Source organism: Candidatus Moraniibacteriota bacterium, assembly GCA_028688415.1.
Classification (GTDB): domain Bacteria; phylum Patescibacteriota; class Minisyncoccia; order Moranbacterales; family UBA1568; genus UBA1568.
The window spans coordinates 865,072-922,742 of record JAQTYF010000001.1; the positions used below are offsets into that span (position 1 = coordinate 865,072).

Annotated in this window: 58 protein-coding genes, 2 tRNA genes and 1 other RNA gene (2 of these 61 only partly in view); 42 read left to right on the plus strand and 19 right to left on the minus strand. The window is 42.5% G+C overall.

All coding sequences use genetic code 11. From position 1 onward, the window contains the following. Window positions 1–190 carry the 3' portion of a hypothetical protein gene (locus tag PHH40_04215; protein ID MDD2766930.1) on the plus strand. It extends 938 nt beyond the left edge of the window, so only the last 190 of its 1,128 coding nucleotides appear in the window; the start codon falls outside the window, past its left edge; it ends in the stop codon at window positions 188–190. Window positions 191–199: 9 nt separating this feature from the next. Beyond that, window positions 200–1,435 carry an alpha/beta fold hydrolase gene (locus PHH40_04220; GenBank protein MDD2766931.1) on the plus strand — a complete coding sequence of 412 codons (1,236 nt, stop codon included), beginning with the start codon at window positions 200–202 and terminating at the stop codon, window positions 1,433–1,435. Between the two features lie 7 nt (window positions 1,436–1,442). Here PHH40_04220 and PHH40_04225 read toward each other — a convergent pair whose 3' ends face one another. Next, window positions 1,443–2,351, minus strand: a complete 909-nt coding sequence (locus PHH40_04225) for a hypothetical protein (protein MDD2766932.1) — start codon at window positions 2,349–2,351, stop codon at window positions 1,443–1,445. 155 nt (window positions 2,352–2,506) lie between these two features. Between PHH40_04225 and eno the strand changes: the two genes are divergently transcribed. Further along, window positions 2,507–3,760, plus strand: coding sequence for a phosphopyruvate hydratase (gene eno, locus PHH40_04230; GenBank protein ID MDD2766933.1), 1,254 nt, complete (start codon window positions 2,507–2,509; stop codon window positions 3,758–3,760). A 52-nt stretch (window positions 3,761–3,812) separates the two neighbouring features. Here the strand turns inward: eno and PHH40_04235 are convergent, their stop codons facing one another. The 3 genes from PHH40_04235 to PHH40_04245 are packed head-to-tail and all read right to left on the minus strand — an operon-like array spanning window position 3,813 to window position 8,816. Continuing rightward, on the minus strand, window positions 3,813–7,226 hold the full coding sequence (locus PHH40_04235) for an efflux RND transporter permease subunit (GenBank protein MDD2766934.1): 3,414 nt from the start codon (window positions 7,224–7,226) through the stop codon (window positions 3,813–3,815). Then, window positions 7,223–8,329 (minus strand): efflux RND transporter periplasmic adaptor subunit, encoded by a 1,107-nt coding sequence (locus PHH40_04240; protein MDD2766935.1) that lies wholly within the window; start codon window positions 8,327–8,329, stop codon window positions 7,223–7,225. The genes PHH40_04235 and PHH40_04240 overlap by 4 nt, the downstream gene beginning before the upstream one ends. A gap of 10 nt (window positions 8,330–8,339) precedes the next feature. Further along, on the minus strand, window positions 8,340–8,816 hold the full coding sequence (locus tag PHH40_04245; GenBank protein ID MDD2766936.1) for a transcriptional regulator: 477 nt from the start codon (window positions 8,814–8,816) through the stop codon (window positions 8,340–8,342). Between the two features lie 227 nt (window positions 8,817–9,043). On the opposite strand from PHH40_04245, the gene PHH40_04250 reads away from it, so the two are divergent. The 15 genes from PHH40_04250 (at window position 9,044) to PHH40_04320 (ending at window position 19,832) form a co-directional block, all read left to right on the plus strand. Next, window positions 9,044–9,784 carry an SGNH/GDSL hydrolase family protein gene (locus PHH40_04250; GenBank protein MDD2766937.1) on the plus strand — a complete coding sequence of 247 codons (741 nt, stop codon included), beginning with the start codon at window positions 9,044–9,046 and terminating at the stop codon, window positions 9,782–9,784. Window positions 9,785–9,875: 91 nt separating this feature from the next. Further along, window positions 9,876–10,385 (plus strand): cupredoxin domain-containing protein, encoded by a 510-nt coding sequence (locus tag PHH40_04255; protein MDD2766938.1) that lies wholly within the window; start codon window positions 9,876–9,878, stop codon window positions 10,383–10,385. Between the two features lie 159 nt (window positions 10,386–10,544). Further along, complete coding sequence (locus tag PHH40_04260) at window positions 10,545–11,132, plus strand: RNA polymerase sigma factor (GenBank protein ID MDD2766939.1); 588 nt, start codon at window positions 10,545–10,547, stop codon at window positions 11,130–11,132. Between the two features lie 19 nt (window positions 11,133–11,151). Continuing rightward, window positions 11,152–11,550, plus strand: a complete 399-nt coding sequence (locus PHH40_04265; protein MDD2766940.1) for a hypothetical protein — start codon at window positions 11,152–11,154, stop codon at window positions 11,548–11,550. A 35-nt stretch (window positions 11,551–11,585) separates the two neighbouring features. Beyond that, window positions 11,586–12,113, plus strand: coding sequence for a hypothetical protein (locus PHH40_04270; GenBank protein MDD2766941.1), 528 nt, complete (start codon window positions 11,586–11,588; stop codon window positions 12,111–12,113). 12 nt (window positions 12,114–12,125) lie between these two features. Then, window positions 12,126–13,244 carry an efflux RND transporter periplasmic adaptor subunit gene (locus PHH40_04275; protein MDD2766942.1) on the plus strand — a complete coding sequence of 373 codons (1,119 nt, stop codon included), beginning with the start codon at window positions 12,126–12,128 and terminating at the stop codon, window positions 13,242–13,244. Window positions 13,245–13,271: 27 nt separating this feature from the next. After that, window positions 13,272–13,952 (plus strand): ABC transporter ATP-binding protein, encoded by a 681-nt coding sequence (locus tag PHH40_04280; GenBank protein MDD2766943.1) that lies wholly within the window; start codon window positions 13,272–13,274, stop codon window positions 13,950–13,952. 52 nt (window positions 13,953–14,004) lie between these two features. Continuing rightward, on the plus strand, window positions 14,005–15,222 hold the full coding sequence (locus PHH40_04285) for an ABC transporter permease (protein ID MDD2766944.1): 1,218 nt from the start codon (window positions 14,005–14,007) through the stop codon (window positions 15,220–15,222). 139 nt (window positions 15,223–15,361) lie between these two features. Further along, on the plus strand, window positions 15,362–15,766 hold the full coding sequence (locus PHH40_04290; GenBank protein MDD2766945.1) for a hypothetical protein: 405 nt from the start codon (window positions 15,362–15,364) through the stop codon (window positions 15,764–15,766). Window positions 15,767–15,790: 24 nt separating this feature from the next. Next, window positions 15,791–16,051: a hypothetical protein gene (locus PHH40_04295; protein MDD2766946.1), complete on the plus strand. Its 261-nt coding sequence runs from the start codon at window positions 15,791–15,793 to the stop codon at window positions 16,049–16,051. Between the two features lie 6 nt (window positions 16,052–16,057). After that, window positions 16,058–16,549, plus strand: a complete 492-nt coding sequence (locus PHH40_04300) for a hypothetical protein (GenBank protein ID MDD2766947.1) — start codon at window positions 16,058–16,060, stop codon at window positions 16,547–16,549. Next, window positions 16,482–17,450, plus strand: coding sequence for an FAD:protein FMN transferase (locus PHH40_04305; GenBank protein MDD2766948.1), 969 nt, complete (start codon window positions 16,482–16,484; stop codon window positions 17,448–17,450). Before PHH40_04300 ends, PHH40_04305 begins: the two co-directional genes overlap by 68 nt. Continuing rightward, entirely contained in the window at window positions 17,434–18,327 is an 894-nt protein-coding gene (locus tag PHH40_04310) for a ferric reductase-like transmembrane domain-containing protein (GenBank protein ID MDD2766949.1), read from the plus strand. The genes PHH40_04305 and PHH40_04310 overlap by 17 nt, the downstream gene beginning before the upstream one ends. Before the next feature lie 53 nt (window positions 18,328–18,380). Continuing rightward, complete coding sequence (locus PHH40_04315) at window positions 18,381–19,109, plus strand: pseudouridine synthase (protein MDD2766950.1); 729 nt, start codon at window positions 18,381–18,383, stop codon at window positions 19,107–19,109. A 108-nt stretch (window positions 19,110–19,217) separates the two neighbouring features. Beyond that, complete coding sequence (locus PHH40_04320; protein MDD2766951.1) at window positions 19,218–19,832, plus strand: hypothetical protein; 615 nt, start codon at window positions 19,218–19,220, stop codon at window positions 19,830–19,832. Window positions 19,833–19,878: 46 nt separating this feature from the next. On the opposite strand, the gene PHH40_04325 is transcribed toward PHH40_04320, so the two are convergent. From PHH40_04325 to PHH40_04340, 4 genes are all read right to left on the minus strand, one after another. Next, complete coding sequence (locus PHH40_04325; GenBank protein ID MDD2766952.1) at window positions 19,879–21,009, minus strand: L,D-transpeptidase family protein; 1,131 nt, start codon at window positions 21,007–21,009, stop codon at window positions 19,879–19,881. Window positions 21,010–21,124: 115 nt separating this feature from the next. Further along, a tRNA-Leu gene (locus PHH40_04330) sits at window positions 21,125–21,210 on the minus strand. A 7-nt stretch (window positions 21,211–21,217) separates the two neighbouring features. Next, window positions 21,218–21,529, minus strand: coding sequence for a hypothetical protein (locus tag PHH40_04335; GenBank protein ID MDD2766953.1), 312 nt, complete (start codon window positions 21,527–21,529; stop codon window positions 21,218–21,220). Window positions 21,530–21,840: 311 nt separating this feature from the next. Beyond that, a complete protein-coding gene (locus PHH40_04340) occupies window positions 21,841–23,340 on the minus strand; it encodes an HDIG domain-containing protein (GenBank protein ID MDD2766954.1) in 1,500 nt (499 codons plus the stop codon). Window positions 23,341–23,456: 116 nt separating this feature from the next. On the opposite strand from PHH40_04340, the gene PHH40_04345 reads away from it, so the two are divergent. Beyond that, window positions 23,457–23,876 (plus strand): bacteriohemerythrin, encoded by a 420-nt coding sequence (locus PHH40_04345; protein ID MDD2766955.1) that lies wholly within the window; start codon window positions 23,457–23,459, stop codon window positions 23,874–23,876. 70 nt (window positions 23,877–23,946) lie between these two features. Here PHH40_04345 and infB read toward each other — a convergent pair whose 3' ends face one another. The 3 genes from infB to PHH40_04360 form a co-directional block, all read right to left on the minus strand. Then, on the minus strand, window positions 23,947–25,728 hold the full coding sequence (gene infB / locus PHH40_04350) for a translation initiation factor IF-2 (GenBank protein MDD2766956.1): 1,782 nt from the start codon (window positions 25,726–25,728) through the stop codon (window positions 23,947–23,949). A 34-nt stretch (window positions 25,729–25,762) separates the two neighbouring features. Beyond that, window positions 25,763–26,299: a DUF4446 family protein gene (locus PHH40_04355; GenBank protein ID MDD2766957.1), complete on the minus strand. Its 537-nt coding sequence runs from the start codon at window positions 26,297–26,299 to the stop codon at window positions 25,763–25,765. A gap of 169 nt (window positions 26,300–26,468) precedes the next feature. Next, window positions 26,469–26,555 (minus strand) — tRNA-Ser (locus PHH40_04360). 180 nt (window positions 26,556–26,735) lie between these two features. Here PHH40_04360 and PHH40_04365 point away from each other — a divergent pair. From PHH40_04365 to PHH40_04400, 8 genes are all read left to right on the plus strand, one after another. Then, window positions 26,736–27,281, plus strand: a complete 546-nt coding sequence (locus PHH40_04365; GenBank protein ID MDD2766958.1) for a methyltransferase domain-containing protein — start codon at window positions 26,736–26,738, stop codon at window positions 27,279–27,281. Between the two features lie 8 nt (window positions 27,282–27,289). After that, window positions 27,290–28,678 (plus strand): extracellular solute-binding protein, encoded by a 1,389-nt coding sequence (locus tag PHH40_04370; GenBank protein ID MDD2766959.1) that lies wholly within the window; start codon window positions 27,290–27,292, stop codon window positions 28,676–28,678. A gap of 128 nt (window positions 28,679–28,806) precedes the next feature. Beyond that, entirely contained in the window at window positions 28,807–30,594 is a 1,788-nt protein-coding gene (gene typA, locus PHH40_04375; GenBank protein ID MDD2766960.1) for a translational GTPase TypA, read from the plus strand. 312 nt (window positions 30,595–30,906) lie between these two features. Then, window positions 30,907–31,335: a hypothetical protein gene (locus tag PHH40_04380; protein ID MDD2766961.1), complete on the plus strand. Its 429-nt coding sequence runs from the start codon at window positions 30,907–30,909 to the stop codon at window positions 31,333–31,335. 135 nt (window positions 31,336–31,470) lie between these two features. Then, a complete protein-coding gene (locus PHH40_04385) occupies window positions 31,471–31,752 on the plus strand; it encodes a hypothetical protein (GenBank protein MDD2766962.1) in 282 nt (93 codons plus the stop codon). An 88-nt stretch (window positions 31,753–31,840) separates the two neighbouring features. Then, a complete protein-coding gene (locus tag PHH40_04390; GenBank protein ID MDD2766963.1) occupies window positions 31,841–32,233 on the plus strand; it encodes a hypothetical protein in 393 nt (130 codons plus the stop codon). Window positions 32,234–32,390: 157 nt separating this feature from the next. Continuing rightward, window positions 32,391–33,494 (plus strand): pilin, encoded by a 1,104-nt coding sequence (locus PHH40_04395; GenBank protein MDD2766964.1) that lies wholly within the window; start codon window positions 32,391–32,393, stop codon window positions 33,492–33,494. Between the two features lie 41 nt (window positions 33,495–33,535). Further along, the gene (locus PHH40_04400) at window positions 33,536–34,723 is read left to right on the plus strand and encodes a pilin (protein MDD2766965.1); all 1,188 of its coding nucleotides are present in this window, start codon (window positions 33,536–33,538) and stop codon (window positions 34,721–34,723) included. Window positions 34,724–34,800: 77 nt separating this feature from the next. Here PHH40_04400 and PHH40_04405 read toward each other — a convergent pair whose 3' ends face one another. The 8 genes from PHH40_04405 to smpB form a co-directional block, all read right to left on the minus strand. Then, window positions 34,801–35,241, minus strand: coding sequence for a hypothetical protein (locus tag PHH40_04405; GenBank protein ID MDD2766966.1), 441 nt, complete (start codon window positions 35,239–35,241; stop codon window positions 34,801–34,803). A gap of 307 nt (window positions 35,242–35,548) precedes the next feature. After that, window positions 35,549–36,325 (minus strand): hypothetical protein, encoded by a 777-nt coding sequence (locus PHH40_04410; GenBank protein ID MDD2766967.1) that lies wholly within the window; start codon window positions 36,323–36,325, stop codon window positions 35,549–35,551. A 10-nt stretch (window positions 36,326–36,335) separates the two neighbouring features. Further along, a complete protein-coding gene (locus PHH40_04415; GenBank protein MDD2766968.1) occupies window positions 36,336–37,421 on the minus strand; it encodes an SPFH/Band 7/PHB domain protein in 1,086 nt (361 codons plus the stop codon). Between the two features lie 634 nt (window positions 37,422–38,055). Further along, window positions 38,056–38,400 carry a 50S ribosomal protein L20 gene (gene rplT / locus PHH40_04420; GenBank protein ID MDD2766969.1) on the minus strand — a complete coding sequence of 115 codons (345 nt, stop codon included), beginning with the start codon at window positions 38,398–38,400 and terminating at the stop codon, window positions 38,056–38,058. A 31-nt stretch (window positions 38,401–38,431) separates the two neighbouring features. Then, window positions 38,432–38,632, minus strand: a complete 201-nt coding sequence (locus tag PHH40_04425; protein ID MDD2766970.1) for a 50S ribosomal protein L35 — start codon at window positions 38,630–38,632, stop codon at window positions 38,432–38,434. Window positions 38,633–38,652: 20 nt separating this feature from the next. Continuing rightward, window positions 38,653–39,201 carry a translation initiation factor IF-3 gene (gene infC / locus PHH40_04430; GenBank protein ID MDD2766971.1) on the minus strand — a complete coding sequence of 183 codons (549 nt, stop codon included), beginning with the start codon at window positions 39,199–39,201 and terminating at the stop codon, window positions 38,653–38,655. Window positions 39,202–39,223: 22 nt separating this feature from the next. Next, window positions 39,224–39,632, minus strand: a transfer-messenger RNA (tmRNA) gene (gene ssrA, locus PHH40_04435). Between the two features lie 122 nt (window positions 39,633–39,754). Further along, window positions 39,755–40,198 carry an SsrA-binding protein SmpB gene (smpB, locus tag PHH40_04440; protein ID MDD2766972.1) on the minus strand — a complete coding sequence of 148 codons (444 nt, stop codon included), beginning with the start codon at window positions 40,196–40,198 and terminating at the stop codon, window positions 39,755–39,757. Window positions 40,199–40,734: 536 nt separating this feature from the next. Between smpB and argS the strand changes: the two genes are divergently transcribed. The 15 genes from argS to PHH40_04515 form a co-directional block, all read left to right on the plus strand. After that, the gene (gene argS / locus PHH40_04445; protein MDD2766973.1) at window positions 40,735–42,441 is read left to right on the plus strand and encodes an arginine--tRNA ligase; all 1,707 of its coding nucleotides are present in this window, start codon (window positions 40,735–40,737) and stop codon (window positions 42,439–42,441) included. Window positions 42,442–42,551: 110 nt separating this feature from the next. Continuing rightward, complete coding sequence (locus PHH40_04450) at window positions 42,552–42,704, plus strand: hypothetical protein (GenBank protein MDD2766974.1); 153 nt, start codon at window positions 42,552–42,554, stop codon at window positions 42,702–42,704. Window positions 42,705–42,710: 6 nt separating this feature from the next. Beyond that, window positions 42,711–43,277 (plus strand): histidine phosphatase family protein, encoded by a 567-nt coding sequence (locus tag PHH40_04455; protein ID MDD2766975.1) that lies wholly within the window; start codon window positions 42,711–42,713, stop codon window positions 43,275–43,277. 50 nt (window positions 43,278–43,327) lie between these two features. Beyond that, window positions 43,328–43,453, plus strand: a complete 126-nt coding sequence (locus PHH40_04460) for a hypothetical protein (protein MDD2766976.1) — start codon at window positions 43,328–43,330, stop codon at window positions 43,451–43,453. A 332-nt stretch (window positions 43,454–43,785) separates the two neighbouring features. Further along, on the plus strand, window positions 43,786–46,656 hold the full coding sequence (gene ileS, locus PHH40_04465) for an isoleucine--tRNA ligase (GenBank protein ID MDD2766977.1): 2,871 nt from the start codon (window positions 43,786–43,788) through the stop codon (window positions 46,654–46,656). Next, on the plus strand, window positions 46,653–47,192 hold the full coding sequence (locus PHH40_04470) for an NUDIX hydrolase (GenBank protein ID MDD2766978.1): 540 nt from the start codon (window positions 46,653–46,655) through the stop codon (window positions 47,190–47,192). The genes ileS and PHH40_04470 overlap by 4 nt, the downstream gene beginning before the upstream one ends. Before the next feature lie 11 nt (window positions 47,193–47,203). Beyond that, window positions 47,204–48,910 (plus strand): hypothetical protein, encoded by a 1,707-nt coding sequence (locus PHH40_04475; protein MDD2766979.1) that lies wholly within the window; start codon window positions 47,204–47,206, stop codon window positions 48,908–48,910. Next, window positions 48,894–49,616: a DNA repair protein RecO gene (recO, locus tag PHH40_04480; protein ID MDD2766980.1), complete on the plus strand. Its 723-nt coding sequence runs from the start codon at window positions 48,894–48,896 to the stop codon at window positions 49,614–49,616. The genes PHH40_04475 and recO overlap by 17 nt, the downstream gene beginning before the upstream one ends. Window positions 49,617–49,762: 146 nt before the next feature. Further along, on the plus strand, window positions 49,763–51,679 hold the full coding sequence (locus tag PHH40_04485; GenBank protein ID MDD2766981.1) for a hypothetical protein: 1,917 nt from the start codon (window positions 49,763–49,765) through the stop codon (window positions 51,677–51,679). 21 nt (window positions 51,680–51,700) lie between these two features. After that, the gene (gene tgt / locus PHH40_04490) at window positions 51,701–52,879 is read left to right on the plus strand and encodes a tRNA guanosine(34) transglycosylase Tgt (GenBank protein MDD2766982.1); all 1,179 of its coding nucleotides are present in this window, start codon (window positions 51,701–51,703) and stop codon (window positions 52,877–52,879) included. Between the two features lie 81 nt (window positions 52,880–52,960). After that, complete coding sequence (locus PHH40_04495; protein MDD2766983.1) at window positions 52,961–54,427, plus strand: glycine--tRNA ligase; 1,467 nt, start codon at window positions 52,961–52,963, stop codon at window positions 54,425–54,427. Next, the gene (locus tag PHH40_04500) at window positions 54,424–55,692 is read left to right on the plus strand and encodes a pitrilysin family protein (protein MDD2766984.1); all 1,269 of its coding nucleotides are present in this window, start codon (window positions 54,424–54,426) and stop codon (window positions 55,690–55,692) included. The genes PHH40_04495 and PHH40_04500 overlap by 4 nt, the downstream gene beginning before the upstream one ends. Window positions 55,693–55,700: 8 nt before the next feature. Further along, window positions 55,701–56,723 carry an AI-2E family transporter gene (locus tag PHH40_04505; GenBank protein ID MDD2766985.1) on the plus strand — a complete coding sequence of 341 codons (1,023 nt, stop codon included), beginning with the start codon at window positions 55,701–55,703 and terminating at the stop codon, window positions 56,721–56,723. A 97-nt stretch (window positions 56,724–56,820) separates the two neighbouring features. Next, a complete protein-coding gene (gene rsmI, locus PHH40_04510; protein ID MDD2766986.1) occupies window positions 56,821–57,495 on the plus strand; it encodes a 16S rRNA (cytidine(1402)-2'-O)-methyltransferase in 675 nt (224 codons plus the stop codon). A gap of 18 nt (window positions 57,496–57,513) precedes the next feature. Then, window positions 57,514–57,671: the 5' portion of a hypothetical protein gene (locus PHH40_04515; GenBank protein ID MDD2766987.1), read on the plus strand. It continues 1,201 nt past the right edge of the window; only the first 158 of its 1,359 coding nucleotides appear in the window; its start codon is at window positions 57,514–57,516; the stop codon falls past the right edge of the window.

Genomic DNA, 57,671 nt, shown 5'->3' on the forward strand with positions numbered 1-57,671 from the left:
AGGAGAGAAATTTTCCACAGCGAATCGTCAGATGCTCCATCTTTTTCGAGAAATAATGCCGAACATTGATCAAGAAATGCTTGTTTTCGCCTTTCGTATCGGATACCCGAGAGTCTCTGATGCCCCAGCATCTCCTCGGAAAAATGTCGCAGAAATTCTTTTGAAAAAAGAAGCAGTTTCCTCAAATTAACAAAAAAATATGATACGTCCAAACAGACTCAAGTTCTTTACCTGGCGTCGGATGGTGCTTCGTTTCTTCTATCCGCTCTGGGTGTTTTTTTCCAGCAGGAAGAAAGTAGATGCAATCAACGAAAACAGTATTCGTGCTGCGTCGGCAACAGATGGCGTCATCACTATTCTTCTTCATGGTATTTTTACCAATTATTATTCTGCTCCGTATTGGGCGATCCGTTGGCTCAAGAGCAATGGTATTCAAGTGGTGTCGCTCGGATATGACTACTGGGCAGACGCAGAGACCGCTGCGACTCAAATCAAGAATCAGATTGATGCGATTATCGCCCGTACCGGTGTCCATAAAATAAATATTATTGGAATCAGTCTTGGTGGCGGTGTCGCTCGTTATTATGTCGAAAAGCTTGGAGGAAAAGATGTCGTAGAAAAACTCGTCACTATTTTCACCCCTATCGGAACACGCAAATCAGGGAAATACGATATTGCATTTCTCATGAACAAACTCGTCAGTTCAGAAGGAGCAGACATATCCAAGAAACAAACGGATGCGATCGCTCATTCATTCTCAGCAAAGAATCACCTCGCTATCTACGGAACTTCGGATTGGATTGTCGGCAGTCAGACCTATCCTCTCTCGGATGCCCCTCTTTCTGTCACTCAGGTGCCAGTCGCAGGAGGGCATTTACTCGTTTCTTACAATACTGATGCGCTCGAGCTTGCACTCGGATATATTCTCGATACGCCTCTTTCTGAAATAGGTGTGCCAATTCCTACGTCCCTTTCTTTTGTGACAGAAAATCCTCTCCCGATCATTCGTCAGTGTGTACAGAGTTTCCAATCTCAAGCCACCGAAAAGGGATTGAAACTCGAGCTTCTCAATACCAAAGAAGCTGAAATTCGCATCAATGAGCCAGGAATGAATGAAATTCTCACGAACCTCATCGGGAATGCAATCAAATATACTGCAGAGGGTTCAGTCAGTGTCACGACGGACATCAGAGACAATCAGTATGTCATCACGGTAGCGGATACTGGTTTTGGGATCTCTGCTTCCAATCAAAAGAAGTTATTTCAGAAGTTTGCTCGTATCCAAAATGCACAGACACAATCGATTCCTGGTACAGGACTCGGACTTTGGGTGAGTCTCGGTCTTGCGAAACGAATGGGAGGAACAATCGACGTAGAGAGTATCGAAGGTGTTGGATCGCATTTTGTATTCTCTCTCCCTCTCACATCACAATAATCTTGATTTAGGGGAAGAGGAGATTTGAGCGAGAAGAAAAGGATGATTCTGTGTTTTGATTGTTCTCGTATATGAGCGCAAGGAGCGCAAGTCCTGTCGCGTGAGCACTCGACTCTGTATCAGACGGTTGCCATCGCCAACCAAAATCGGATTTGATATTTTTTCGTACCACTGCTATCCATTCTTTCTTCACCGTATTTCCGTAGCCTGACCAGAAGAGAAAGACAATACGTTCAGCATAGAGATCGCTGAAGACAACATCTCTTTCTTCTGCAGAGATGATATGTCGTACGAAGGTTTTTTTGTATGACTGTATTTTTTCCGAATCAAAACACTGATTTTTTTCGAGAAAGAGGAGTCCGAGCAAGACGTGCGTATCAGCGTATCCTCCGACACTGTCTCCTCTCGTAGTGAGGAGGAAAAAATCTGTATCGTCGTATCCTGAGATGTCACAGTAGAGCGCTTTGAATAGGAGATCGTCCCATGGATCGTAGAGAAATTGTCTATAAGGGAAATTAATTGAATAAGTAGTATTACCCGATGGTTGATTGATGGGAGGAGTAGCAAGGTTTCGGCGAAAGACGATATCTCGGATCGGATGATTCATATCGAAAAGCCGACTAAATGGATCGTTCTTATATTTTTCTTTCAGATTTTCTGGAAGCATTTGTCCTCTCGATTGTTGTATCAGAGAGAAGAGAAATGCCTCATCTACACGGAGGGTCTGTATTTTTTTAGGCGTATAGAACTGGAGTCCTTGATCGATGACGGATTGAGAGCGATCGAATTCTTGGTATCGAACGAAGAGTGTCGCATCATGATCGAAGTACCATAAAACACCTTCTTCAAGGAAAAAAGCAAATAAAAAAACAAAACAGAGACGCAGAGAAATATGACTTTTTGTTGAGATTTTCATATGATGTTTATTGTATATCCAATAGGAGTATATGCGCAATGCGAAAAGAAGTATTGGACAGGGGAGAGAAAATATGCTATACTAGGAGAGTACTAAAGACGGGTGAGCAATCATTCCGTCTTTTTTCTTTTGTAAATCATTTTATCGAAACAACTATGCAAAAAATAGTCTCCGTAGTGGCTCGTGAAATCCTTGATTCTCGTGGCAATCCGACCGTCTCTGTCGAACTTACTCTCGAAGGAGGTATTTCTGCTACAGCAGGAGTGCCGAGCGGAGCAAGTACGGGGAAATATGAAGCCGTTGAACTTCGTGATGATGACCCCAAACGATATCTAGGAAAGGGCGTTCTCAAAGCTGTCGAAAATGTTAATACCCTCATTCGAGATACTATTGTTGAGAAAGAATTCAATCAGAAAACTCTTGATACAGCGCTTATCAATCTCGATGGGACTGAAAACAAGGCGAAACTAGGAGCGAATGCAATACTCGGTGTCTCAATGGCTTTTGCGAGAGCAGTAGCGAGAGCAGAACATAAAGAACTTTATGTCTATCTGAATGAACTCATAGGTGATACAGAGATGAAACTTCCACAACCGATGTTCAATATTGTGAATGGCGGAAAACATGCAGACAGCGGACTGGATATTCAGGAGTTTATGCTTGGCCCTGTCAACTTCCCGACGTTTCATGAAAAACTCCGTGTAGCCTCAGAAATATTTCATACGTTGGCAGATATTTTGCATGAACGAGGATACAAAACGAGCGTCGGCGATGAAGGCGGATTTGCTCCTGACTTCAAGTCAAACGAAGAGGCCCTCGAATATATCGTAGAAGCCATAAAGAAGGCTGGATATACGACAGACGATGTGAAAATCGGCCTCGATTGTGCCGCAAGTAGTTTCTGGAATACAGAAACAAAACGCTATGATCTGAAAATCAAGGGAGAAAAACAAAGTCTCGACAGTGATCAATTACTCAAGTGGTATCAAGACATCACCACCACTTTTCCGATTATCCTGATCGAAGACAGTTTTGCAGAAGATGATTGGGAAGGCTTTCAGAAGTTCAATCAGGTACTCGGCGACAAGATAACGAATGTCGGCGATGACCTCCTTGTGACGAATATCAAGCGTATCAAGCAAGCTATTGAAAAAAATGCGGTCAACTCTGTTCTTATCAAGCTCAATCAAATCGGATCGGTAAGTGAAACGATAGAAGCGGTCCAAATGACTAAAGCTCAGGGTTGGAAACCATTTGTTTCACATCGTTCTGGAGAAACTGAAGATACATTTATTGCAGATCTCTCTGTTGGACTTGGTTGTCCTATTATCAAATCAGGATCGCTCTCGAGAACGGATCGTATTTGTAAATACAATCGTCTGATGCTTATCGAAGATCAGCTCGTTTGAGAGAAGAACATTATTCAAAAAAGACTCCCGAAATATTTGGGAGTCTTTTCTTTTATGTCAGTCGTTCTTTCTTGTTTACAAACGACATGTAGAGTGTCGGTATGATGAACAGGGTGAAGAAGGATGAAATCGAGAGTCCGAAAATAACAACAGATCCGAGAGCGGTCCAGGTCTCATTGGAGAGGGTAATAGGAATGATACCGGCAATGGTTACGATAGATGTGATGAATATCGCTTCGAGACGGGATTTCCCAGCATCGATGATAGCTTCTTCGAATGGAATACCGATACGCACATTGAGATTGATTTTATCGATCAATATAATGGCGTTCTTCACAACGATACCGAAGAGCGCGAGAATACCGATGAGTCCCGGAAAGCTTAGACTGACGCCAAGAAGTGCCATCCCTAGGAAGACACCAATAAGAGCGAGAGGAAGCGTCACGAGAACAATAAATGCCTTACGGAACGAATTGAATTGGATGACAAGCGTAGAAATAATGAGGAGTCCCGCAATTGCCATTGCACGAATAATAGAGAGGACTGATTCAGCGTTCTGCTCATTCTCTCCGCCGTAACTGATAGTATAGCCTTCGGGGAGTACGTACTCTTCTGCCTGTTTGTCTTGAAATATTTTGACGACTTCGGTGGCATTGGTAGTTCCTTTGACATCAGCAGTGAGGAGCACAACACGTTTCTGATCAATACGAGAAATAGAATCGACAGATGGAGTAAGCTTGACTGTTGCAACGTCTTTGAGAAAGATGGGTTGTTTTTTCTGATTGAGTATCTGGAGGTTCTGAATACTTTCGAGAGTAGGAAGAGCTGATTCATCAAAACGTGCCAAAACATCAATCGTTTTGTTTTCACGAATGACTGTTGTCACGACTGTACCCGAAAGAGCATTTCGGAGTGTCGAACCGACAAGTACGGCATTGACATCGTAAAGTTCCATGCGAGCAGGATCGAGAGCGAAGGTATATTCCGCGGGCGCTTCTTTGAGAGAAATATCCGAATTGACGATACCTGGTATCGTATCGACAATACGTTCCAAATCACGAGCTATTTTGTCGAGTGTCTGTAGACTTTCACCGCTTATCTGAGCCTGGAAAGCGCTTCCTGAAGGTGGTCCACCACGAGGAGCGGAAACCGTGATGACAGCATCTTCTATTGGTGCGAGTTCTGCACGGATTTCCTCGGCAATCGTATAGGCTTTTACATCACGATTTTCTTGAGGAGTGAGTTTGATGACGAGAGAGGCAGTGTTGGACGTATTGGAACCGCCTCCAGAAAATCCACCATCCGATCCGGCATTACCGACAATCGTAGAAAAGTTCAGAATATTTTTGAGAGGGAGAATTTTTTCTTCCACTTTTTCTACGATATGATTTGTCTGATCGAGACTGAGGCCGACTGGTCCACGAAGACTGATGTAAAGAACATCACCATCAGCTGCAGGAAAAAACTCTGATTTGACGATACCAGTAAGAGGGAGCGCCAGAGCAAAGATGAAAAGAGCGAGCGTAGAAAGAAGTGTGACTACGCGTCTTTTACGAGTGAGGGTGACCATACGAAGATATTTTTCGTATGTTGGAAGGACGCGATCGAACCGAATAATACCGTGGATAAGCCTACTTGTGAAAGTAGCATTTTCATGGTCGCTCTGGTCTCGCAGTTTTTGTTTGATTTTCTCATCACTTTCCCACTCAGTCTCGACGAGGAGTGCATTATGTTTCAGAATATCTTTTCCTTGATGAAAATACCAGCGTATCATATATACAAGTACAACAAACGAAAGAAAGGCAAAAAAGAAACCAATGAATGAATGTTGTTTCACCATCACAAGTCCGAAGACGAGAGTAGTCACAAAGAAAAGAGCAAAGAAATTTTTTGTCACACGAATTCTTTCGAGTACTGCAGCGAGTGGATGGTTGATCATGAGAGCGATGAGGAGCGATGATATGAGCGTGACAGATACAGTGATCGGGATAGACTTGATGAATTGACCAATCATTCCTGATGCGAGAAGGAGAGGGAGAAACGCCCATACGGTTGCAAATGTCGTCGAAACAAGCACAACCTTGAAATCTTTCAAGACCAAAAGAATGGCTTCTTCTGGGGTAAACTTCCCTGTTTTCATATACTGTTTCGTCGCAGATACGACAACGATAGCATCATCGACCAAAAGTCCGAGAGACAAAAGGAGTGCAAAAATAGAGAGAAAATTGAGCGATGTCCCGGTCATCTGCATCACACCAAACGTGACAAAGAAAACAAGAGGAATAGCGATACCTGCTACAAATGCTTCTTTGAGTCCGACAACAAGGAAGAGAAGTGAAACAACAAGTGTCAGAGTCAAAACGAAGTCATGTGTGAGCTGATCAAAGTCTTTGCGAATCCGGTCAGCCTGATCGACAGTACTCGACACGGTCATACCAGTAGGAAATGTTGTGAGAAGTTCTCTGATTTTTTCTTGCGCAGTGTCTACGGTGTTGATGATGCTTCCGCCCGTTCTTTTGATGATTTGTATGGTGACAGCATTTTGTGGTTGTGCTCCGTTTTCCGAAAAACGCGAGTAGACTGTTTTCGTAATTGATTTTTCTTGAATGAGAGCAATGTCTTTCAAAAAAACAAGAGCACCCTCTGTTGTATGGATGATCGGAAGAGTACCGAGTGTTTCGGCGTCATAGAATCGGCTGTCGGATCGGACAGGATAATTGTATTTTTCTCCTTCGAAATTACCAGCAGGGATAGCCTTGTTGGTAGCAGAGATTGCCTGATTGGCTTGATCGATTGTGATGCCATAGAGATTGAGTTTTTGTGGAATATAAGCCACTTCGAGCTCACTTTCGTCTCCTCCAGAAACAATGACTTCACGAACATCAGAAATTTTTTCGAGAGCCTCTTGAATTTTTTCTGCGTACGTTCGGAGTGTAAATCCATCATACGGACCAATGAGCGCATACGTGATGATAGGTGTATCGTCGAGTGATATTTCTTGTACTTGTGGATCTTTGGCATCGGCAGGGATATCGCTTCTGATAGCAGGAAGTTTGTCTCGCAGTCTGCGGACTGAATCATCGACATTCTGATTGGCATCGAATTCCACCACGACTGTGGAGAATGAATTGGCAGAAGTCGAAGTCATTTTATTCACACCGCTGACACTGCTCACCGCGGTTTCTATTTTCTTTGTGACGAGTTCTTCGATATCAGAAGGTGATACACCAGGATACGCAACACTCACGATAGCGGTAGCTATCTTGACCTCAGGATTGGATTCGCGAGGCAAGCGAGAGAAAGCGTAGAGCCCCCATCCAGAAAGAAGCATGATGAGTAAAATGACGACGCGGAAATTGGTCACGAAAAAAGAGAGCCACGTTTTTCGAAGTTCAGGATTGAAGGTGAGTCGATCGAGGTACTTACTGTCAGTTGAGGTTTCCTCTAAATGTTTTTGATTGTTCATAGCGTTTCTTTGATGCGTGATGTGACGGATTCTCCATCGCTTACGAGCTTGTTACCATCAATAACAATGAGAGAATCATCGCTTATCTCAGCCGATATTTCAGCATTTTCTCCAGAGACAGAAATGAGAGTCAGTGGTATTTTTTTTGCTCGATTATCTTCGACGATAAAGAGAGATTGCTCATTTTGTCCGAGAGTGATTGCTCCGAGTGGCAGTATGAAATGAGCAGGATCTTTTGGAGTGAGAGTGGTATCAATAGATATGGTGACGACCGTACCCGAAAGGAGAGATTTTGGATCTTGTTTGAGAGGAAGAGCTTCGACCTGAAATCTTTTTGTTGCAGAATCAGCGACGTCTGCAATGTTACGAATGCCGAGCGGTACGATGGTTCCATCGGAAGTAGTGGCGAATATTTTTTGTCCTTTGGTAAGTGTTCCTCGCAGAGCCTGATCAATGAAGAAAGAAACTTTGAGTACAGAATTTTGACTCACGATAGCGATGAGTTGTCCGAGAGAAACAGAGTCACCGACCGAGACAGTTTTCTCTACAATGCTTCCAGAGAGAGGACTTCGCAGTGTACGATTGTCGATGGTACCTGCGAGTGTGAGCTGTGCGTTTTCGTATTGTAATTTTGCAATATCCTTACTTGTTTCTGCTTGGTTTTTTTCTGTCTTGGTAGCGCTTCCGGATTTACGCAATTTGTCGTTGGTATATTTCGCAAGATCATACAATTTTTTTGCTTGTGATACAGCGAGAGTAGCCTGTTCTACTTGGAGACTATGGAGATTCTGGTCGAGTCCGTTATCATCGATAAGTGCCAGTATAGAGCCTTTACTCACTCTCTGTCCGACATTTCCTGGAGCGAGAATGATGGTTCCAGCTGATTTCGCGGTAATACGTACTTCCTGATCACTCGAGAGAAGAGCGGGGAATGTACTGGTTTTTTGTACCTTCCGGCTGTCTTTTGCAGACTGTACCGTTACTGTTATTGGTTGTTTGAGAGTATCTTCTTGTGTGATTGGCTCCTGTCGGGAGAATTTCGAGGCAAGGACAAAAAGAAGAGCGACACCAACGATGGCGATACTTATTTTTTTCTTGTTCATAAGAATGTAGTTAGAATGAATGAAATATTTCTTGCAATTCTTGTTCTCCAGTATCGAGTATGTGTTCTAACTTCTTGAAAAAGGCACGATGCTCGCCGAGTTCTTTTTTGGTGAGTTTCTTCTCGAAGGAAATATGTGCTTTCTCGAGTCTTTGTCCGAGATCAGCGAGACGCTTCTTTCCTGATGGTGTTAGAACGATGAGAACTGTTCGTTTGTCAATGTTTTTTTTCGCTTTTTTTCTGCGTATATACGCTTCTTTTTCGAGAAAACTGAGCCGTTGACTCATATTTGATTTTGTTGTTTCTGTTTCTTTTATTAATTCGCTCACAGTCATTTCCCCGTCATTTTCTTTGAGAAGAGTGAGAATCTTGAGCCCGATAGGGGAGAGTTTCATCGGCTGAAAAACATATTTATCGACGATAGATTCGAATCGATGAGCGAGACGAATGATAGGTTCTACTGGGGAGCACGCATCTGTTTTTTGCATAGAATAAAAAAGAAAAGAGATAAAGAGAAGAAGTAGTAGTTTATCAATGAACTATATTTTTGTCAAGATACAGAGAGAGTATTTGATTGGAGAAAAGAAATCGTATCAAAAACAGAAAATGTGATGGTTCTTTCGATGGACGGCACACACAAGAATGAAGAGAGTGATGGTATTGCTTTTCTCGTGATTCTTGTCTACACTAGGGGGAATATCTTTTTTAGAGGAATATGGAATTGTTTTTGTGGTTCGGAATCTTTATTGCTTTTATCCTGATTTTACAGGGACTTTTGTTTGCTTTCTTCGGCAGTATTGCCAAATATCTTGGCAAACAAACACGGCCGTATTCTGTGAAACGTGATGGTAAAAAAGTCCTTATCTTGGGAGATAGTGTGATTGCTGGTACAGGTGTGAGTCGACCTGAGTTTTCTCTTATTGGTCGACTGGGAACAGAATTTGATACTCTTTCTATCGAGAATAAAGCTATTGTTGGTAGCGGCACAAGAGAACTCGCTCTTTACTTGAGAGACCATCATCACTCGCCCGTTGATTTTGTTATCATCCAAATTGGAGGTATCGATACACTGACGTTACGATCTCTAAAATATTTTGCGAGACGTATTGAATACATCGTGACAGAAGCAAAGAAAATAAGTCATGATAATGTCATTATCTGTTCCTCTGGGAATATAGGGAATCTCCCTTTTCTCTTTTTTCCTTTCAATTCTTTTTTCGAAAACCGGACGCGAAAAATTCGTGAAATATTTCTCCGAATAACTCGTGAACAGAATACTTCTTATGTCGATTTCTTCGAAGAACGAGAAACGGATCCTTTCAGAAAACATCCATGTCGATTTTTTTCGCCCGATGGTATACACCCGAATGATGAAGGTTGTCATCTCTGGTATGTGCGATTACGTGAAATATTCTTGCGGATCTCTACAGAAAAAGAAACGTCAGAGAAGATATAATACGAGAGAAGATGTGATGTTTGCTGATAGTAAAAACCATGTTTCTATGATATGATATCCAAACGGTAATCATATAAAAGAGAGAAACATTATGGAAGAAATCAATACTTCAGAAGAAGAAAAAATATTGGGTTATAAGAAAAAAACACTCATTTCTGCTCTCGTTTTGCTCCTTGTAGCAGGAAGTATGTTCTATATTGGTGCGAAGTATGAGAAAAACAAACTTTCGAGATTAGGACTTTTGAAGAACAAGACTGAACAATCAGAAAAAGTGAAGAAACAGAAGAAATCTGATACAGAGGCACAAAAAGTCGAAGCAAAAGAATTTTCGATGACATCGTACTATGATGCCACTGGTAAATGGTTTTCGCTCAAAGAAATCATCGTCAATAAAGGGGATCTCGTTCGTATCAAAGTGACCAATACCAAAGGCACGCACGATTTCACTCTTGATTCTTATGGTATCAAGCAGATGACCCCACTCAACCAAGAAGTAGTGATCGAGTTTACTGCTGATAAGGCAGGAGAATTCGAGTACTATTGTTCTGTTCCTGGGCATAAACAAGGTGGTCAGTTTGGCAAGTTGATTGTCAAGGAATAATTGAAAAGAATTGAATGAAACAAAAAACCACTCTCTCGTAAGGAGGTGGTTTTTTTGTATGCTAGAATAAACGTCGAGAGAAAAATGAAAAAATAAAACAGTATTGCTGTATTATTGAGAATTTTCATAATAAAATCTGAAGAGATTCCGAAGAAACATATGATGCAAGATGATCAACAATTAATATCCCGTTTCCTCAATGGTGATGATCAGGCTTTCGAAATGTTGACGAAACAGTATTTGTCTCGTCTTTATAATTTCATTTTTCAATTTACTCATGAAGAGCAGGTAACAGAAGATATCGTTCAAGAAACCTTTATCAAAGTCTGGAAGAATATCGATCGTCTTGACCAGAACAAGAGTTTCAAGACATGGATTTTTACTATTGCCAAAAATACTTTGTACGATTATTTGAAAAAGAAAAAAAGTATTCCATTTTCTTCTTTTGTCGATGAAGAAGGGGAAAATACTTTGGAAGTTATCGATGAAGACGCCTTGCTTCCGAATGAGGTAATGGAAAATGCAGAAAGAATTGAGGATTTGGAACGAGCTCTGGCAAGGGTTCCTGAGCTGTACCGTATTCTTCTTGTTCTGGCATATCGAGAAGATTTTTCTCTCAGAGAAATCGCTCATATTCTCGACGAACCCTATAACACCATCAAAAGTCGTCATCAGAGAGCTCTGAAGTTGCTTAAAAAAGCCTTTTTTGATGAATCTGCGTCTGAAAAGGAAGGAAGCTCGTATTAATCTGTAGAATCAATACTGTATGCAAACACTCCGAACTATTTTCAAAAATATGAAGATGTATCAGCCGAGGGAAGATTTCCAAGGTGAAATTTTTCTGACTATTACATCGCTTCAGAGTGCGCGATTGAGACGACGTATGTATAGTACCTATGCAGGACTTCTTTTCTCTGGAACAGCCTTGGTCTCTATGGCGTTTCTCTTTGGAGGAGCGTTTGTGCAATCTGAATTCTGGAGTATTCTCACGCTTTTCTTTTCTGATTTCTCTATCGTAACAAGCTATTGGAATGAGTTTTCATTGCTCCTTCTCGAAACGATTCCAGTCATACCTCTTCTCTTGATTTTCATTCCAACATTTATTTTTCTCTTGTTTCTTGGTATGTCTGCCGGAATGATACAAAAACATCGTTATAGTTATTAAGCAAATAACATTGTAATTTTTCAAAAAACCATCCTATGAACGTGAAAGAAATTATGCCGTCAAAATATTTTAAGGGGATCATCATCATTGTCGGAGTGCTTATTGTTGCTCTTTTGAGCTTTTCTGCTGGTATCGCTGTTGGTATTCACAAGGCAAAGTTTTCGTATGCATGGGGACAGAATTATGAACAAAACTTTGTCGGCGGACGAGGCAATATGATAAGAGATGAGCGTGGGAGAGAAAGAATGATCCCTCAAGGAGGGAGTATGATGAACCGTTTTGGAATCGCTGAAAAATTGAGTGGACGTGATTTTCGAAACGCTCATGGTATTGCGGGCATAGTACTCTCTGTTTCTGATACGAGTATCATAGTGATCGATAGAGACAACAAAGAAAATACAATTACTATAACCGAAGGAACACTCATAAAAAGAAATAATGAGAGTATCACTTTGGGTGACATCGCGAAAGATGACAATGTGGTAGTGGTTGGTAAGCCTGATGACAATGGCGTTGTGAAAGCTGATTTCATACGTGTCTTCAAACAAGGAAATAATCAATAAGAAGAGAGAAGTATGAAAAAAAAATATACTATTGGTCTCGTCATACTTGTGGCTCTTGGAGGGTATTTTTGGTATAACAGCACACAAAGTAAGACAGGGACAGTGAAATATGTGACGACGCAAGCCGAAAAGGGCACTATCACTACTGCTATTTCTGGAAGTGGAAATATAGTGGTTGATCAACTGGCCACAGTGGATCCGACCATCACGGGGACAGTGGCAAATGTGGCAGTAAACGTCGGTGATACCGTGAAAAAGGATCAATTACTTTTTACTATTATCAACGAAGATCTCGTGACGAGTAAATTGCAGTCTCTTGTATCTTTGCAGAATGCACAAATAAGTGTTAGTCAAGCAAAAGCAAATTTGAGTAATGCGAGAGATGGAGGAACAGATACTGAACGCGATCGAAACATTTTGAAAGAAAAAATTAAAATAGCTGAACAAAGCTTGTTAGTTGCAGAATTGAATTATAGAAATGCTGTGAGTGATTCTGCGAAGCGACAGGTGACATCTCCTATCAACGGTACTGTCAATGCCATCAATATAAAGAACGGTGATGATTTGAGCCGTCTCTCAAAGAGCAGTACGAGTCAAGCACCGATGATTATTGGCGATTTAGAGACGCTCAAAGCAGAAGTAGAGGTAAATGAAGTGGACATTGCCAATGTCTCTCTTGGGCAAAAAGTTACTATGACTTACAGTGCTCTCGACGGATTGACTATTCCTGGAAAAGTAGAAAAAATGGATGCGCTCGGTACGATAACGCAGGGAATCGTGAATTACAAAATCATTATTGGTCTCGACATGACAGACGAGAGGCTTCGTCCGAGTATGAGTGTTTCTGCAAAAATTATTACGAATGTGAAACAAGATGTCATCATCGTGCCAAATAGTGCTCTCAAAATGCGAGGGAACAAAACATACGTGGAAGTATTGAATAGTAAAACAGGGCTTCCTGAACAACGGATGATAGAAATAGGAATCGCCAATAATACGCAGACGGAAATCGTGAAAGGTATTAGCGTTGGCGATGCTGTTGTGACACAAACAGTTGATCCAAATGCAAAAACGACCACACCAACAACAGGAAGTGGAATCCGTATACCAGGAATGGGTGGACGAGGATAATCAAAAAAAGTGTAACTTTCTCTACGTATGATCGAATGTAGAAACCTCACAAAAATATATGTGAATGGCGATGTCGAAACCAAAGCACTCGACAATGTCTCATTTCATATAGAAAAAGGAGCATTTGTCTCTATTATCGGTCCATCTGGATCAGGAAAATCGACACTTATGCATATTCTTGGTGCTCTCGAGATACCAACCAGTGGGACATATTTTCTCGATAAGAGAGAAGTTTCGAAGCTTGATGATGATGAGCTTTCTTCTTTGCGTCAGCAGAAAATTGGCTTTGTTTTTCAGGCATTCAATCTCCTTCCGAGGACTACAGTGCTTCGCAATGTGATGTTGCCACTTCTCTATACTGATACGACCAAAGAAGAACGTGAAAAACGAGCAAGACAATGTCTCAAATATGCCGGTCTTGAGGAAAGTAAATTTCAGAATCTCTCAAATCAGCTTTCTGGAGGGCAGATACAGAGAGTGGCTATCGCAAGAGCCCTCATCAACGACCCAGCAATCATCCTTGCCGATGAACCAACAGGGAATCTCGATACAAAGACGAGCCATATCGTGATGCGAGCCTTCCAAGAACTTCATGAACAAGGACATACTATTATCCTCATCACACATGAACCAGAAATTGCAAATTTTGCTGATCGTATTATTTCTTTTCGTGATGGAAAAATAGAAAGTGATACGCAGAGAAATTGATTTGTTTCCTGGAATTTTTCGTCAAATAAAATATTTTTTAAAGAAGAATACAATGATCGTATCAGATATTTTACAAGAGACATTGTGGTCATTGTCGGCCAATAAAATCAGATCAGGACTGACTATTTTAGGTATTGTTATCGGTATTGCGTCGGTGATTACGATGGTGTCTATTGGTCAGGGTGCACAAAATTCTATTGCAAAGAGTATTCAATCTATCGGATCGAATCTCATTATCGTTTCTCCGGGTGCCGCGAGAGGAAGCAGTGTAAGCGCAGGGAGGGGGAGTGCAGACACCCTTACTTTTGATGACGCTACTGCTCTCGGAAGCGATGTATCGGGAGTCAAAGCGGTTGCTCCAGAGGTATCAAAACGATATCAGATGACAGCCAAGGGCACCAATACTAACACACAGGTAGTAGGCACTGTACCTGATTATCTTATGGTGAGAAATGTCACTATCGATTCAGGTACATTCATAACGAATAATCAGGTGAAGAGTTCTGCAAAAGTTGTTGTCCTTGGACCAACGACGAGGGACGATTTGTTTGGTATTGGCACAGACCCTATCGGACAGAATATTCGTATCAAGAACATTGACTTTGAAGTGATTGGCGTGACTCTCGCTAAAGGTGGAAGTGGTTTCTCGAATCCCGATGATTCGGTCTATGTCCCTCTCACCACCGCTCAACATTTTCTTTCAGGAAATATTTTTGTTTCTTCTATCGGTATTGCAGCAGAGAGTTCAGATGTTGTGGTATCAGTACAGGAACAGGTGACAGCTCTTCTGTTACAGAGGCATGCAATCACCGATCCCGCCTCTGCGGATTTCAATCTCATGAATCAGGCAGATATTATTGCCACAGCATCGAGTATTACAGGAACATTCACTATTCTTCTGGCTTCGATCGCTGGCATATCGCTTCTTGTCGGAGGTATCGGTATTATGAATATGATGCTTACGACCGTGACAGAACGGACGAGAGAAATAGGTCTTCGTAAAGCGGTGGGTATTCGGAAAGAATATATTTTGTGGCAATTTCTCTCAGAAGCAATAGTCCTCACCTTTTTTGGAGGGATACTCGGTGTATTGCTTGGATGGATGGCATCACTTCTTGTCTCGAAGCTTGCTGGATTGGTCACTGTCGTAGCTCCTTCATCGGTTTTCTTGGCATTTGGCGTTTCCGCTTTCGTAGGGATCGTTTTCGGCTTTTATCCAGCAAAAAGAGCAGCAAATCTGATTCCCATCGAAGCTCTTCGGTATGAATAAACGAGAATGTAAGATTTTTCGTCAAGAGACGTCTATTATAATACGTAGAGACATTTTTCTTTTAGTGAAAAAGAAAAAACAAATGAGTGTTAATCAATATGATATACTTAAGTAAGTAGAAAACAATCGAAAAAAATATATGATGAATAAAATAGTTCTCCGTATCATTCTTGTGTCCTTCTTTCTTCTCCTTTCGATAGGATCTTTTTTTGCCGTACTCGCTGTTGAAGAAGATCGACGTCTTGCGAAGGCGAAAACTGATCAAGAACAATTTCTCATCAATGCTCGCGAGATAGAACAGGCCCGTCAAGCGTACCTTCAGAGCATTGCGGAGAGTCGTGCTGCTTCCAAGGATGCAATGGCTGTTGCGCAAGAGCAATATAAAACGTTACTCAAGAACCAGCCAACGTTGGTAGAACAGAAGAAAAAACAAACCGTAACGACCGTGCCAGTGAAGCAACTTGTGCCAGTGGCTACGAAAAGTAATGTCAAAAGTACACAGACATCCAAGCCGAAATCTACTCGCACGACGAAAACTTCTTAAAAGAAATATTCAGAAAACATTCCTATGCACAAAAAAATATCATTTTCATTTTGGGTCGCCTCTTTCTTTCTCTTGACAGGCCTCTTCACTTTTTGGGGAAACTTTTTTCAGGAGGGCATTGTAGCGACAGGAACAGCAAATAAAGTAGCTTTTCAGACAGAGAAACGTTTTCCTGTAGTAACCATTCCGAAAGAAGTTGTGAATCCTCAGATTGTGACACCAAAGAATACGGTATCGACACAGGCTACAAAGCCAGCAAGCATTCGTCAAACAAAAACATCATAAAAGAATATGTTCAAAAAATTTATACAAAAAATAGCATTTTTCTCCGCCATTCTTCTCCTGATAGGAGTGTCTTTTGGCGGACCCAGTCTTTCTTTTCAGAGTTACATAAAACAAATTGTTCCTGTCGCTTATGCTGACGACGATGAAGACGAAGATGAGGATGATGATGAAGAAGACGAAGATGAGGATTATGAAGAAAGATATGAACAGAAAGTTGTCAAAGTGAAACCTGTGTATAAAACAGTGTACGTCGAAAAAGTAGTCATCACTCTTGACCCTATTTTTACGAAAGATACGGATCGAGATTCGATAGTAGATGGACTTGATCCACACCCTACTATCTCAGAAAAAGAATTCTTTACGGATGATGACAATGATGGTATTGCCAATGCGTTCGATACGCACAAAGATGAAGATGACTTTGCTTATTATGAACAAGAAAATGATGAAAACGGTAACGGCATCCTCGACTCCTATGAAATCGTGGCAATCAACTGAACATGAGGAAAAGGGCTCGATTATGAAGACAGATATCTTCATAAAGCTTTTTTCCGAGCAGTATTCGAAGCAAGAGATGCAAGAAGATATTGATCAGAGTTTTCAGATGTTTCGTGATTTTGAGGCTCGATTCAGTCGTTTCCGAGAGACGAGCGAACTCTCATTGTTCAACTGTTCATCTGGAGGGAAGGTATCCGAAGAATTTTTGTTTCTTTTACAAAAAAGTAAACAGTTCTATGAACAGACAGAAGGAGTGTTTGATCCGAGTATCTTGCCTGTATTGGAGATGATTGGATACAAAGGAAACGTTGTATCAGAAATATCGGAAAAAAAAGAAACATTTTCTCAGCTTGTTTTTGATGAAACAGAACAAAGAGTGCACAAACCAAAAAATCTCCTCATAGACTTTGGTGGTATCGGCAAGGGGTATATCGTAGATAAGGTCGCCCTCCTCCTTTCAAAAAAATATACAAATGGTATAGTAGATGCAGGAGGTGATATGAGGATGTTCGGTGGTGACAAAGATCAGAATCTTGATTACTTTTCGATCGATATAGAAAATTCTTTCGAAAAAACAGAAATTCTAACAACGCTCATTCTCAAAGATCGTGCGGTTGCGACATCTGGTATCAATCGTCGTCATTGGCATCATCAAGGTATACACCATCATCACATTATTGATCCGAAGCGTCAGGCAAGTGCGCGATCGGGATTGGTACAGGTAACTGTCATCGCAGAAACAGCTACAGAGGCTGATATATGGGCAAAAACACTCTTTATTCTGGGACTTGAAAAAGGACTCGCTTTTGCACAAAAGAAAAATATTCAGGCATTATTCGTTGGTGAAGAGAAAAAAATAACTCGAACACCTTTTTTCAAAGACTATGAATGGAAAATATAAACAAAATATCTTCTTTCTCTTTCTCTTATTCGCACTGAGTTTTCAGATTTCTCCTGTTCTTGGGGCAATCAAGGATGCGGATGTGGATGGTTTGATCGATACAGCAGAAGTGGACATGTATCATACTGATCCATTAGTTTTTGATACGGATAATGACGGAAGAGGAGATGGTGATGAGATACTCGACGGTACAGACCCTCTCGATCCGATGAGTTCAGAGCTCATTCTTCTTACTCGACCAGATCCAGGTCTTCTCGGGAGTCCGGAAAAATTTGCTTGGTATATCGGTCGTGCGAGCGGCATCCTTGCTTTTGTTCTTTTGACAGGAGTAGTGATTTTCGGTCTCATCATCAGTTCTCGTGCTTTTATGAAATTTGTCCCTGGTGCGACCGCTTATGAGACGCATCGATTCATTTCTTGGCTGGCTCTCGGAACAGTTGTCCTCCATTTCGCGAGTTTTTTCTTCGACAATTTTATGAAGATGAAAATTGTTGAAATGTTTGTTCCATTTATCATGACACGCAATTTCCAGACAGCGCTCGGATACAATGTCGGACTGACAGTCTCTCTCGGTGTTATCGCTTTCTATTTACTCCTTATTCTCATTTTTACTTCAGAGTTTCGCTCCAAGATCCCACCAAAAGTATGGCGTACCCTTCATTATCTCTCAGCGATATCGTACATTCTTTTTCTCTTGCACGGTTTTCTTACCGGAACAGACTCTACAGAATGGTGGATGAAGACGCTCTATGCCACATCTCTCAGTATCGTATTCATTCTTGTACTTATCCGTATTTTCTCTCGTAACCTCATTCCGTCCGTCCGTACTTGGTGGAAAAACAAGTTCTCTACCACGACTCTTCCTCCTGCAGAGTAACAGTATTGACCTTTTGTCTTTATCCTGTCATACTTTCAATTTACGACATGCTTATGACAGAAAAAATTGTATTCCCTATTCGTATCAATCGCTATCTCGCGATGCAAGGACTGGCCACACGTCGTGGTGCAGATGAGCTTGTCGCGTCTGGTTTGGTAGAAATCAATGGAATTAAGGCGAAACTTGGTGATCGTGTCGAAAGCACCGATCATGTCGATGTGAAGCGTGATAAAAAACATAGTGCAGAGACATACACCTATGTTGCCTACTACAAACCACGTGGCATCATCACTCATTCCAAACAAGAAGAATACGAAAGTGAGATTAAAGACATTTCGCCATTCCCTAACCTGTTTCCCATGGGACGTCTCGATAAAGCATCCGAGGGATTGATCCTCCTTACTGACGATGGACGAGTGACAGAGAGATTGCTCCACCCACGCTTTGCACACGAGAAAGAATATCTCGTCACGGTTCGTGAGAAAGTTTTACCGAGTGCAAAAAATATTCTCGAGTCTGGTATCGAAAGTGAAGGGGAATTGCTTTCTGCGAAGAAGGTTCAATTACTCGGACCTCATACGCTCGTCATTATTCTGACTGAAGGCAAGAAACATCAGATCAGACGGATGCTCGATACCGTACATCTTACGGTAGAAAAACTTGTTCGTACTCGTATTATGGGTATACATATTGGTGCTCTGAAGCCTGGTCAATCACGTACGCTCAAGGGTTCTGCCCGCGCTTCTTTTTTGAAAAGTATCGACCTCAAAGAAAATATTTGATTTTTTCCTTTGAATGTGCTATAATAGGTATAGAACTAAAGAAACGGGTGCCACAAGGGTATCCGTTTTTTCTTTCTCATGGCCGTATAGAGCCAAATATAAAAATATATGAAACACTCATTTTTTACCATTCAAAGAAGAAAAAGCTCTCTTAGCGTGAGAGTTATTTCTCTTTCTCCGACTCTTTCTTACATTATTTTTCTTGCTGTCAGCCTCACTCTGACAGGGCTTCTTTATGTATCATCTCTGTCGGTCAATCAGCTCTATGCCGATCTGCCAGTAGATGCTCCCAATCCGCATCTCCTTCTCGAACAACACGTACGCACGGTCGTTGATGGATATCCTATCGAACGTATGGCTCCGCTCATTGCTACTCATGATAAAATGACCGCATCATTTCTTGTTGCTATTGCCAAGAAAGAGAGCAACTGGGGCAAGCGCGTCCCTGTCGATGAGTCTGGGAATGACTGTTTCAATTATTGGGGGTATCGTGGCGCAGGGAGTCGCGGTATCGAGATGGGACACGGATGTTTTGGGAGTCGGAGAGAAGCTGTAGCGGTCGTCGGAAAAAGAATTGACACACTCGTAAAAAAATATGAGCTCAAGAGTCCAGAAGAATTTATTGTCTGGAAATGTGGATGGAACTGCAGTGGACACAGCAGTACGAGCGTACAAAAATGGATCAATGACGTAGAGATCTATTTTGACAAAGTCTATAACTAAAGAAGAAACCACCCTGAGACAATTCAGGGTGGTTTTTTTTGATGTTTCAGTAAATGATAACAGGCGTGCCGACGTCCGCCCATTCGAAAACGCGTTTCGCAGGACCGACACCGAGACGGACACAACCGTGAGAGACAGGTGTCCCGAGATGATTTGCTCCTTCTTTGTAGCCACCTGGCCATTCAGGAAGCTCATGAATACCAAAGAGTCCACTCGGGACAAATGCCATCCAATAAGGCATATAGAGGCCATATTTTTTTGACCAGGGACGATCAGATTTATTATGAATAGAGAACTCTCCTGTCGGTGTATCCATACCTCGTTTGCCTGAAGATACGATATAGACATCGATTGTCTGACCGTTTTCAAAAAGGGTCATCGTTTGACTTGCCAGGCTTATGTCGATGTATTTCCCAGTTGTTTTCTTCGGTTGTGTGGATTTCTTGGCGAATTCAGAGCGTGAAGTGGGGTCCGTATTCTCTGCCGTTTTTGGAAGAGCAGCAGTCGTAAATGTCGAATGAGTAATTGGGAGGAGGGATGAATCATCCCCATCTTTCCATTTTACGGAAATATCGAGAGCATATTCTTTGTTTGGAAGAAGGGGAGATTGCGGAAGTACTTCAAATATTGTTCGTTCCGGATTGATTTCGTTGACGACAGCCGGAAGAGTATCAATACGGAAATCAATATAGAAATCTTGTACAGACTCATCGAAAACTATCTTCAGAGGATCTTCGATACCGAGGAGAACATCACGAGATCCAGGAGCAGGGGTGATGCTCGCAATAGTCGGTTTTTCAAGTGTCTTGATAGCGAATACTGTTGCGGTGCTTTTGGTGAGATATTTCGTCTTGCCTTCGAGGACCGAGAGTTCAAATGAGGTAGCGAGAGGCCAATCATTTTTTGGTACGAGGACAGCCTCGGTATTTCCTTTCAGCCACTCTATATCGAGTGGAAAGTTCTTTGAGAGGAGAATCTTTCCAGAGAGACTCTCGGGACGCATAGGCTGTGAGAAATGAACGATAATTGGCTCTCGTGGACCAGTAGAAGCATCTTTTTTGAGCGTGACAGTTGCAGAGGCATAATGATCGCGTATGAGATATCCGGTACCCAGAACAAAAACACTCACCACGAGAACAAAGAGAAACCAAAAAAAAGGATTGAACGAGTGGTGCATGAAGAAGAAATTATTTTTTGTGTGGGCTGTGGGAGGCTTGCCCGCAACGCAACGCGACACGATGCGGGCGGGGACTCGCCAGCCCGAGGCTGATCCGTCTTGGGCGGAAACTCTTTGGTGCCGAGAGAGAGACTCGAACTCTCATGGGATTGCTCCCGCTAGCTCCTAAGGCTAGTGTGTCTACCATTCCACCATCTCGGCATTTTTCTTAGGCTATCCGTGCTTTCTCTCCGAAAATACTGAGAAGCCGGAGTGATTCTTCTTTCATCGGACCATCGTTCTCATATTCTCCGTGATGGCGAGTGTCGTTGCCATACGTGTGCTTCTTCTGATCGAGATGAAAACTGACTGTCAGAGTAATCTTATCAAGTTTTGTATAGGAGTGGAAGCGAGGATAGCCAGCGCTTGCGAGCACCCGCACGAAACTCATTTCATTTCCCTCTTGACGCTGGAAGACATAACCTGCTTTACGCATGAGAGAAAGAGGGTTTTCAGTGATGGCTTCGACAATGATTTTCATAGAGGAGTATTAAATAGGATGAAGATTTTTTTCAAAAGTTTTTTAGGAAACCACTTCGCGAAGTTGCTTCGGACGGGTTTATCTAAAAACTTTTGAAAAATATTTGAATATTTACATTTTGTCGGGGCACTGAGAATTGAACTCAGTCTACACGAACCCGAATCGTGCGTACTACCGGTATACGATGCCCCGTTTATTTAACTCTGAATGATAAATTCTAAATTTTAAAATAAAAAGCAAAATTTTTAAACTTTGAAACACTTGAAATTAAGATTTATTTTGAAATTTGAAATTAAAAATTTGAAATTTTTCTATTCCACCCAGTGTTTCTTCTTTATCTGATTGTTCTCTTCTTTTCGCTTTTCGTCAATCTTTTCTTTTGCTAATGTTCGGAGTGTCTCGAGAGGATTTTCTTTGAGAATCATTGCTCGACTAAGGAGAGCTTCTTTTGTGTTGATTGCAGGATCTTCGATGGCTTCTGCAAGCAGAACATCGAGAAGAGCCCCAATCTGTGGACCAGCAGGAATACGGAGGACTTCTATGAGATCAGTGCCTTTGAGAGCGAGCATCTTTACCGAGACAGGGTCCTTGGACACCTTGTCGATCATATATTCCAGGTGACGGAGTTTGTACGGCTTGGCCTTGGGCACTCCGGAGCCGAGTCTGTCACCGATACGCACAGCCATGAGATCATCCATATTTTCGAGACCAACACGTTTGATGAGACGCCTTACAGAGGCCTCGGTCACTTCATCGACATTGTAATAGAAGAGGTGATTGTCAACGAGAAGGGTCGCTTTCTTGATAGTGTTTTTCGAAAAACGGAGACGCGTGAGAATCTTTTCTGTCATACGAGCACCGACATGGTCGTGATTGTAGAACGTAGAATGAAGACCATTCCCACGCTTAGTCGCTGGTTTGCCGACATCATGGAGGAGGGCAGCGAGGAGGACATCGAGTTTCTTCGATGGACAGGTCGCGAGGGCGCGGAGGTTGTGCTCCCAAACAGTATAGACGTGATGGAGGTTCTGACCGACGCCGATACCAAGTTCGAGTTCGGGGATGATGAATCGCAAGAGGTTGGTGTCATGGAGCATTTGTACGCCCTCACTCGGACTATTGGAAAGAATAATTTTTGAGAGTTCATCACGGATACGTTCTTGGGAAATAGCAGAGAGCTTGTCAGAAAGTTTCTGGAGTGCTTGAAACGTCTCGTCTTCGATGCACCAATTTTTTGCCACGTCTCCTTCTTTCGGATCGCGGAGTTCTGACCAAAAACGTACGGCGCGCATCAGTCGGAGTGCATCCTCAGAAAAACGTTCGAGAGGATCACCGACTGTGCGGATAATTTTCTTCTCTATATCAAGAGCGCCAGAGAATAGATCAACAAGTATCCATTCGTTGGTAGTACGAGGACCATAGGCGAGCGCATTCATTGTAAAGTCACGACGCGCGAGATCTTCTTCGAGAGAAAGTGTGAAATGAACATCGGTCGGATGACGATTGTCTTCATAGTTTCCTTCGGTACGGTACGTCGTCACTTCGATGATGTCATATTCTTTTGTGCTGTCAGGAACTTCCATAAATCGAGGTGTTTTCACGCCGACAGTACCGAAATCGTTCTCATAGAAACTTTCAGGAAACAGCGCGATGATTTCTTCTGGCACGGCATTGGTGGTGATATCCCAGTCTTTGGGCGTACGGTGCAAGATGAGGTCGCGGACGCATCCACCGACGATAAACGCCTCAAAATGAGCCTTTCGCAAGGTTTCGACGATATCTACGACAGGTTGTGGAATGGAATATTTCATACTCTGAACTCTAGCAACATTTTCTTATTCTGCCAATACATTTTCAGAAGCGAATAAAAGTGTTTTTTCTTTGATGAAGGGTGTATACTTGAAAAGTAATTATTCACCTCTTTTTTATGAACACAAACAGAGCGAAGCTTGAGTGGAATGAAAAGTACAGTGTGGGCGTTGAACTTATCGACAATCAACACAAGGTGATGTTTGCTACTATCAATGATCTAATCGATGCTATAGATGCTACTCCGACCAAGGAAGTGCTTCGTTCTATTATTGACAAGCTTGTTGAATACAAGCGATTTCATTTTGTGACAGAAGAAAAATATTTCAGGGAATTTGCATATGCCGGAACAGAAGATCATATTGCGAAACATCAGATGTTTGATACAATGCTGACGAAACTTCAGGAAGAAAGCGGTGATGACACTATTATGCTCGCTTTTGGTCTCGTTGATTTCCTTGAGGATTGGCTCGTCAATCATTTGATGACAGCAGATCAGGCATACAAAGAATGTTTTATGAAGCACGGCTTGAAATAATCATTCGTAGATTTTCGAGAGATAAAAATACAGCGGTCCGACCGCTGTATTTTCTTTATTCGAAGATATTCTAGAGCGTGCGTTTTTTGGATTCTTCTTTGTAGCAGATGAGGGTGTCGCCGACGGCGATTTTCATATTTCCTTCAAAGACGACCCCGCATTCGTTTCCCTGGTTGACCTCATCAGCATTCTGTTTGTTCTGTTGGAGGTTCATCATTTTGCCACTGCCGACGATTTCGTCATCACGTTTGATTTCGATGAGCGATCCGCGGAGCATCTTGCCTTCACTCACGCGTCCACCGACGATCATATCGTGCTTGCCGGTTTTGAAAACAGCGAGAACCGAGAGGCGACCAGAATCTGTGCGGACGATTTCCGGAGTGAGCATCGAGGTGAGTCGTTCTTTGACGGCTTCGACGAGTTTGTAGATGATATTGTAGGTTTCGATTTGTACACCGCTTCCTTCGGCCATACGCTTGGCAACGGGAGTTGGTTCACTGTTGAATCCGATGACAAGAGCGTGAGCACTTTCTGCGGTACGGATATCTGATTCTGTGATAGCACCGACACCGGAGAAGATAAGCTCGAGAGCCACTTCATCAGACGTGATAGCACCGAGTATTTGTTCGATAGCTTCGAGTGAACCCTGAACATCAGCTTTGAGAATGAAAGGAACTTTTTTCTTCTCACTATCATCGTCCTGGATTTTGTTCATTTTTACTGTGCCAGTTTCTTTGTGCTTTGAGCGGTTGATACCTTTGCCAGTCACCACCTGAACGATGTCATTGACCTGTGGAGGCGTGTTGAATCCGTAGAGGGTGGCAGGGACGGATGGATCGGCTTTTTCGATGCTTCTTCCGGTGAAATCCTCGATACGACGAATACGACCAAAGGCGCCACCCGCGACGACATCCTGACCGACTTTCAGTGTACCGGTACGAATGAGGACAGTGGCGACAGGACCCTTTTGTGGATCGAGATTGGATTCGAGAACGATAGCGAGTCCATCACGTTTTTGATCAGAACGAAAGTCTTCGACTTCAGCAAGAAGCAGAATATTGTCGAGAAGCTTGTCAATATTGATGTTACTTTTGGCACTGATTTCGGTACACATCGTATCACCACCCCATTCTTCGAAGAGGATGCCGTGTTCGGCGAGTTCTTGTTTGACGCGATCTGGTCTCGCATCTGGTTTGTCGATTTTGTTGATAGCGACGATGACGGGGAGTTTGTGTTCTTTGAGGTATTGGATGACTTCCTTGGTCTGAGGACGGACACCATCATCAGCAGCGACGACGAGGATGGCGATGTCTGCAATAGAGAGTCCGCGTTTACGCATAGCAGAAAACGCTTCGTGTCCTGGTGTATCGACAAAGGTGATGAGTTGTTTGTGTTTCTTCACCTGATACGCACTGATGTGCTGAGTGATACCACCAGCCTCACCTCCTGCGACGTTTGCCTTGCGAATCGTATCGAGGAGAGTGGTCTTGCCATGATCGACATGACCGAGGATTGTGACAATCGGTGGGCGAGGAGAGAGGTTTTTTCCAGAATTTTTTTCTTCATCAAGAATCTTGTTTAGTCCTTCTACCGTGAGTTGTCCGGCTTCGATTTTCTCTTCAGCATGTTCCGCGTCAAACCCGAGGTCTGATGCGATGATGCCTGCAGTATCAAAATCAATCTCCTCGTTGATAGTTGCGAGGATATTATTTTTCATGAGTTCGGTAATGACGGCTGCTACTGGCAATTGCAAAATTTCGCTCAATTTCTTGACCGTTACAGAGGAGGGGAGAGCAATTTTTTTGAGAGGTATTGGTTCGGATACTTGTTCCTCGAGTGTTTCTTCAGTCATAGATGCGCTTGTGATACAAAATTAGAGGATGATTTTAGGAAACGATAGGTTTATGAGAAAGTTTTTTAGAAGGGTTGATTGCTTGTTCTATGGCTGATTTTTCTTCTTCAGTGAGCGGGAATCCGTTTGCTTCTCCAGAGACAATAGGCTTGGAATAGACCCGCGTGCCTTCCCTCGTATGGAGAGAAGAAATCACAAACCCAGAATTCTTTCCATCGAGAAGTGCGACGCAGAAACTTTGATTGCTCCCTACTTCTTTGAATGGATTGAAGCGGATGAGAGCGGTTTTATGCACACTTTTCATTGCCAGCTCCCGTAATCGATTGGAAATTTCAAAGAGTTCCTGAATTTCTTGATCGAGCGCTTTGGTTTCGTTCAACTGATCGATAAGAACCTTCTCAAGATCTTTGGCTTCTTTCCCAGAAAAGAAAAGATGCAATTTCTTTTTCAGGCGTCTGTTTTGTATGAATAACCCGATAACGAAACCACAAAGAAGAACTTCTCCCAAGAGGAGTGCTGCAAGAATACTGTAAAGGACCATCGGTGAAAGTGTTTGGATAAAATTGAACATAAAACGATATTACCGCTTGTGTTCATACCGTATCACGATTTTGGCTTAGAGTAAACCCCCACGCCAATGCATTGGTGTGGGGGTAAACCCGTTGTTCACTGCGGAAGCGGGAGAGATTCTCAGCCCAAGGCTGATGGGCCTTGGGCCCAGAACTGAAGTTTTCATTTTGCGGAAGCGGGAGGATTCGAACCTCCGATACCGTTACCGGTATGCCGCTTTTCGAGAGCGGTGCCTTCAACCACTCGGCCACGCTTCCATCTTATTACAACCACTCTCCGACCAAGGCGGACCAGCTCTGGGCTGGCGCCACACTTCCAGAGTTTCTACCTTTCTGTTGTACAGGAAAAAAGGATTTGGAGCAAGATGATTTGTTTTCCATCCTGTCTATTGTGTTGTATACTGAAAGTACATAAAAAATAAAATATTTTCTATTATTATGAATGCTCCACTCGCGATGACGTTTACTGATCCTACCTCTATCGTGAATGCTCTCGATATACAAGAAGGGGATATTGTTGCTGATTTTGGTTGTGGTGCAGGATTCTTTTCTCTCGAATTTGCCAAACGTGTTGGATCAGAAGGGAAAGTATATGCTTTTGATATACTCCCGTCTTCTCTCGAGGCAGTGACGAGTGGAGCAAAAACGATGAACCTTATCAATGTCACTCCCAAACGAGCCAATCTCGAAAAAGAAAATGGAAGTGGACTTTCTCCGGAAAGTATCGACTGGGTACTTCTCAAAGATATTCTGTTACAAAATGAAAAGAAAGATATTATTTTGAAGGAAGCCTCACGCATCCTCAAAAAGGGTGGGCATATGCTCGTGATGGAGTGGAATGCCGAGGATACGCTTGTCGGTCCTGATGCAGGAATTCGTATCAGTCCTGAAGATTTGACCACGCTTGTGACTGCCATTGGATTGACAGTAGAAAAAGAACTGCCAGTCGGAGGTTATCATTATGCTTTTGTGATCAAGAAATAAATACTCATATGAGAACATTGACCAAAAAATACTTTTTTGCTTTTACTCTCCTCATCATTGGAGCTGTATCGCTCTCAGGATGTGGGTTCAAGTCTACCCCACCCCAAGGCTATAAAGTGAATCTGGAAGTATGGGGTGTCGTAGATGATTCCGACGCATATAGCGAGCTCTTTGCGCAGTACAAGAGCATCAACCCCTATATAGGAAGTATCATCTATCGAAAGATGTCTGCTGAAACATACCAGGAAGATTTGCTCAATGCACTTGCATCAGGGAATGGGCCAGATATTTTCATGATTCGCAATGCATGGAGAAGTACGTTCGAAGACAAAATTGTTCCAATGCCAGATTCTTCTGTCGCAGAGAAGTTTTATCGTGATTCGTTTGTGGATGTGGTAGCCGATGATTTCATCAGCAAGAATCAGATTTATAGTGCTCCGCTTTCTGTCGATTCGCTCGGACTGTATTATAACAAAGACTTGTTCAACGCTGTCGGTATCGTCAATCCTCCAACGACATGGGAAGAAGTAGTGGATATGGTTGGTAGATTGAATCGTGTCGACAAATTCGGAAACATCATTCAGTCCGGTATCGCACTTGGGACAGGGGACAACATCAATCGCTCTTCTGATGTTTTACTCACGCTTATGCTTCAGAAATATGTTGATATAGGAAATACTCAGGGAGGAAGAGTTTCTTTTGCCGATCTGAAAGCGGAGTCTGCTCTCGCATTCTACAATCAGTTTGCTGATATTCGATCACGCGTCTATTCGTGGAACCCTCGTTTGCACTATTCTGTAGATGCCTTCTATGAAGGGACGCTCGGTATGATGCTCAACTATTCTTGGAGATATGATGAGTTGAAGAAAAAGAACTCCAAATTTAATTTTGGTGTTGCACCATTGCCACAGTTCGCCGGAGAAAAGCCAGTGAACTTTGCGAATTATTGGGGTTTTGTTGTTGCCAAGAACAAGACCATTCTCGCTGATCAGTCAACGACCGTCGATGCTTTACAACAAAATACACTCCGTATACATGAGGCCTGGCAATTCATCCGGTATATGACATTTCCTCATACGAACAATATGATGACACTGACGAATGGATTGGCAAATACATCCAAAGATTTCACGCTTACTTTTGATCCTGCAAAGAAATATCTCGAAAAAACAAGAAAGCCAGCAGCAAGACGAGATCTGATCAGTACACAGAAAACAGACAGTGCCCTTGCTCCATTTGCATTCGGCAATCTCATTGCGAAGAACGGGTACCAGGGAAGTCCAGAGACCGTTACCTCGGCATTGCTCGAAGCTATCAATGCAGTCAATAGAGGAGAAACTCGTATGAATGAAGCATTGTCACTTGCTACCAATCGTATTAATGCCGGAGCACGGTAATACTGTCTCGTGAAGAATATTACTATGATATCGAGTGTTTGACAGGATACTCTCTTTGAGGTACAATGTGAAAACCTTCGGTAAAGGCGTTCCTACGCCTTTTTTCAATGATATTAAACACTATTTATATGGAAATAAGAAACATCGCAATCATCGCACACGTGGACCATGGCAAGACAACTCTTACTGATGCGTTGATGCGTCAAACAGGCATGGTCACGGATGCGAGCGTCTCGATGGACTCGAATGCTCTCGAACAAGAACGTGGTATCACTATTTATGCCAAGAATGCCGCTTTGATTTGGAAAGATACGAAAATCAACATCGTCGATACACCTGGTCACGCAGACTTTGGTTCTGAAGTGGAACGCGTACTCCGTTCTATCGACAGTGTGGTACTCGTCGTCGATGCCCAGGAGGGTCCGATGCCACAGACGCGTTTTGTGTTGAAAAAATCTCTCGAACTCGGACTGAAACCGATTGTTGTGTTGAACAAAATCGACAAGCCAGCTGCTCGCCCAGAAGAAGTGAAAGAAATGGTCTATGAACTCTTCCTCGATCTTGGAGCGAATGATGAGCAACTCGATTTCAAAACAGTGTATGCTATCGCTCGTCAGGGTATTGCCAAACTCACTCTCGATGGAGACAGTGAGAATCTTTTTCCTCTTCTCGACACGATTCTCGAAGAAGTAGCTCCTGCAAAAAATGATATTGCGAGCCCTTTCCGTGCACAACCATTCAACCTCGGATACGATAATTTCGTCGGACGTCTCGCTATTGCTCGTATGTACGAAGGAAAACTCAAGGTAGGCGACAACGTACTCATGCGAAATGGGAACGGGAAAAATGAGACGAGTCGTATCGTGAAACTTTTCACCTTCCGTGGATTGGCACGCGTCGAAGCGACCGAAGTAGAAGCAGGGGATATCGTGATGATTGCTGGTCTCCTCACGGTAGAAATCGGAGATACGCTCTGTGTCACTCCAGATCAAACACTCCTCCCAGCTATTGATATCGACGAACCGACTATTTCTCTTAACTTCGTGGTGAACGACTCTCCTTTTGCTGGACGCGAAGGAAAATTCGTGACGAACAAACAACTTCGTGAACGTTTGCAAAAAGAACTCGAAATCAACGTCGGACTTCGTATCGATTTTGCTGATGACCATTACAAAGTCTATGGACGAGGTGAGCTCCATGTCGCTATCCTCCTCGAAAATATGCGTCGTGAAGGCTATGAAGTCCAAGTTTCTCAGCCACAGGTCATCATCAAAGAAGTCGATGGCGTGAAATCAGAACCATTCGAAGAAGTGACCGTAGAATGTCCTCTCGAAGTATCTGGTACCGTGATCGAAAAAATGGGCAAGCGGAAGGGCATCATGATGGAAATGAAAGAAGGTTCAGGTGGATACACCCGTCTTATATTTGAAGTACCGACACGCGGACTCCTCGGATATCGTGGAGAGTTTATGGTGGATACTCGTGGTGAAGGCACGCTCTATACTCGTGTCCTCGGCTTCCGTCCATACGTAGGTGAGATCAAGAAACGCGAAGAAGGATCGATGGTTTCGATGGCTACCGGCAAGGCACTCGCATTCTCACTCAACAATCTCCAGGAACGCGGTACGCTCTATATCTCTCCTTCGACAGAAGTGTATGAAGGTATGGTCGTAGGTAACGTCACCAAGGGTACTGATATGACGGTCAATCCTATCAAGGGGAAAGCAATGAGTAACATGCGATCATCGGGAGCTGATGAAGCGATCAAACTCGTACCACCGATCGAAATCTCTATCGAACGTGGACTTGAAATCATTCTCTCAGATGAATATCTCGAAGTGACTCCTCACAACGTCCGTCTCCGTAAACAAATCTTGAGCGAAACAGGACGTACGAAAGCAGGAAGAAAAGGGTAGAGAGCAATTAACAGGTAGCAAAGAACAGAGTTAACAAAGAACAAAAAACGAAGAAAAGAAAAATCGCTCCACTATGGGGGCGATTTTTTTTGATTGTTTTTTCAAGAATCTTTCTGGGAGGCTTGAAATTTTTTTCAGCATGGTTCCGACGCTTCGTCGGATGAAAAAAAGTTCACGCAAAGAGTTTGCCCGCTGGGGCAAATGAATGGCTACCCAGAGAGGTTGCTTGAGAAAAACAATCAGCTCTTTACATATTTTTTTCTTTTTCGTGATATACTATTCTTGTACAAAAATTCATATATTTTTATATTTATGTATCGACGCATTTTTTTTCTGAGCATTTTCTTCTTTTCTTTCTTTCTTACATTTGCACCGATCTCTGCTTCCGCTGCGCTCATCCCATGTGGACGCAATTCAGGCACGGCTGCTGAAATGGCTCCTTGTACTATCTGTCATATCATCGTCGGAGGAAGTGGTATTATCACCTGGGGCCTCAGTATCATGACGGTGATTGCTATTGTTGTTATCGTAGCTATGGCTATCCTCTATATCGTATCCGCAGGAGATGAAGGGATGATGTCAACTGCCAAAGGAGGTATCAAAGCGGCATTTATCGGGTTTGCGGTGATGCTTTCAGCCTGGCTTATTGTGATGACTGTACTCCGTGTCACTTCTGCAAATGTCCCTGGACTCGGTATTTCTGCGAGAGGATTTACCTTTTCGTGTGATACGAGTAGATAAGACGGGAATGATAATGGATGCAGGATAAGAGATAATTCTTCCTCGAGTCTGAGCGATCTCGGAGTCGATGACGGGGCCTTTGGAAAAATAAAAATTAAAACCCTTCGACAGGCTCAGGGCCTTCGGGAAAGAAATATGCACAATATTTTTCAGATACCAACAGTGTATGCAGGGGTCATCACCGATGCGAAACCACTCACTTCAATACTCAGTGACATTCTCAATTTTCTGTTGTCAATTATAGGTATCTCTGGTATACTCGGGTTAGTGATTGCTGGCGTGATATATATCACAGCTGCAGGAAGTGAAGATCGTATGCGATTGGCAAAAAATGCTGCCATAGGATCGGTCATCGGTATCGCCATCGCCCTCGGATCACTCATACTCACAGGACAATTAGCAGCATTTTTTTCCTAGAAAATTGAGGAAAAAAATAACAGCTAACAGTCAACAAATAACAAAAAATAAAAATGAAAAAGAAAGGGGGTGAGAAAATATGAAAAATATGAAACAAGTTCTGTTTGCAGTTGTTGCAACAGTTGTGATAGCAACTCCTCTTATGGCAGGAGCCGTAGTCAGTTCAGGAGTGGCTACTCCGGAAGGTTTTAACCCAACTGCTACTGGTAATGCAGCTTGGAGTCTTTCAGATAATACCGTTTTTGACCTCGTTACCAACGTAATGAATTGGTTGCTTGGTCTCATTGGTGTACTCGGCGTTATTGCATTCGTCATTTCCGGTATTATGTATCTCACCGCCGCTGGTGATGAGGGACAGATCGAAAAAGCGAAATCTATTATGATGTATGCTATCATTGGTCTTGTAATTGCTTTGATCGGCCTTATTGTCGTCAATGCTATTGGCGGTATTACTGGAACTACAACTACTACTACTTTCTAGATATTTAGAAAATTGTGGTTTACATGTTCTATCAAAAATCGCTCTTTTTATAAAGAGCGATTTTTTGATAATGAATAATCTTGTTTTTTCTCTTGGAAAAGAGTAGTATAAAAGAGCGATAAATAAAAAACAATTTTTTCGAAAAAACATAAAATATATGCGCAAAATATTTTTCTTGTCATTCTTTTCTTTTATTGGAATAAGCTTTTTTTTACAAACTTCGATTGTAGTTGCGGGTGATGGTGCTAATTGTATACTCAATGGAGGAATTTGTGCTCCGGGTGGTTGTGCTAATTTGGCAGACTACTTATATGATCCGAATGATCCTAATAATGATTGTCCAATAGAGAGCTCTTCTTTATTTCCAGATCCAGCTCCCAATCCTTGTTGCAAAAATTCTAATGGAGGCGGTTCAGCTTCAACATCAGGGAATTCACCGCTTTGTTCAAGTTATACGAATGGTGTGTGCGGTGATGTTTGTGCAGGAGGAAATGTTACTTCTGTGACCGGTACTTCAGATTGCACGGCACAAGGTATAACTTACTGTTGTGTGCCTACGATATCTAACAATGTTGTAAACGGTACCTACAATCCTGCAACCGGAGCTTCTGCCAGCACTGGTTCAGGATCTGCCTGTTATGACGATTTTGGTAATGAAGTTGCTTGTACATACAATCCTGCAACTGGAGCTTCTACTGGTTCTGCTACAGGAGGAAGTGCCTGTTATGATGATTTTGGAACTGTCGTTCCCTGTACCTACAATCCAGCAACTGGAGCTTCTACTGGTTCTGCTACAGGAGGAAGTGCCTGTTATGACGATTTTGGAACCGTCATCCCTTGTACATATAATCCAGCAACTGGCACGTCATTTGGCAGTTCCGCTTCTGGAGGATTTGCATCGAGTACAGGATCTGGATCGACATCAGGAAGTGGCACTTGTCCGTCAGGATTTATAATGAAGGCAGGGACATGCTTTCCGAGCTCAGGAACGTTGGGCGGGCTCTCAGACATCACTGTTTTTGAATTGATTACGAAAGTAATGAATTGGTTACTCGGTCTTATTGGTATTCTTGGTGTCATTGCCTTCGTCATTTCTGGTACGCAGTATCTCTTGTCTGCCGGGGATGAGAAACTCGCCGAGACTGCCAAACACAATATGACGTACGCGATCATTGGTCTCGTGGTCGCTCTCACTGGACTTATTATCATCAATACCATTGCAGGACTTACGAGTACTGGTACGAGCGGAGTGATTTATTAGTACACCCTTCTCTGATTCTAAAAAAGTAACCCATCATAACTATGTCACTTCTGAAGCAAAATACATTTTACTCGATGAGTTTTTTCTTTGTATTTCTTTTTTCTTTTTTCTCACTAGGATTTGTTCAAGAAGTGTCTGCTGATGATTTGGTTATTGGTACAGCAAATTGTACAAGACCAGAATCATCTGGTGGCTGGGGAGGTACTTGCCAAATAAAACTCACTCCGTTTACAAATGGATGTACAGCACCGACATCAAAATATGTTGGACTTTGTGATGCTGGCGCTTCTTATGGATGCTGTGTTTTAGGGACAAGTACTGCTTCAGGTCCTTTTGAAGATAGGTTAATAAGTGAAGCCAGTTGTAATGGACAAAGTGGTATATGTAAAATAAGAGTAACTCCTTCTTCAGATGGATGCGATAATGCAACTGAGAATTATGTTGGCTTATGTCAACATTGGTATAGTGCCAATGCTGATGGATGTTGTGTTCCAAAAGTAGTAACTCCTTCTCCTGCTGCTGGATGCGCAAGCCCGAATACGTGTGAAAGTGCTGTCAGAGGTGATTGTCCAGGCGGACGTTTATCGAATGGTTCTTGTACTGGTGCCAATGCAGGAAAGCTCTGCTGTGCTCCGTCTGCTCCTGCTGATTGTTCTGCTATTCCAATTCCTGCAGGTTGTCCTGGTATACCAGTTCCAGGAGCACCAACGACCATTTCATTTGGTAATCCTCTTGGTTTTGATACTGTCGAAGGAGTCCTCGGGAAACTTCTGGGAGAACTGCGAGGTATCATTGTTGTTCTGTCTCTCGTTTTCATCGTCATCGGTGCTGTCATCTATATCACCTCAGCAGGGGATGAGGGAAGAATGAAGACTGCCAAAGGGGCGATCACTGCAGCCATGATTGGTCTCGCAATAGGTATCGCTGCACCATCATTTCTGAAACAAATAGGTGACATCCTCGGTTGGGGACCAGTTAGTAATTCTCTCCCTGCAGGGACAAGAACGCTGACAGAAATAGCACTCAGTATTCTCCAATTTCTCCTCTCCGTCGTCGGTATACTCGGTATCATCATGCTCGTCATCGGTGGTCTCACCTACATCACAGCCTCAGGTGATGAAGGACGTGCAGAAACAGGCAAGAAAATCGTCACGTATGCTATCATCGGTATCGCTGTCGCTCTCACTGCGCTCATCATCGTGACACAGATCGCTGCACTCTTCGTATAAAAATATTCGAACAAAAAGAAAACGGCGATCAATGAATGTTATCACTGTCGCCGTTTTTTGATGGCTGCAAATTACATTTACTTGAATGTTATTGCAATCACTTGTCTGTCAAATGCGTTTCTCTGAAAATTTGCGTTTACAGCAAATGAAACGATGACACAACTGTCATCTCCTACAGAGAATGTTTCTCCGGGGAGTGTCTGGTTCACACGCAAGGCGCTGGTGATATCAGTCTTTTCTCTTTGGATAAAGACTTCAATTTCACGTCCTTTTGGGACCACAAACGTATGTTCACCAGGAGGTACACCACAGAGTTTATGAGGTTCGAGTGTTGCCACTTCAAGCTCAAAAGTTTTGGAATACCCACGGAAGCTACTTGCACCATTTCCACCACCAAAGGAATTAATGATGATGGCGATGATGATGATCGCAAGACCAATCCACAAGAGATTTTTTATCCACCCCTTTGTCTGTATTGTCCGTGAGACATCACGAACTTCTTTCTTTTCAGTTGCCATTTCCTATTCCTTTCAGTTGTTGTTACGATGACGCTGACCCTTGGGATCAGAACCATCAAATTAAGAGAAAAAATTGTTAAGGTGCCCGAGATGGGCGAGAGTTCTGACCAGATTGTCTAGACAGACTAATACCCACCGTTGTTACTCTCGAGGCACCGCCTCATTTTGTAACCATTTATTAAAGCACGAAACGCATAAAAATGCAAGTATAAAAAATGATTCATAAACACCAGTTGTATGAGAAAAAGAAAACGGCGATCAATGAGTATTATCATTGTCGCCGTTTTTTTGATTTCAAAAATGGAAATTATTCCATTTCTTTCTCGATCTCAACGATGATCACTCCACGGTTATGTACAAATGATGTATCGCAAAAAGGAATGTTCGGACCGATTGAGATGGTTGCTGTCCGACTGATATCGAACGACCTTTCTTGAAGAGGATCAAAGGCCTCCTGTCCTTCGATTTTTGCAACGACTGAACCAAGTCGACGATTACCACCGACTGGAGCGTCTTTGAGAAACGTTCGCATGAACGATGGATTATTTTGCCATTCGTCTAAGGGAATGCCTTGAACTGGTACCTGACGATACTGAGCAACCTGTTTTGAGACAGGATCCCAGAAAGCAACTTCCCAACGTACTTCTTTGAAAAGGAGTCGGTATGTTCCTGGTTCCAATCTCGTCTGACTAGTACACCAGCCCCGACCATTTTCCCAGGACTCTTTCCCCATAGGACAGGTGATAGTTTCGATGAGATTCCATCCGTAAGCGTTGGTCTTGGAATACCCACCCAACCCAAGAAAGCCGTGCCCTGTGTAAAAATGTACGAACAAAGCAGTAAGAATCGCTCCGCCGATTATTTTCATCCAAGGAAGAGGTTTCTTTGGTGCCACCGCTACTGTTCCTGTCGGAGTGGCTGTTGCAGTTGTTTTTTGCCAACGCGTCCGGATAGTACCGAACACCCCTTTATTCCAAAGGAACACAATCAGGTCTACAGTTAGACCACTAATTAGTCCCCACCAAACATTACCTAACAAAGAGCCTGCAATAATGCAGAGCCCAGCAATGATGCCATAAAACATATAAACCTCCTTAGGTATTGTTACCACCCCTTTTTCTCGGTGTGAGAGAGGGGGTAGATGTTGATGACGTTCCGCTAGTAGTTTTTGGATCAGTTGGTTGGGATTTTTTTTCTCCCTCACCAGACATACCTTTTGCAATACCAGCGAGAGTTGCTGCAAAATTCATATTCCCACCTTCGCTTGTGGCGATGATAGTAGCATTTCCTTTTGCAATCGCTTCGTTTGCTCCACGGGCGATGATGTAGGCAGCAGCATGAGCGGAACCAAGTCCGGAATCAGCTACCGCTTTCAATCGCTCTTGTTCTCCTTGTCCGGCCAACTGAGCTGCTTCACGTTCGCCTTGAGCGATTGTGATGGTGGCTTGCTTCTTGCCTTCAGCAATTGTGATAGTGGCATTTTTTTCACCTTCAGCTTCCAGAGCTAATGTTTCAGCTTTCACTTTGGCAGCGAGTCTGCCTTGGCGAATTTCAGCTGTTTTTTCATCAAGGACAAAATCAATGATGTCGATAAGAATCACTTTGACACCCCAGTTGTCAAGAATTTCTTTCTGAACTTTTTCAGTGACACCTTTCTCGACTGCTGACTTGTTGCTATCTTCGTTTGCTTCATCAAAAGTATAGCTCCCGAAGAAGCTACGAAGCGTAGCCTCAATACGATTGAGTGTCGCCCGTTCGTATCCATGGAAATGAAGATGAATTTCTTTCCCAGTGTCATCATGAGATACGATATCTAGATTTGACTCCTGTACGTCATAGGTGGCCTTGATTGGATCTTGAACTTCATAGATTACTTGTACCAAGACACCAGCTTTGGCATCTTTGAAATCGATTGGATCATGACGACCGACACCTTCTTTCATTCCCATATGAATGGTGACTGGCTTTTGTGACATATCAATTTTGTTTTTCACAAACATAAATGGCGGAATAGGAAACCAAAGGACTTGTAATCCAGGCTCCCAAACAGAACAACTCATCTTTTTTAAGAGATTTATTTCTACGACCCAGTGGAATGGTTTGTTGACATAACGAATGACCAAAAAACCATAGACGATAGCAATGCCGACGAAAATGCCGAGGATATTTACAGAATCCATTTTCTATTCTCCTTCAAAAAAATTGTTAAGGTGCCCGAGATGGGCGAGAGCCTCGACCAGACTATCTGGACGGGACCAATACCCACCGTTGTTACTCCCGAGGCACCGCCTCATTTTGTAACTATCTATTATAGCACAAAATGCATAAAAATGCAAGCCCAGCTACCAAGATGAGCTTTGTCGAATATTATACATAAAACTTTCATTGAGGTGAATTCTCCTGTAGTTTTTGAAAAGAGTTTGTTCAAAGGATAGAAGAAGATTGAAGCTCATTTGGTGCATGGGTAAATGTCAAAATATGCTTTAGGAATGGGCTATTTCTAGCCTATTTTCTGGATTTCCGATCAAGTCGGGAATGACATAAGACACTGTGAATTACGAGGCTTTTGTTTTCTGTCATCCTCGTCCTCCAATCGGCGGATAAACATCCAGCGGGGATCCAGAACAGGGCTTATTTTTAATAATCTGGATTCCCGATCGAGTCGGGAATGATAATAAAAAAACTCTTCCCGAATGAGAAGAGTTTTTTATAGGAGAGAAGATTAGCGAACCTTCTCGACAAATTTTGTGAAGACTTCAGGATTCCCTGCCCGAATCGCTACGCGAATGCGTTGCGGGCGGGTTGACAGCTAGTCTATCTAACAGACTCTACAAACTTCGTAAAAATCTCAGGATTTTCCACAGCTAATTGTGACAATACTTTGCGATCAAGAGCAATACTTTTTTTGTTCTCGAGAGCAATGAATTCATTGTACTTCATGCCGTTCAATCCGAGAGCAGTGTTCAATCGAACAATCCAGAGACTGCGGAAACTGCGCTTCTTGGCACGACGATCGCGATGGGCATATTTCCCAGCTTTGATCACAGCTTCCTTGGCTTTGGTGAAGAGATTTTTTCGTCCCCAACGAAAACCTTTGGCTGCTTGCAAAATATTCTTATGGCGTTTTTTGGTCATTACACCTCTTTTGATTCTTGTCATAATTGTGAAGTCTCAGGAGTTTAGAAATGAATTAGAGTGAGTAAGGGAGAGAAGCTTTGATATTCTTGGCGACAGCTGGATATACACTATTGTCCTGACGTTTGGCACGGCTGGCTTTGCCGGTATCACGTGAGTTGTAGTGGTTCTGACCAGTAGCGCGTGTTTTCAATTTTCCGCTTCCAGTGATTTTTACTTTCTTGCTCACTGACTTTCTCGTTTTCAATTTTGGCATACGATTATTAAAAAAATCATTTATTCGGCGACGATGAGAGCATTGAATCCCATAGGTCCGCGTTTTACTTCTTCTTCGAAACGATGAGGAATAGTGATGCTACGGAGGAATTCATGGAGATTTTCACGAGCTTTTTCTTGCATCGCTTTCTCTCGACCACGGAGGACCATCTCTACGCGTACTTTGTTTCCTTTGGCGAGAAATTTCTCTGCCTGAGTCTTTTTGAAAAGAAGATCGTGACTGTCAGTGCGGAAACCAATACGGATTCCTTTGGTTTCGACTTTCTTTTGCTTGGCTTTCTGTTGTTGTTCTTGCTTGGCCTGGTGATACTGGAGCTTACCGAAATCAGTAATTTTGCATACGGGTGGCACTGCAAGAGGGGAGACTTCCACGAGGTCTGCTTCTTGCTCCTTGGCGAGTGCGATCGCATCTAGGGTAGCCATCGTACCATGATTGATACCATTTGCATCAATCACGACAACTTCTGGCGCAAGAATTTGTTCGTTCAGACGTGAACGTATTTTGACTTGCGCTTTCGGTTTCGGTCTATTGTGGCGTCTTCTTCTCACTTTTTCTGTGTACAATAAAATTATGTGGAGTTGATGGGAATTGCACCCATGTCCAGAAATGCTTTTGCAAAATATTCTACAAGCTTAGAGTGCTTTGTATAAATGAGTGAGGTAGAAAGCAGACAAAATCCTCAATCATTCTTTTCTTTTGCAATACGATCAGAAAGTACAAAGAAAAAGAAATACTTTCGTCACGTCTCGATTATATGACACCAGAAGTTCCTTACCGAGAATCAGGACTCTGATGGCTCCGCACTAAAGTAAATTAGGCGAGAGCAAGACTGAAAGAAGGTGCAAATGCTTGCGCAAGTGCGTTCTTGGTCTTTGTGATGAAGTTTGCATTTATCATCGTGATGACGAGTTTTACGACCATATCATCGAGGTCGGCTTGCCTATTTTGAAAGTACACCCTGTCGAGTCTAAACAACCCCATATTGGAAAATTTCTAATTTCCAATTTCTAATTTCCAATGAATTTCTAATGACAGAATTCCTGAATTGAGGGATTGTGACATTGTTTGAAAATTGAAAATTACGAATTGAAAATTACGAATTCATGAACGCATCGCTCGTTCGATACGGCGTTTAGCGTCTCTTTTGCCGATATCTCCGCGCTTATCGTAGTTCTTTTTGCCTTTTCCGACAGAAAATTCCAACTTGACAAGTTGTTTCCTAGTATACAACCTGATAGGCACCAATGTCAAGCCTTCTGTGCGATATTTTCCGATGAGAAAGCGTATTTCTCTCTTGCGGAGGAGGAGTTTGCGGGGGCGACTCGGCTCGTGCTGGGTATCGGGGTGAGCATGGAGGTAGCGGGGGATGAGAGCATTGGTCAGATAGAGCTCCGTCCCTTTGACGGTTACAAAGCTTCCTTTGAGGCTCGCATGGCCTGTTTTTACCGATTTTACCTCGGATCCAGTCAATACCAAACCAGCCTCATAACGTCCGTCCAAGGTATAATCGAAACTTGCTCTTCTATTGGTAGTTATAACCGTCATAAGATTTCTTTTCCTCTATTTTTTCACATTTGGCTCAAATAAGCAAATCTTATTCTTGACAAGCATACGAAATATGGTACCGTAATATGAAGTTTGTGAATGGTTCATAAGCTTTCTCTGAGGAGCACAAGATGAATATTTTGAGAATCCCAACAGGTAAGGGTACCAGAATCCTGTTTGACAGAAAGGACATCGATGTCAGAACAAGAAATATGGTTCCGACAAAATGGACACCGGGCAATTCGCTCATCCAATCTATGGTCGATGTTTCTAGGCAAGTTATCGAACAGCCATGGGGCGAAGTCATGAAGCGAACGTGGGTGGTCAAAGGCAGAAAGTTTGATGACAAGCCCACAAAAGCATTCATCAGAAGCAATGACGATGATGAACCCGAGGAACTATCGTCTCATTGATCGTTCTTCTCGAAATCATAGAAGCTGCCAGTATCTCCAAAGAAGATGTTGGCAGTTTTTCATTTCTTTTGACATACCTCTATTCGCTTCACTTTTTTTTGTTTGTACGCTACGATGAATGATATGAAGAAAATACTCGAAGCAAAAATTGGTACAGCGTTGTCAGAACTCCAACACACAGGGTTTTTAGCTGATTTTGTCTTGCCAGAAATCCGTGTAGAACGTCCCAAAGACGACCAATTTGGTGAGTATACAACGAACATTGCACTGGTGTTGTCTAAATTGGCCAAGAAAAGCCCGATGGAAATTGCTCCGATGCTTCAAGAAAGACTTTCTTCAGAGGAATTTGAAAAAGTAGAAGTTGTCCATCCAGGGCATATCAATTTTTATTTTTCTCCAGCATACTTCCGAGATATCGTGACACAGATCAATGAAAAAAAATCTGGCATAAGTTACAGTGTGAAGGAAAAAAAAGAAAAGGTAATGGTGGAATATTCTCAACCAAATACGCATAAGGAATTCCATATTGGACACCTGAGAAATGTTTTTATAGGTAGTACGATAGTGAATGTTCTTCGAAAATCCGGACACGAAGTTATTGCTGCAAATTATATTGGTGATACTGGAACACATATTGCCAAATGTCTGTGGGGACTGACGAAATTTTATGCAGATGAAAATTTGGATGTTCTTTCAAATAAAGCTGAATTTTTAGGGAAGGTGTATTCGGAAGCGACACAGAAAATCGAGGATAATCCTGAATACGAGGATGAATTCAAGGCTCTGCAGAAAAAATTTGAGGAGGGAGATGAGACATTGGTTGCTTTGTGGAAGAAAACAAAAGAATGGTCAATGGATGAATTTGAAAGTATCTATCAACAGTTGGGGGTTGTTTTCGACGTGTATTTTTTTGAAAGTATCGAGGAAGAGGCTGGTAAAAAAATTCTCCCAGAGCTTCTTGCAAAGGGAATCCTCGAGCAGAGCGACGGTGCTGTGATCGCGAATCTGGAACAGTTTCATCTTGGTGTACTTGTACTCGTAAGGAAAGATGGGAGTGCTCTCTATGCGCTCAAGGATATTCCGTTGGCAAAGGAAAAATTCGAAAAATATGGTATCGACAAAAGTGTCATCGTTGTTGATGTTCGTCAGAGTCTCTATTTTCAGCAGTTGTTCAAAATTCTTGAGTTGTACGGATTCCATAAAAAAATGGTTCATTGTGGGTACGAATTTGTCGCACTGAAAGGTGGGGAGAGTATGTCTTCTCGTAAGGGGAATGTGGTCCCCGCAAGAGTACTTATCGAACGAGTGACAGAAAGTGTCAGAAAGCAATTCTCAGAATCACCAGACCCAGAAATGGTGGCTCTCGGAGCTATTCGTTTTGGTATGTTGCGACATTCATCAGTGAGTAAAATTGAATTTGATGTAGAAGAATCAGTGAGATTTGATGGAGCTACCGGTCCGTATGTCCAATATGCTCATGCTCGTATTGTCAGTATTTTGAAAAAGGCTGAGGAAAAAGGTTTTGTTGTCTCAGAAGAAGAAACTCTTTCTTCCCTTCCATTGCAACCAAAAGAGATCGAACTCATTCGAGAATTGTCACGATTTTCTGAAGTGGTAGAAGAGGTTGCGGAAACATACGAAGTACATAAGATTGCTCACTATGCGATCAGGCTTGCAGATACGTTCCATTCTTTTTATAATGACTGTAAGGTAATAGATGAAGAAAATCGTGCACAGAGCCTCGCTCGTCTCGAGCTGGTTCGTGCGACGAAAATCGTACTCAAAGAAACGCTCGATCTGATGGGTATCGATGCTCCAGAGAAGATGTGAGAGCCCGAGCTATCATCCTGAGCGAAGTCGAAGGGAGATCGTGTGAGAAAAATTCTTGTAAGAGATATCTAAAGAACAAAAATATATTTTTAACCAGTAAAAACAAAAACATGGCACGACTGAAAAAAGAATACAAAGAGAAATATAAAAAGAAATTGGGTTGGGATGAAAAATTGATTCGTTTTGCCTTCAAAGCTGTTGGATCAGCCGTACTTCTTTTTACTATTGCTATTGGTCTTGATGTCTATCAATTCCTTTATTAAAAAAATATGATTACTTTCTATCTCGTACGGCACGGGGAGGCAGAGAACAATGTGAATCACGTCGGCAACTCTTTCCCAGAAAAGACCAAGATGCATCTGACTGAAACAGGGATAGAACAAGTCCATGCGACTGCCGAATTTCTGGCAGGAAAAAATATCGATATCATCCTTGCTTCTCCGATCCAGAGAACACGTGAGACAGCGGAGATTATTTCAGAGAAAACAGGAAGAGAAGTGCTCATCGACGATCGTCTTCACGAAACAGGAATGGGTATTTATAACGGGGAGCCGATAGAAAAGTTTTTTTCCAAGTATCCTGATATGCGAGCACGTATCATGACGGATGGTGAAGATGGTGTTGAGAGCTTCATCGATATGCGAGGACGTCTGACACAGCTCGTAAGTGATGTGAAAAAAGTTTATGAGGGGAAAAAGGTGGTACTTGTCTCTCATGGTGATGTCCTCGATCAACTCTATGGTATGCTCAAAGAAGAGAGCATTGGGCAGACACTCGATGATACTTATTACCCAGAAAAAGGCTCGTATAAGGAAGTTGTAATAGCTGGGAATTGACAAAATAGTGAAAATGTGCTATACATAACAGTTATTTTTATCAGACTGTTATGCACAACACTCTCAGCACAGGACAAGGAGAATTTGTTTTCTTTCTCGTCTGCAATCTCATCATTATTTCCGCTGTTTTTGTCTTTGGGTACAACGTCTGGAAACTTGTCACAATGACTTTCTAAATATGTTTCAAAAGAAGCCTCAAGATGTAGGCTTTTTTTGTTGCTTTGATAGAGAGAACGTGTTACACTGGCAGTACAATTTTGAGAGGCAATGAAGGAGTTATCACTCTGGAGCCATGGAAAGAAATCTCATACGGAGACGTAGAATCCATCGGGTAGGCCCGTAATAGCCGTGAAGAGGGTATTTTGTATAACGTATTCCGTAGACTGTATTTTTCGATACACTATACATGATACGAAATACATGATACTAAAGTAAGGTGGTACCACGTTTTCAAACGTCCTTTACACAATTTTGTGTTGAGGATTTTTTATTTTTCAGTCATAAGCATATGTTCAAAGAAGTAAATCTGAGGAAAAAATACGCAGAGATGGAGCAGGAAATAATTGCTTTCTGGAAAGAGGATGGTACGTTTCGGAAATCAGTTGAAGAGCGGGATAAGAAAAATTCCTATGTTTTCTATGATGGCCCACCATTTATCACGGGTGTGCCTCATTATGGAACACTTCTCTCGTCGATTGTGAAAGATGTCGTACCGCGATACTTTACAATGAAGGGAAAACGAGTGGAACGACGTTGGGGCTGGGATTGTCATGGATTGCCAGCGGAAAATTTGGTAGAAAAGAAATTGGGTATCAAAGACAAGCGTGATATTCCAAAGATTGGTTTGGAAAAATATATCGAAACCTGTCACAGTGAGATGGTGCAAGGAGGTTCACTCTGGGAAGATACCGTCGAAAGAATCGGCCGTTGGGTCGAATTCAAGAACGCCTACAAAACGATGGATAAGGAGTATATGGAGAGTGTGTGGTGGGCATTCAAAACACTCTACGAAAAAGGGAAAATATACGAAGGAGAGAAAGTGCTCATGTATTGTACGAGGTGTGCCACACCGATTTCCAAATCAGAAGTGGCTATGGATAATAGTTACAAAGTGGTGACTGATTCATCGGTCTATGTGAAATTCCGATTGAGTGATGAAGCTCAAACATATGTGCTGGCATGGACGACAACACCATGGACACTGTCTGCCAATGTTGCTCTCGCTGTAGGAGAAGACATTGTTTATGAGAGGATTCATACCACTGATGAGGAAGGAGACTACATCGTTTCAAAAGAGAGAGTGCCGATTGTTTTTAAAGACAAGGTGTATGAAGTCAAGGGGGAATTGTCGGGTAAGGATCTTGTAGGGAAATCGTATGAGCCAATTGCTGATGGAGCAGATATTTCCTCCTCAGAAGGGAAGAGTTTGTGGAAAATATATGCGGGGGATTTCGTCACCACTGAAGATGGGACGGGCATCGTACATATCGCTCCTGCTTTTGGTGAGGATGATTATGCTCTCGCAAGTAAAAACAATCTTGCAATCGTGAATACTGTCGATGATAATGGGAACTATATTGGAGGGCGATGGCAAGGAAAAAATATCTGGGAGGTGAACAAGGAAATTGCCAAGACTTTACTCGTTGAAGGAGTGGTAACACATATCGATTATATACAGCATGAGTACCCGCATTGTCATCGATGTGGAACCAAACTCATGTATCGAGCCCATCCGAGTTGGTTTATGGATATCGACGGACAGAGAGAAAAAATGATTGCAGAGAATGAAAACATCAATTGGTTTCCTGATCATTTCAAACAGAAGCGTTTTCGTAACATCGTCGAAACAGCACCTGATTGGAATCTGAGTCGAGATCGTTTTTGGGCAACACCGATACCGGTGTGGAGGGGAACCAAGAGTGATGGAAGTGTCGTGACAAAAGTCGTCGGAAGTTATGCAGAATTACAGGAACTTTCTGGGAAATCAATTGATGATTATCATCTCCCATACGTCGATGCAATCACTTTTGAGATGGACGGAGTAGAAATGCACCGAATAGAAAAAGTCATGGATTGTTGGTTTGAATCAGGATCGATGCCGTTTGCACAATTTCATTATCCTTTCGAAAACAAAGAAAAATTTGAAGAGAATTTCCCAGGCGACTTTATCTCAGAGTACGTTGGGCAAGTGAGAGCATGGTTTTACTATCTTCATGCGGTTTCTGTCGGAATATTTGGGAAAGAAGCCTTCAAAAATGTGATCGTGACAGGAACAATCGCTGGTTCAGACGGGAAAAAAATGTCCAAATCACTCGGTAACTATACCGACCCCAATATTTTGCTCAACCAATACAGTGCTGACGCACTTCGTTATCTCCTCGTCAGTTCACCACTTTTGAATGGTGAAGATTTTGCTTTGATCGACAAAGATGTCGCAGATGTCCAGAAGAAACTTGGCACACTCTGGAATAGCTACGGATTTTTTGTGATGTATGCCAATGTTGATGGATGGCATCCTGAAAATGAGAAAGAAAAAACAATATCTGAAAATATCTTGGACCGCTGGATTCTTTCTAAACTACAGAGTTTGATCAAGATAGTGGATACGAAGATGTCGGGCTATGATATTCCGAGTGCTGTGACTCCAATTATGGAATTTATCGATAATCTTTCAAACTGGTATATTCGTCGGAGTCGTGATCGATTCTGGAAATCAGAGGATGATGGTGATAAAGAAAATGCGTATCAGACACTTTATGATGTTCTCGTCACTCTTTCAAAAGTAATGGCTCCGTTCACTCCGTTTCTCTCAGAGGAAATCTATAAAAATTTGACGAATCAACCGTCTGTACATCTCACGCTGTTTCCAGTAGCAGATGAAAAACTTATCGATGAAAAATTAAATCAAGAGATGCAAGATGTACGCAACCTTGTGACAGAAGGGCTCAAGCTCCGTGCTAGAACACATATCAAGGTGCGACAGCCACTCAGTGAAGTACGTATTAAAAAAATGTTGCAAGAAGAATCTCAGGAAATATTGAAAGAGGAATTGAATGTGAAAGAAATTATTTTTGATGCTTCTTTGGAGAGTGAAGTGATACTTAATACAGAAATTACTCCTGCATTGAAACTCGAAGGAGAAATGAACGAAATCAATCGTGCTATTCAAGCTGGTCGCAAACAAGCAGGGTTCAGTGTCGAGGAGCGGATTGTTCTTGGGTATCTGGGAAAAGAAAAAGTTTTTGAGCGATTCACGTCTGAAATCGCGAAGAAAGTACTTGCAACGAAGATTGAGAATGGAAATCTCGCCGATGCCGAATATACGGAAACGGTATCGATTGATGGCGAATCATTTACTTTTTCTTTGAAACGTTTATGAAATATGGCGTACAAGATTGGGAAGAAGTTTCTCGTGAAGAGGTATTTAAGAAATTTGGTCGTGGAATAGAAAAGAGAGTATATCGGTTGCCTCAGGGAAATGAAGCAGAGTTTTATCTCAAAACGGGTCACTCAAGTATTTGTTGTTTGGCACTAACAAAAGAGAATCAAGTTATTCTTGCTAAACAGTTCCGACCAGGACCGAGTAAAATTCTTCTCGAAATACCTGGAGGAGGAATGAACGATCATGAATCAAAAGAAGATGCAATCGCACGAGAATTGCTCGAAGAGACAGGGTATAAAGGAAACATTCAGTTTGTTGTTGAAGTTCTTCCTGATGCGTATTCTACTTATACGAAAAATTTCTTCGTTGCGACGGAATGTGAAAAAATTACTGAATCAAAACTTGAGGACAACGGAGAAGAGGTCGAAGTAGTTTTGATGAATCTGACAGACTTTCGCACCCATATTCGTACAGGGAAAATGACAGATGTTGAAGGAGCTTATCTTTGTCTGGATTATCTACAACTTCTATAAAAGTATCATGTATGTCTGCTGAATTTCCTACAACAGTACCCACAGGAATATCATCGAAACTCCCACAGGATGATGGAAAAAAAGTAGTATCTGGAGAACTCTCACTCGAGGAGCGATCTCTTCTTCAGGCAGAAATAGAACTTTTGGAAGGCAAGACAGCGTTCGCATGGGGACGGGAGAATGAAACGGCCAAAACACAATCCCTTATCAATGTAAAAGATGCCGTGTCGAGAAATCCACGAACTATTTCCCAAGGATTGTCCTGCGAAGAAACTCTCCTCTCGACACTCCATCTCATCGAAACAGTATGGCATCTCGGACGAAAAGAAAAAAAGAACGAAATTTCTTCTTTTCACGACCGAGCACAGACAGAAGATGAGGATCTGGCTCTTGATATCGAATCGAGAGTGATGGAGAGCGAAATGATTCTCAAGAAAATAATGGACGGAACAGACGAAGAGGCAAAGATGTCAGTACTCGATATGATGAGTGGACTACTCAATTCTTCTCTTGAATTGCATCGATCGTATGGCGAATCATTCCTTATGGAATATCTCTCTGTTCTGGCAAAAAACTTTTTGGATACATTGAGGATATCACGAGGGGATGAAGCGGTGCACGTATGGCAAGAAATGTTTCTTCGTGTGGAAAATCCAAAATACCTTCGTCAGATAGGAGGAATTTTCAAAGCTGTGTGGGAGAAGAGGAGAGAGGAAGAAGAACAGGAGAAGAAAGTACAAGAAGAGAAAGGAGAAGAGATTGGAACAGGAAGAGATTGGAGTGATTTGTATAATAATTTTTGGAGGAAAATATTTTCCGTTCATCACAATGCTTTCGAACGAAACAAAGATTTTGCACTCAAAACAGCTATCGATATGACGAGTCTCGATGGCTCAAAAATGATGAGACAGTGGATGCGTGTCGGAGATGATCAACAAGAAGAAATTACCGGGCCGAGTCATCAGTATGCATATACACAAAATCTCCAGGTGTTGTACGAGTTGAAACAAGTTTCTTCAGATGCGCCTTCAGTGCTTTTTGATCAATTTGGTATTACGCACTTTGGACGATATACGAGAGAAATGCTCGTGAAACAATATGAAGAAAGAGAAATTCAGAAGCCTTATGGAATTATTCTGTTTCCGATTGCTGACCATAATGGTGCATTTTTTCACAGCGTGATGCTTCTTGATCAGATACAGCGAGACCTCGAGACTCATGGATACAGCGTACGTATTGTAGAAGCTGATTCCAAGGAATCAGTTGCTAGACGTCTCATCACACTCGATCGAACCTATGGACAAGGGGAAACAGGACATAAAATAGATTTTGCATTTATCGGTGGACATGGATCGAAAAATACGGTTTCATTTGGTGAAGGAGAACACGCGCGAGAACAATTTACCACAGCGGAGATCGAAGGATCGGGAATAGGACGTGGCGTCAAACAATTTTTTGCACCAGAAGCAAAAACGATGCTTTTTTCTTGCAGTACTGGTGCTGAGGGAGGAATTGCCGAAGAAATGTTCGAGCGACTAGGATTGTCAGTACAAGGACCCAAGGACAATGCTCATGTTGCTCGCGTTGTTGTTTCAGTGACTGATCAGAATAAACCTTTGTTTCAGATAGAATATGAAGATATGAATGGAAACAATATACCAACGATGAATTATCGAAAGAATCAGTTTATGGAAGAATCCTATGGAGATTCGTTATAACGCTATTATTCTCCGAAAGAAGGAGATTGGGGAAACCGATCGTCTGTATACAATGTATACACGTACGGCAGGGAAGATCCAGCTCGTCGCCAAAGGAGTACGAAAATCTGAGGCCAAACTCGCAGGACAACTCGAGACACTGATGTATGGGATGGTGATCGTAGTCAAGGGGCGAGGTGCCGGGAGAATCGCCGGCGCAGTAGCAGAGCAGAGCTTTCTTTTCGTGCGTACAGATGGTGATATTCTGAAACAAATATTGGAAACCGTACATATTTTCGAACGTTTGATAGAATGGGATGAACCAGATGAAGAGCTCTTTGATTTACTTTTGCTTTATCTGACACTGACAGATGCGTTGGCCAAACAAGGACAAAAAGAGAAGATATTTCTTGTGACGGAAGGATTTCTCATACAAATGTTTGCCCATCTCGGATATACTCTCGAAACGAGTCAATGTGTCATATCAGGGGAACGTCTGCAAAAAGGCGGGCGACATTTTTTCAGTCCGAGTGCCGGAGGCATACTCTCTGAACAAGAGCGTCATCGATCAGAAGATGCCTTCTTGGTAAGCGAGAACAGTATCAAACTCGTACGTTTGTTTCTCGCCAATAAACTCGACACACTGTCTCGTGTTGCGGTGTCACAAGAAACACTTCGTGAGATACATCATATGATTTTGCGATTTTCTCAGTGGATCGAACACTAATATTTCTTTGTACAAGAATTGTTTTTTTGCTACTATAGAGAGGTGAAAAATAAGCGCTGTCACGGCGCTTGAAATTCCGTTGCTCACCCCAAATGAAAGTAAACTTTCGTTTGTGGGTTCACTAGGAATTATAAAAAATATACTTTATGAGTCTCGAAGATTTGAATGAAAAATTGCATGGTCGTGATGTCCATCTTGATCGTACAGTACAACACACCCCGTTTGATCCAGAACATGTGTCAGAGGATTCATCGATCAAGGAACAATTTCAAGAAAAAGAAGTATGGCAAGCACCTCTCAAGCCTACTGATCCTGTTCAGACACTTCAGAGCGTCAAAAACAATAAATGGACAAGAAAAATCTCTTTCATTCTCGGTGGTTTAGCGATTATCTTTCTTCTTGGAGGTACGGTCTACAAATTCCGCACACTGCTATTTAGTGAAAATCAGGTCAACATAACCATTTCTGGACCAAAAGATGTACCGAGTTCCGAAGAAACTGCTTTCACTCTCACATATACCAATAATAACTGGTCAGCACTGAATAATGTCTCGATTCTTTTGTCATATCCAGAGACGTTTTTCCCGCAGGCTGATAGCACTCTACGAGTTGAGGGACGTTCTGCAGAAATCATATTAGGAGAGATACCTTCACGAACAGAAAAACAGATAGTAGTGAAAGGAAAGTTTTATGAGTCCAAGGGAAAAACAGTCAATCTTCAGGCAGTGCTCCGATATTCGCCCAAGCGTATTTCTTCGGTCCTCGAAAAAAAATCGGTATTTCCGGTGACCGTCGCTTCTTCACCGCTTCTGTTTGAGATCATGGCACCACTCGAGAGTGTTTCAGGTCAGGATGCTGAATATGTGATTGATTATAAAAATACAAGTGACAAACAATTCTCGGATGTCCGGATGAAACTTGTGTATCCTGAAGGATTCCGTTTCTCGAGTGCTGATCCTCGTCCATCAGAAGGGGAATCAGTGTGGTACATAGGCAACCTCCCTGTTAATAGTGCTGGAAAAATTGTTGTACGCGGAGTATTGACAGGTACTCAGAAAGAATACAAAACTATTCAAGGAAGCATCGGTTTTTTTCGTGGAGACGGAACATTTGTCGCTTATGGATCACACGAACGGCAGACACAGATGATTGCTTCGCCACTCTTGCTTTCTCAGACAGTGAATAATCTGACTGATATATCAGTAGGCCCTGGAGATATTTTGCAGTATACGATTCGTTACAAAAATACGGGCGATATAGGATTGCGTGACGCTATCGTATGGGTAGAAATTGATCCGACACTTCTTGATTTGAGTAGTTTGAAAATTCAAGGAGGAACATATGACGCTTCACGAAGAATGATTTTTTGGAAAGCTTCGGATATACCGAGTCTCGGAAAAATCGAAGTAGGAGCTGGAGGATCCGTATCGTTTACTATTCCTGTCTCGAGAACTTTTTCTTCTGCAAGTGGGAAAAATCTCGTTATTAAAACGGTTGCCAAGATTGATAGTCTCGATATTCCGACGACGCTCGGTTCAAACAAGATTATCGGAAGCAATACGCTTCTCGTCAAAATTAAATCCTTTGCTGATGTGATAGGAAATGTATTGTATACAGACGCTGTGTTTCCAAATACAGGACCTGTTCCTCCGGTTGTTGGACAAGAGACGAGTTATACGATACATTTGAAACCAACAAACACACAAAACGATCTCAAGAATGCGCGCATCACTATCTCTTTGCCAACCGGCGTGGTATATAAGAATCAGTATGCGCCAAGTAAAGAGACGTTTACCTACAACGAACGGAGTAATGAACTCGTATGGGAGCTCGGCACACTCTCTTCGACAGAGGGAAATGCTCGTGAGCTCGTATTTCAAATAGCGACTACTCCCGCACCGTATCAGGCAGGAAGGATGCTTTCCCTCTTGAATACTATGATATTGACAGCTACTGATACGTTCACTGGTCAGGAAATTCGTGTAGAGAAAACGGATAAATCATTGGTTACATCAGCAGACCCTGTTTTTGGAACATCTTTCCTGACAGTTGCTGTTCCATAAAAATATTTTTTGAAGAAATGTATGTCAGTAGGAAAATGGCAACAACAAGTAACAAATGATAATCAGCGAAGGGGTCTGCTTGTCACAAGAAAAGGGAGTTTGCAAACTCCCTTTTTTATGCCAGATGCAACACGAGCAACAGTACGTGGTTTGTCTTCTGATACTCTTACGCAGATTGGTCTCGAGGCTCTCGTCGTGAATACGTATCACCTGATGCTCCAGCCGGGGGCATCACTCGTCGAGAAAGCAGGGGGTATACATTCTTTCATGCACTGGGATAAGCCAGTACTCTCGGATTCTGGTGGATATCAGGTTTTTTCTCTCATTCATAAGAATCCAGAGTTGGGTCGTATCACGGAAGAGGGTGCAGAATTTCGTTCTATCATCGATGGATCGAAACATCTCCTCACACCGGAACGCGCTATCCAGATTCAGTTTGACCTCGGTGTGGATATGATGGTGTGTCTCGATGATCCTCGTCCCAATGAAGCAAGTGAACAAGATATTATCGAGGCAGTGGACAGAACCATACGATGGGCACAGCGTTGTCGTGACGAATTCGACAGACAAATATTAGTACGAGGATTGAATAATGAAACACGTCCGATGCTGTTTGGTGTCGTGCAGGGAGGCATGATGGTAGGAGAACGCAAACGTTGCGCCGATGGATTGATCGAAATCGGATTTGATGGATACGGACTCGGCGGGCGGCACGTCGATACAGAAGGGAAATTTCTCGGGGAACTCATGGCATCGCTTGCCTCATTCATTCCAGAAGACAAAGTGCGTTTTGCTCTCGGAGTGGGGAAACCGGAAGATATCGTACGATTGTATGCGGTAGGTTGGGATATGTTTGATTGTGTCATCCCGACTCGAGAGGGTCGTCATGGGAGACTTTTTCTGTGGAAGAGTAAAAACACAAATTTCAATCCGCCAACTAGCGGAACAAAAATCAAACAAAATATAAAAGCATACAATGAAGAAGATGATTCTTTCTATACGACAATCAATATTCATAACGAACAATTTACGGAAGATTTTACTCCGGTGGACGCCACATGTGACTGCACGCTCTGTACTCAGTATACGAGAGCCTATCTGAAACACTTGTTTCGAGTTGAGGAATCTCTCGGATTTCAACTCGCTTCCGAACACAATCTTCGTTTCTATATGAAACTGATGGAGAAACTTCGTGCATAACGTTTTTGACTTTTGGCTCTGGAAAGGGTAGATTAGAAGTATCTCAAGGGAGATATTTTCAGTTATTATAACGTTATTTCTATGGCAGAAGAAAAAAATGATGTATTGGAAAAAATTGTCTCTTTGTGCAAGCGACGTGGATTTATCTTTCCTTCCTCGGAGATCTATGGTGGATTTGCGGCGGTGTATGATTTTGGTCCGTATGGCGTAGAACTTGCCAAAAATATCCGCGAGGCCTGGTGGACAGCGATGGTGCGTGATCATGAGAATATTGTCGGACTCGACAGTGCGATATTTATGGCACCAAAAGTATGGGAAGCATCAGGACATGTCGGAGGATTCTCAGACCCTCTCGCAGAGTGTCGAGATTGTCATTCTCGCGTGCGTGTCGATCATCTTTTGGAAGAAATCGGAGTGTTCGCTGATGAGAAAATGACCGAAGAAGAAATCAACACACTTTTTTCTGAAAGCAAAGACAAGGTAGTATGTCCGAAATGTGGAAAGAAAAATTTTACTGAAGCCAAAGGTTTCAATCTGCTCGTGAAGTCAAACTTGGGGAATTTTACAGACAGTTGGACCAAAGAGCCTGCCCGAAACGCTTCGGACACGTCCTCGCGTAACGATGCGGGCGGGCCGACGTACTTGCGGGGAGAAACTTGTCAGGGGATTTATGTGAATTTCAAAAATGTCCTCGATTCGAGTCGTGTGAAAGTCCCGTTCGGTATCGCTCAAATCGGCAAGGCATTCCGAAACGAAATTACTGCTCGTCAATTCATCTTCCGCAAGCGTGAATTCGAACAAATGGAGATGCAGTATTTTGTCCATCCAGAAGAGGCAAGTGAGGCATACGAAGAGTGGCGCGCTAAACGTTTCCAATACTATCTCGATCTCGGTATCAAAAAAGAAAATCTCCGTTGGCACCAGCACGAAAATCTCGTCTTCTATGCCAAGGCAGCATGGGATATCGAATACAATTTCCCATTCGGGTTCAAGGAGCTCGAAGGTATTCACAATCGCAGTGATTATGATCTCACACAACATTCGAAATTCTCTGGTGTCGATCTCTCCTATCGTGATCCGCAAACAAATGAGAAATATACTCCATGGATCGTCGAAACATCCGTCGGTCTCGATCGGACATTTCTCGCAGTGATGACCGAAGCCTATACGGAAGAATCCGTTGGTGAAGGAGATGCTCGTGTCGTCCTCAAATTCCCGAAGAAACTCGCACCAGTACAAGTAGCGGTTTTCCCACTGATGAAAAATAGACCAGAACTCGTGGAAAAGGCTCGAGAGATATTCACCACACTCAAGAAAAATTTCCGTGTCGAATTCGATGACAATGGGAATGTCGGCAAACGGTATCGTCGTCAGGATGAAATCGGTACACCATACTGCGTAACTGTTGATTTTGATACCATCGGACTTGGTGAAAATCCCGATCTCAAAGACACTGTCACTGTTCGTGATCGTGATACGATGGAGCAAACACGCGTAAATATAGAGACATTGAGCGATTATTTCAAAAATAATGAAGAACAGATATGAAATTCAAGAAACACACGTTAAAGAATGGGCTGCGGATTGTACTGGCGCCGATGCACGAGACTGAGACGGTGACCGTGATGGTGATGACCGGTGTCGGATCACGGTATGAGACACGCAAAGAAAACGGTCTCGCACATTTTCTCGAGCATATGTTTTTCAAAGGTACAGAAAAACGTCCGACCACCACGGATATCACGAAAGAGCTCGATGCTGTCGGTGCCGAATACAATGCCTATACGGGCAAAGATCGTACGGCGTATTATGCCAAAGTGGAATCTCGTCATTGGGAGACAGCTCTCGATGTCGTATCAGATATTTTTCTTCATGCGAAATTGGATCAGGAGGAAATAGATCGTGAACGCGGGCCAATCACGCAAGAGCTCAATATGTATGAAGACATGCCGATGCGTCATATCGGGGATGTCTGGGAAGCGCATCTCTACGGTGATCATCCTCTCGGGTGGGAAATTATCGGGACAAAAGAAAATATCAGTACGTTTCAACGGAAAGATTTCATCAAGTATCTGAACCGTGGCTATGTCGCAGGCAATGTCACTATTGGTGTGGCAGGAAAAATGGATGAAGTACAGATGAAGAAAGAAATCCTCAAGCGTTTCAAAAATATCCGCACCGGAGCAAAACCAGTGTTCAAAAAAATCGTTGAAAAACAAACTGCCCCGAGTATTTTTCTGCAACACAAGAAAACTGATCAGACACATATACTCCTCGGTGTCCGTACGTATGCGATGGAACACAAGGACCGCTATGTTCTGTCGGTGATGGCAACTATCCTCGGAGGAGGGATGTCGAGCCGATTATTCGTGGCGGTGCGTGAACGAAGGGGGCTCGCCTATAACGTGCATACATCAGGGGAGAGCTATCACGATGCAGGATATCTCGCCACGCAGTGTGGTGTCGAACACAAAAATCTCGAAAAGACTGTCGAAGTTATTCTCGATGAATACAAGCGGATGACACTTGAGATGGTTGACGACGATGAACTCCGTAAAGCCAAAGAATATATCAAAGGCAAGATGGCGATGGGATTCGAAGGATCAGATGATGTGGTGGAATATGTTGTGACACAAGAAACGATTTACGGGAAAATAACCACCATCGAAGAAAAAAGAAAAAGTATTGATAAGGTGACAGCCAAAGATGTGCTTCGTGTCGCGAAAGATATTTTTCAGAATAAGAAACTGAACCTGGTAGTTATCGGACCGCATGCGCACAAAGAAGAGCTCTCAAAATTGGTGACTTTCTAAAAAAAAGTATGACTGATGAACGCATCACTATAGGAACTAAAATTGCTCTCAGGCTTGCTCTTGCTTGTGCTGTCCTGTATTTTTTGTATCTTATTCGAAGTGTTGTGTTTCTCGTACTGTTCGCTGTACTAACATCAGTTGCTCTTTCTCCCGTCATTCTCCGATTACAGAAATGGAAATTATCGCGTTCTGCCTCAGTGATCATTTCGTATGCAGTGGTTTTCTTCGGTGGATTCATTTTGATCTCTCTTTTTGTACCATTGTTTTTTTCTGAAGCAAAAACATTTCTCGAAAGTTGGCCAGAATATTCGATTCGTTTGGATGTATTTATGTCGAGTGTACAGACATATTTCAGTACGCTCGGTATTGATTTTGAGAAAGAACAATTTTTACAAGATACCGCTTCGAGTATCACTGGATCAGTAGCCAATGTTTTTTCTCTGACCGTCAGTATTTTCCAGAACTTCATTCATTTCATCGGATTTTTCTTCCTCTCACTCTATCTTTCTCTCGAAGAAAAAGGTATCGAAAAATTTTTCCTCCTGCTGACACCGAAAGCATATCATGCTCAAGCATTGTCTATTGTTTCACGTATGCAGAGCAAGGTGAATCAATGGTTGTTCGGACAGATGCTCCTTATGGTGATCGCGTTTGTGATGTACTACATTGGATTGACGGCACTCGGAATGCCGTATGCTCTGGCGATTGCTTTCTTCGGAGGAGTGATGGAAATACTTCCGTACATTGGTCCAGTGTTTGCCGCAATTCCTGCGATATTGGTCGGATTGCTTGTTTCTCCAGTTCTGGGGATATCCGCTCTCGTGTTTTATATCATCGCCCATCAGATCGAAGCGCATATCATCGCTCCGCAGGTGATGAAACATTCTGCAGGACTGAACCCCGTTGTACTCATCATCGCCATACTGATCGGAGCAGAGCTCGCGGGACCTCTCGGTATTATTCTCTCTGTCCCAGTGACGATGGTACTCTCGGTATTCATCGAGGATGTCTTAGTGAGGAAACAATCCTAAAAACACAAAACCCAGAACACAAAGACTAAACAAAAGACGAAACACAAAATACAAAACATAAAAATAAGAATTAAGTAATTAGTGTTTTGAAAAAAATATGGAAAATCCAGGGACACTTTATATAGTAGCGACACCGATTGGTAATCTCTCTGATATCACTCTTCGTGCACTCGAAACACTGAAATCAGTGGACGCCGTGCTCTGTGAAGATACACGCGTCACTGGCAATCTTCTCAAGCGTTATGAAATCAAGAAGCCGACTATATCATGTCATGAACATACAGACGAAAAAAAACTTGTTCAGATTGTTGAACGATTACAAAAAGGGGAGAACTTCGCTTTCGTGTCCGATGCAGGAACACCAGGGCTTTCTGATCCAGGAAATAGACTCGTTGCTTTTGCTGTCCTGGCGCAAATTTCTGTTATTCCTCTTCCGGGAGCATCGGCGCTCGGAGCTATTGTCTCAGTGGCAGGTATTGATATGCGTGAATTCCTCTTCCTTGGATTTCCTCCCCACAAGAAAGGACGCGAGACATTTTTCAAATCAGTAGTATCGAGTGCATTTCCTGTGGTATATTATGAATCACCACACCGTTTGATGAAAAACCTCACGCTCCTTGCGGAATTCTCTCCAGAAACAAAAATAGTACTTGGACGAGAACTCACGAAGATATTTGAGGAAACGGTGAGAGGAACTGTTGGTGAAGTGGTGAACTATTTCACTTTGCATCCAGAAAAAATCAAAGGAGAGTTTGTGATTATTGCGTATTAAATATGTGATCGAAGAATTATGGGTTTTGAAGATAGAATACAGAAAAATATTCCAATAGCATCAGAAACGAATGCTCTTTCAGAAGTATCTGACAATGGTGTTGCAGATGATGAAGAGAAGAAAATAGAAGTTCTTAAGGAATTCGAGGCTGATCGTGTAAAAGTATGGTCAGAACG

What these genes read in the sequence shown, in the direction of transcription:
- PHH40_04280 (MDD2766943.1), top strand. Translation starts at nt 13,272, where the DNA reads ATGATCGAATGTAGAAACCTCACAAAAATATATGTGAATGGCGATGTC.
- argS (MDD2766973.1), top strand. Translation starts at nt 40,735, where the DNA reads ATGAAGAAAATACTCGAAGCAAAAATTGGTACAGCGTTGTCAGAACTC.
- PHH40_04495 (MDD2766983.1), top strand. Translation starts at nt 52,961, where the DNA reads ATGGCAGAAGAAAAAAATGATGTATTGGAAAAAATTGTCTCTTTGTGC.
- PHH40_04390 (MDD2766963.1), top strand. Translation starts at nt 31,841, where the DNA reads ATGAAACAAGTTCTGTTTGCAGTTGTTGCAACAGTTGTGATAGCAACT.
- PHH40_04370 (MDD2766959.1), top strand. Translation starts at nt 27,290, where the DNA reads ATGAGAACATTGACCAAAAAATACTTTTTTGCTTTTACTCTCCTCATC.
- PHH40_04335 (MDD2766953.1), bottom strand. Translation starts at nt 21,529, where the DNA reads ATGAAAATCATTGTCGAAGCCATCACTGAAAACCCTCTTTCTCTCATG.
- ileS (MDD2766977.1), top strand. Translation starts at nt 43,786, where the DNA reads ATGTTCAAAGAAGTAAATCTGAGGAAAAAATACGCAGAGATGGAGCAG.
- PHH40_04340 (MDD2766954.1), bottom strand. Translation starts at nt 23,340, where the DNA reads ATGAAATATTCCATTCCACAACCTGTCGTAGATATCGTCGAAACCTTG.
- PHH40_04345 (MDD2766955.1), top strand. Translation starts at nt 23,457, where the DNA reads ATGAACACAAACAGAGCGAAGCTTGAGTGGAATGAAAAGTACAGTGTG.
- PHH40_04310 (MDD2766949.1), top strand. Translation starts at nt 17,434, where the DNA reads ATGAATGGAAAATATAAACAAAATATCTTCTTTCTCTTTCTCTTATTC.
- PHH40_04475 (MDD2766979.1), top strand. Translation starts at nt 47,204, where the DNA reads ATGTCTGCTGAATTTCCTACAACAGTACCCACAGGAATATCATCGAAA.
- PHH40_04385 (MDD2766962.1), top strand. Translation starts at nt 31,471, where the DNA reads ATGCACAATATTTTTCAGATACCAACAGTGTATGCAGGGGTCATCACC.
- PHH40_04250 (MDD2766937.1), top strand. Translation starts at nt 9,044, where the DNA reads ATGGAATTGTTTTTGTGGTTCGGAATCTTTATTGCTTTTATCCTGATT.
- PHH40_04365 (MDD2766958.1), top strand. Translation starts at nt 26,736, where the DNA reads ATGAATGCTCCACTCGCGATGACGTTTACTGATCCTACCTCTATCGTG.
- PHH40_04505 (MDD2766985.1), top strand. Translation starts at nt 55,701, where the DNA reads ATGACTGATGAACGCATCACTATAGGAACTAAAATTGCTCTCAGGCTT.
- PHH40_04460 (MDD2766976.1), top strand. Translation starts at nt 43,328, where the DNA reads ATGCACAACACTCTCAGCACAGGACAAGGAGAATTTGTTTTCTTTCTC.
- PHH40_04275 (MDD2766942.1), top strand. Translation starts at nt 12,126, where the DNA reads ATGAAAAAAAAATATACTATTGGTCTCGTCATACTTGTGGCTCTTGGA.
- infB (MDD2766956.1), bottom strand. Translation starts at nt 25,728, where the DNA reads ATGACTGAAGAAACACTCGAGGAACAAGTATCCGAACCAATACCTCTC.
- rplT (MDD2766969.1), bottom strand. Translation starts at nt 38,400, where the DNA reads ATGACAAGAATCAAAAGAGGTGTAATGACCAAAAAACGCCATAAGAAT.
- PHH40_04315 (MDD2766950.1), top strand. Translation starts at nt 18,381, where the DNA reads ATGACAGAAAAAATTGTATTCCCTATTCGTATCAATCGCTATCTCGCG.
- tgt (MDD2766982.1), top strand. Translation starts at nt 51,701, where the DNA reads ATGTCAGTAGGAAAATGGCAACAACAAGTAACAAATGATAATCAGCGA.
- PHH40_04305 (MDD2766948.1), top strand. Translation starts at nt 16,482, where the DNA reads ATGAACAAGAAAATGATGAAAACGGTAACGGCATCCTCGACTCCTATG.
- PHH40_04380 (MDD2766961.1), top strand. Translation starts at nt 30,907, where the DNA reads ATGTATCGACGCATTTTTTTTCTGAGCATTTTCTTCTTTTCTTTCTTT.
- PHH40_04410 (MDD2766967.1), bottom strand. Translation starts at nt 36,325, where the DNA reads ATGTTTTATGGCATCATTGCTGGGCTCTGCATTATTGCAGGCTCTTTG.
- PHH40_04225 (MDD2766932.1), bottom strand. Translation starts at nt 2,351, where the DNA reads ATGAAAATCTCAACAAAAAGTCATATTTCTCTGCGTCTCTGTTTTGTT.
- PHH40_04245 (MDD2766936.1), bottom strand. Translation starts at nt 8,816, where the DNA reads ATGCAAAAAACAGATGCGTGCTCCCCAGTAGAACCTATCATTCGTCTC.
- rsmI (MDD2766986.1), top strand. Translation starts at nt 56,821, where the DNA reads ATGGAAAATCCAGGGACACTTTATATAGTAGCGACACCGATTGGTAAT.
- PHH40_04450 (MDD2766974.1), top strand. Translation starts at nt 42,552, where the DNA reads ATGGCACGACTGAAAAAAGAATACAAAGAGAAATATAAAAAGAAATTG.
- PHH40_04325 (MDD2766952.1), bottom strand. Translation starts at nt 21,009, where the DNA reads ATGCACCACTCGTTCAATCCTTTTTTTTGGTTTCTCTTTGTTCTCGTG.
- PHH40_04270 (MDD2766941.1), top strand. Translation starts at nt 11,586, where the DNA reads ATGAACGTGAAAGAAATTATGCCGTCAAAATATTTTAAGGGGATCATC.
- PHH40_04400 (MDD2766965.1), top strand. Translation starts at nt 33,536, where the DNA reads ATGTCACTTCTGAAGCAAAATACATTTTACTCGATGAGTTTTTTCTTT.
- PHH40_04235 (MDD2766934.1), bottom strand. Translation starts at nt 7,226, where the DNA reads ATGAACAATCAAAAACATTTAGAGGAAACCTCAACTGACAGTAAGTAC.
- PHH40_04485 (MDD2766981.1), top strand. Translation starts at nt 49,763, where the DNA reads ATGAGTCTCGAAGATTTGAATGAAAAATTGCATGGTCGTGATGTCCAT.
- PHH40_04300 (MDD2766947.1), top strand. Translation starts at nt 16,058, where the DNA reads ATGTTCAAAAAATTTATACAAAAAATAGCATTTTTCTCCGCCATTCTT.
- PHH40_04240 (MDD2766935.1), bottom strand. Translation starts at nt 8,329, where the DNA reads ATGAACAAGAAAAAAATAAGTATCGCCATCGTTGGTGTCGCTCTTCTT.
- PHH40_04470 (MDD2766978.1), top strand. Translation starts at nt 46,653, where the DNA reads ATGAAATATGGCGTACAAGATTGGGAAGAAGTTTCTCGTGAAGAGGTA.
- PHH40_04285 (MDD2766944.1), top strand. Translation starts at nt 14,005, where the DNA reads ATGATCGTATCAGATATTTTACAAGAGACATTGTGGTCATTGTCGGCC.
- PHH40_04265 (MDD2766940.1), top strand. Translation starts at nt 11,152, where the DNA reads ATGCAAACACTCCGAACTATTTTCAAAAATATGAAGATGTATCAGCCG.
- PHH40_04220 (MDD2766931.1), top strand. Translation starts at nt 200, where the DNA reads ATGATACGTCCAAACAGACTCAAGTTCTTTACCTGGCGTCGGATGGTG.
- PHH40_04425 (MDD2766970.1), bottom strand. Translation starts at nt 38,632, where the DNA reads ATGCCAAAATTGAAAACGAGAAAGTCAGTGAGCAAGAAAGTAAAAATC.
- recO (MDD2766980.1), top strand. Translation starts at nt 48,894, where the DNA reads ATGGAGATTCGTTATAACGCTATTATTCTCCGAAAGAAGGAGATTGGG.
- PHH40_04320 (MDD2766951.1), top strand. Translation starts at nt 19,218, where the DNA reads ATGAAACACTCATTTTTTACCATTCAAAGAAGAAAAAGCTCTCTTAGC.
- PHH40_04500 (MDD2766984.1), top strand. Translation starts at nt 54,424, where the DNA reads ATGAAATTCAAGAAACACACGTTAAAGAATGGGCTGCGGATTGTACTG.
- PHH40_04355 (MDD2766957.1), bottom strand. Translation starts at nt 26,299, where the DNA reads ATGTTCAATTTTATCCAAACACTTTCACCGATGGTCCTTTACAGTATT.
- PHH40_04395 (MDD2766964.1), top strand. Translation starts at nt 32,391, where the DNA reads ATGCGCAAAATATTTTTCTTGTCATTCTTTTCTTTTATTGGAATAAGC.
- PHH40_04260 (MDD2766939.1), top strand. Translation starts at nt 10,545, where the DNA reads ATGATGCAAGATGATCAACAATTAATATCCCGTTTCCTCAATGGTGAT.
- PHH40_04405 (MDD2766966.1), bottom strand. Translation starts at nt 35,241, where the DNA reads ATGGCAACTGAAAAGAAAGAAGTTCGTGATGTCTCACGGACAATACAG.
- eno (MDD2766933.1), top strand. Translation starts at nt 2,507, where the DNA reads ATGCAAAAAATAGTCTCCGTAGTGGCTCGTGAAATCCTTGATTCTCGT.
- PHH40_04295 (MDD2766946.1), top strand. Translation starts at nt 15,791, where the DNA reads ATGCACAAAAAAATATCATTTTCATTTTGGGTCGCCTCTTTCTTTCTC.
- typA (MDD2766960.1), top strand. Translation starts at nt 28,807, where the DNA reads ATGGAAATAAGAAACATCGCAATCATCGCACACGTGGACCATGGCAAG.
- PHH40_04255 (MDD2766938.1), top strand. Translation starts at nt 9,876, where the DNA reads ATGGAAGAAATCAATACTTCAGAAGAAGAAAAAATATTGGGTTATAAG.
- PHH40_04455 (MDD2766975.1), top strand. Translation starts at nt 42,711, where the DNA reads ATGATTACTTTCTATCTCGTACGGCACGGGGAGGCAGAGAACAATGTG.
- PHH40_04290 (MDD2766945.1), top strand. Translation starts at nt 15,362, where the DNA reads ATGATGAATAAAATAGTTCTCCGTATCATTCTTGTGTCCTTCTTTCTT.
- smpB (MDD2766972.1), bottom strand. Translation starts at nt 40,198, where the DNA reads ATGACGGTTATAACTACCAATAGAAGAGCAAGTTTCGATTATACCTTG.
- PHH40_04415 (MDD2766968.1), bottom strand. Translation starts at nt 37,421, where the DNA reads ATGGATTCTGTAAATATCCTCGGCATTTTCGTCGGCATTGCTATCGTC.